Source organism: Micromonospora echinospora (assembly GCF_014203425.1).
Lineage (GTDB): Bacteria > Actinomycetota > Actinomycetes > Mycobacteriales > Micromonosporaceae > Micromonospora > Micromonospora echinospora_A.
Window position 1 is genome coordinate 2,326,015 of sequence record NZ_JACHJC010000001.1, and the last position, 56,483, is coordinate 2,382,497.

The 56,483-nt window shown below is 73.8% G+C and carries 49 protein-coding genes and 1 pseudogene (1 of these 50 running past the window's edge); 23 read left to right on the forward strand and 27 right to left on the reverse strand.

Features of this window, described 5'->3' with window-relative positions:
* Both FHU28_RS11075 and FHU28_RS11080 read left to right on the forward strand, forming a co-directional pair.
* A protein-coding gene (locus FHU28_RS11075) for a malectin domain-containing carbohydrate-binding protein (RefSeq protein WP_184683421.1) crosses the window boundary here: on the forward strand, positions 1–1,272 show its end. 1,275 nt of this gene lie to the left of the window's left edge; only the last 1,272 of its 2,547 coding nucleotides appear in the window; the start codon falls outside the window, past its left edge; it ends in the stop codon at positions 1,270–1,272.
* Positions 1,273–1,519: 247 nt separating this feature from the next.
* On the forward strand, positions 1,520–1,906 hold the full coding sequence (locus tag FHU28_RS11080) for a VOC family protein (protein WP_184683422.1): 387 nt from the start codon (positions 1,520–1,522) through the stop codon (positions 1,904–1,906).
* Positions 1,907–1,962: 56 nt separating this feature from the next.
* Here FHU28_RS11080 and FHU28_RS11085 read toward each other — a convergent pair whose 3' ends face one another.
* The 4 genes from FHU28_RS11085 to FHU28_RS11100 form a co-directional block, all read right to left on the reverse strand.
* Positions 1,963–2,745: a hypothetical protein gene (locus tag FHU28_RS11085; protein WP_184683423.1), complete on the reverse strand. Its 783-nt coding sequence runs from the start codon at positions 2,743–2,745 to the stop codon at positions 1,963–1,965.
* A 184-nt stretch (positions 2,746–2,929) separates the two neighbouring features.
* Positions 2,930–4,996, reverse strand: coding sequence for a 3-hydroxyacyl-CoA dehydrogenase NAD-binding domain-containing protein (locus FHU28_RS11090; protein WP_184683424.1), 2,067 nt, complete (start codon positions 4,994–4,996; stop codon positions 2,930–2,932).
* The gene (locus tag FHU28_RS11095) at positions 4,993–6,186 is read right to left on the reverse strand and encodes a thiolase family protein (RefSeq protein ID WP_184683425.1); all 1,194 of its coding nucleotides are present in this window, start codon (positions 6,184–6,186) and stop codon (positions 4,993–4,995) included. The genes FHU28_RS11090 and FHU28_RS11095 overlap by 4 nt, the downstream gene beginning before the upstream one ends.
* A 101-nt stretch (positions 6,187–6,287) precedes the next feature.
* Positions 6,288–7,610: a ribonuclease D gene (locus FHU28_RS11100; protein WP_184683427.1), complete on the reverse strand. Its 1,323-nt coding sequence runs from the start codon at positions 7,608–7,610 to the stop codon at positions 6,288–6,290.
* Between the two features lie 733 nt (positions 7,611–8,343).
* Between FHU28_RS11100 and FHU28_RS11105 the strand changes: the two genes are divergently transcribed.
* Complete coding sequence (locus FHU28_RS11105) at positions 8,344–9,498, forward strand: S1C family serine protease (RefSeq protein ID WP_311773695.1); 1,155 nt, start codon at positions 8,344–8,346, stop codon at positions 9,496–9,498.
* A 92-nt stretch (positions 9,499–9,590) separates the two neighbouring features.
* Positions 9,591–10,379 carry a hypothetical protein gene (locus tag FHU28_RS11110; RefSeq protein ID WP_184683432.1) on the forward strand — a complete coding sequence of 263 codons (789 nt, stop codon included), beginning with the start codon at positions 9,591–9,593 and terminating at the stop codon, positions 10,377–10,379.
* Between the two features lie 161 nt (positions 10,380–10,540).
* Here FHU28_RS11110 and FHU28_RS11115 read toward each other — a convergent pair whose 3' ends face one another.
* Positions 10,541–11,110: a DUF3000 domain-containing protein gene (locus FHU28_RS11115; protein WP_184683434.1), complete on the reverse strand. Its 570-nt coding sequence runs from the start codon at positions 11,108–11,110 to the stop codon at positions 10,541–10,543.
* A gap of 173 nt (positions 11,111–11,283) precedes the next feature.
* Here FHU28_RS11115 and hemE point away from each other — a divergent pair, with 173 nt between their 5' ends.
* From hemE to hemQ, 3 genes are read left to right on the forward strand one after another with little or no spacing between them, the layout of a single operon-like run.
* Positions 11,284–12,375 (forward strand): uroporphyrinogen decarboxylase, encoded by a 1,092-nt coding sequence (gene hemE, locus FHU28_RS11120; protein ID WP_184683436.1) that lies wholly within the window; start codon positions 11,284–11,286, stop codon positions 12,373–12,375.
* 9 nt (positions 12,376–12,384) lie between these two features.
* Complete coding sequence (hemG, locus tag FHU28_RS11125; RefSeq protein WP_184683439.1) at positions 12,385–13,794, forward strand: protoporphyrinogen oxidase; 1,410 nt, start codon at positions 12,385–12,387, stop codon at positions 13,792–13,794.
* On the forward strand, positions 13,791–14,492 hold the full coding sequence (gene hemQ / locus FHU28_RS11130; protein ID WP_116504998.1) for a hydrogen peroxide-dependent heme synthase: 702 nt from the start codon (positions 13,791–13,793) through the stop codon (positions 14,490–14,492). The genes hemG and hemQ overlap by 4 nt, the downstream gene beginning before the upstream one ends.
* A gap of 96 nt (positions 14,493–14,588) precedes the next feature.
* On the opposite strand, the gene FHU28_RS11135 is transcribed toward hemQ, so the two are convergent.
* From FHU28_RS11135 to FHU28_RS11145, 3 genes are all read right to left on the reverse strand, one after another.
* Positions 14,589–15,701 carry a lytic polysaccharide monooxygenase auxiliary activity family 9 protein gene (locus tag FHU28_RS11135; RefSeq protein WP_184683441.1) on the reverse strand — a complete coding sequence of 371 codons (1,113 nt, stop codon included), beginning with the start codon at positions 15,699–15,701 and terminating at the stop codon, positions 14,589–14,591.
* A 106-nt stretch (positions 15,702–15,807) separates the two neighbouring features.
* Positions 15,808–16,251 carry a GNAT family N-acetyltransferase gene (locus FHU28_RS11140; protein ID WP_184683450.1) on the reverse strand — a complete coding sequence of 148 codons (444 nt, stop codon included), beginning with the start codon at positions 16,249–16,251 and terminating at the stop codon, positions 15,808–15,810.
* A gap of 67 nt (positions 16,252–16,318) precedes the next feature.
* Positions 16,319–16,579 carry a hypothetical protein gene (locus FHU28_RS11145; protein WP_030503017.1) on the reverse strand — a complete coding sequence of 87 codons (261 nt, stop codon included), beginning with the start codon at positions 16,577–16,579 and terminating at the stop codon, positions 16,319–16,321.
* Between the two features lie 155 nt (positions 16,580–16,734).
* On the opposite strand from FHU28_RS11145, the gene FHU28_RS11150 reads away from it, so the two are divergent.
* Positions 16,735–17,010 carry an isoamylase early set domain-containing protein gene (locus FHU28_RS11150; protein ID WP_030503018.1) on the forward strand — a complete coding sequence of 92 codons (276 nt, stop codon included), beginning with the start codon at positions 16,735–16,737 and terminating at the stop codon, positions 17,008–17,010.
* An 8-nt stretch (positions 17,011–17,018) separates the two neighbouring features.
* Here FHU28_RS11150 and msrB read toward each other — a convergent pair whose 3' ends face one another.
* Positions 17,019–17,429: a peptide-methionine (R)-S-oxide reductase MsrB gene (msrB, locus tag FHU28_RS11155; protein WP_184683452.1), complete on the reverse strand. Its 411-nt coding sequence runs from the start codon at positions 17,427–17,429 to the stop codon at positions 17,019–17,021.
* Between the two features lie 47 nt (positions 17,430–17,476).
* Here msrB and ligD point away from each other — a divergent pair, with 47 nt between their 5' ends.
* On the forward strand, positions 17,477–18,502 hold the full coding sequence (ligD, locus tag FHU28_RS11160; protein ID WP_184683454.1) for a non-homologous end-joining DNA ligase: 1,026 nt from the start codon (positions 17,477–17,479) through the stop codon (positions 18,500–18,502).
* An 18-nt stretch (positions 18,503–18,520) separates the two neighbouring features.
* Here ligD and FHU28_RS32525 read toward each other — a convergent pair whose 3' ends face one another.
* Entirely contained in the window at positions 18,521–18,817 is a 297-nt protein-coding gene (locus FHU28_RS32525; RefSeq protein ID WP_260412879.1) for an endonuclease domain-containing protein, read from the reverse strand.
* An 829-nt stretch (positions 18,818–19,646) separates the two neighbouring features.
* Between FHU28_RS32525 and FHU28_RS11170 the strand changes: the two genes are divergently transcribed.
* From FHU28_RS11170 to FHU28_RS11185, 4 genes are read left to right on the forward strand one after another with little or no spacing between them, the layout of a single operon-like run.
* Positions 19,647–22,832 carry an FtsX-like permease family protein gene (locus FHU28_RS11170; protein ID WP_184683455.1) on the forward strand — a complete coding sequence of 1,062 codons (3,186 nt, stop codon included), beginning with the start codon at positions 19,647–19,649 and terminating at the stop codon, positions 22,830–22,832.
* The gene (locus FHU28_RS11175; RefSeq protein WP_184683457.1) at positions 22,829–25,558 is read left to right on the forward strand and encodes an ABC transporter permease; all 2,730 of its coding nucleotides are present in this window, start codon (positions 22,829–22,831) and stop codon (positions 25,556–25,558) included. Before FHU28_RS11170 ends, FHU28_RS11175 begins: the two co-directional genes overlap by 4 nt.
* Before the next feature lies 1 nt (position 25,559).
* On the forward strand, positions 25,560–26,549 hold the full coding sequence (locus tag FHU28_RS11180) for an ABC transporter ATP-binding protein (protein ID WP_184683459.1): 990 nt from the start codon (positions 25,560–25,562) through the stop codon (positions 26,547–26,549).
* Positions 26,549–27,274 (forward strand): ABC transporter ATP-binding protein, encoded by a 726-nt coding sequence (locus tag FHU28_RS11185; protein ID WP_184683461.1) that lies wholly within the window; start codon positions 26,549–26,551, stop codon positions 27,272–27,274. The genes FHU28_RS11180 and FHU28_RS11185 overlap by 1 nt, the downstream gene beginning before the upstream one ends.
* 94 nt (positions 27,275–27,368) lie before the next feature.
* On the opposite strand, the gene FHU28_RS11190 is transcribed toward FHU28_RS11185, so the two are convergent.
* On the reverse strand, positions 27,369–27,821 hold the full coding sequence (locus tag FHU28_RS11190; protein WP_184683463.1) for a GNAT family N-acetyltransferase: 453 nt from the start codon (positions 27,819–27,821) through the stop codon (positions 27,369–27,371).
* Between the two features lie 53 nt (positions 27,822–27,874).
* Positions 27,875–29,023, reverse strand: a complete 1,149-nt coding sequence (locus FHU28_RS11195; protein ID WP_184683465.1) for a helix-turn-helix domain-containing protein — start codon at positions 29,021–29,023, stop codon at positions 27,875–27,877.
* Positions 29,024–29,186: 163 nt separating this feature from the next.
* Between FHU28_RS11195 and FHU28_RS11200 the strand changes: the two genes are divergently transcribed.
* A complete protein-coding gene (locus tag FHU28_RS11200) occupies positions 29,187–30,458 on the forward strand; it encodes a YncE family protein (protein WP_184683468.1) in 1,272 nt (423 codons plus the stop codon).
* Between the two features lie 51 nt (positions 30,459–30,509).
* Here the strand turns inward: FHU28_RS11200 and FHU28_RS11205 are convergent, their stop codons facing one another.
* Both FHU28_RS11205 and FHU28_RS11210 read right to left on the reverse strand, forming a co-directional pair.
* Positions 30,510–32,099, reverse strand: coding sequence for an alpha/beta hydrolase (locus FHU28_RS11205; RefSeq protein WP_311773566.1), 1,590 nt, complete (start codon positions 32,097–32,099; stop codon positions 30,510–30,512).
* A gap of 34 nt (positions 32,100–32,133) precedes the next feature.
* Positions 32,134–33,246: an ATP-dependent DNA ligase gene (locus FHU28_RS11210; protein WP_184683473.1), complete on the reverse strand. Its 1,113-nt coding sequence runs from the start codon at positions 33,244–33,246 to the stop codon at positions 32,134–32,136.
* Positions 33,247–33,382: 136 nt separating this feature from the next.
* On the opposite strand from FHU28_RS11210, the gene FHU28_RS11215 reads away from it, so the two are divergent.
* Positions 33,383–33,595 (forward strand): hypothetical protein, encoded by a 213-nt coding sequence (locus tag FHU28_RS11215; protein ID WP_184683475.1) that lies wholly within the window; start codon positions 33,383–33,385, stop codon positions 33,593–33,595.
* Between the two features lie 345 nt (positions 33,596–33,940).
* Complete coding sequence (locus tag FHU28_RS11220; RefSeq protein ID WP_184683477.1) at positions 33,941–34,363, forward strand: SRPBCC family protein; 423 nt, start codon at positions 33,941–33,943, stop codon at positions 34,361–34,363.
* Here the strand turns inward: FHU28_RS11220 and FHU28_RS11225 are convergent.
* Positions 34,338–34,826: a GNAT family N-acetyltransferase gene (locus FHU28_RS11225; protein WP_184683479.1), complete on the reverse strand. Its 489-nt coding sequence runs from the start codon at positions 34,824–34,826 to the stop codon at positions 34,338–34,340. The genes FHU28_RS11220 and FHU28_RS11225 overlap by 26 nt on opposite strands.
* Positions 34,827–34,877: 51 nt before the next feature.
* On the opposite strand from FHU28_RS11225, the gene FHU28_RS11230 reads away from it, so the two are divergent.
* Positions 34,878–35,399, forward strand: a complete 522-nt coding sequence (locus tag FHU28_RS11230) for a DUF1990 domain-containing protein (protein WP_116511259.1) — start codon at positions 34,878–34,880, stop codon at positions 35,397–35,399.
* A 5-nt stretch (positions 35,400–35,404) separates the two neighbouring features.
* On the opposite strand, the gene FHU28_RS11235 is transcribed toward FHU28_RS11230, so the two are convergent.
* The 10 genes from FHU28_RS11235 to FHU28_RS11280 form a co-directional block, all read right to left on the reverse strand.
* Positions 35,405–36,319 (reverse strand): DNA-3-methyladenine glycosylase family protein, encoded by a 915-nt coding sequence (locus tag FHU28_RS11235; protein WP_184683481.1) that lies wholly within the window; start codon positions 36,317–36,319, stop codon positions 35,405–35,407.
* Between the two features lie 146 nt (positions 36,320–36,465).
* A complete protein-coding gene (locus FHU28_RS11240; protein WP_184683483.1) occupies positions 36,466–37,125 on the reverse strand; it encodes a COG4315 family predicted lipoprotein in 660 nt (219 codons plus the stop codon).
* A gap of 205 nt (positions 37,126–37,330) precedes the next feature.
* Entirely contained in the window at positions 37,331–38,113 is a 783-nt protein-coding gene (locus tag FHU28_RS11245; protein WP_184683485.1) for an anti-sigma factor family protein, read from the reverse strand.
* Complete coding sequence (locus FHU28_RS11250) at positions 38,110–38,808, reverse strand: sigma-70 family RNA polymerase sigma factor (RefSeq protein ID WP_184683490.1); 699 nt, start codon at positions 38,806–38,808, stop codon at positions 38,110–38,112. The genes FHU28_RS11245 and FHU28_RS11250 overlap by 4 nt, the downstream gene beginning before the upstream one ends.
* An 82-nt stretch (positions 38,809–38,890) precedes the next feature.
* On the reverse strand, positions 38,891–39,748 hold the full coding sequence (locus FHU28_RS11255; protein ID WP_184683493.1) for a spermidine synthase: 858 nt from the start codon (positions 39,746–39,748) through the stop codon (positions 38,891–38,893).
* Positions 39,748–40,719 carry a hypothetical protein gene (locus FHU28_RS11260; RefSeq protein ID WP_184683495.1) on the reverse strand — a complete coding sequence of 324 codons (972 nt, stop codon included), beginning with the start codon at positions 40,717–40,719 and terminating at the stop codon, positions 39,748–39,750. Before FHU28_RS11260 ends, FHU28_RS11255 begins: the two co-directional genes overlap by 1 nt.
* A gap of 25 nt (positions 40,720–40,744) precedes the next feature.
* Positions 40,745–43,219, reverse strand: coding sequence for an AAA family ATPase (locus tag FHU28_RS11265; protein ID WP_184683498.1), 2,475 nt, complete (start codon positions 43,217–43,219; stop codon positions 40,745–40,747).
* Positions 43,219–44,367, reverse strand: coding sequence for an exonuclease SbcCD subunit D (locus tag FHU28_RS11270; protein ID WP_184683501.1), 1,149 nt, complete (start codon positions 44,365–44,367; stop codon positions 43,219–43,221). Before FHU28_RS11270 ends, FHU28_RS11265 begins: the two co-directional genes overlap by 1 nt.
* Positions 44,368–44,378: 11 nt before the next feature.
* A complete protein-coding gene (locus FHU28_RS11275; RefSeq protein ID WP_184683504.1) occupies positions 44,379–46,127 on the reverse strand; it encodes an ATP-binding protein in 1,749 nt (582 codons plus the stop codon).
* 394 nt (positions 46,128–46,521) lie between these two features.
* A complete protein-coding gene (locus FHU28_RS11280) occupies positions 46,522–47,307 on the reverse strand; it encodes a pyrimidine reductase family protein (RefSeq protein ID WP_184683507.1) in 786 nt (261 codons plus the stop codon).
* 150 nt (positions 47,308–47,457) lie between these two features.
* Here FHU28_RS11280 and FHU28_RS11285 point away from each other — a divergent pair.
* From FHU28_RS11285 to FHU28_RS11310, 6 genes and pseudogenes are all read left to right on the forward strand, one after another.
* Positions 47,458–48,003 (forward strand): annotated as a pseudogene (locus FHU28_RS11285) (plasmid pRiA4b ORF-3 family protein).
* Between the two features lie 232 nt (positions 48,004–48,235).
* Complete coding sequence (locus tag FHU28_RS11290) at positions 48,236–49,555, forward strand: ABC transporter substrate-binding protein (protein WP_184683511.1); 1,320 nt, start codon at positions 48,236–48,238, stop codon at positions 49,553–49,555.
* Positions 49,556–49,674: 119 nt separating this feature from the next.
* Positions 49,675–50,655 carry a carbohydrate ABC transporter permease gene (locus tag FHU28_RS11295; RefSeq protein ID WP_043325606.1) on the forward strand — a complete coding sequence of 327 codons (981 nt, stop codon included), beginning with the start codon at positions 49,675–49,677 and terminating at the stop codon, positions 50,653–50,655.
* A 105-nt stretch (positions 50,656–50,760) separates the two neighbouring features.
* The gene (locus tag FHU28_RS11300; protein ID WP_198937639.1) at positions 50,761–51,561 is read left to right on the forward strand and encodes a carbohydrate ABC transporter permease; all 801 of its coding nucleotides are present in this window, start codon (positions 50,761–50,763) and stop codon (positions 51,559–51,561) included.
* On the forward strand, positions 51,558–52,991 hold the full coding sequence (locus tag FHU28_RS11305) for a GH1 family beta-glucosidase (RefSeq protein ID WP_184683513.1): 1,434 nt from the start codon (positions 51,558–51,560) through the stop codon (positions 52,989–52,991). Before FHU28_RS11300 ends, FHU28_RS11305 begins: the two co-directional genes overlap by 4 nt.
* Positions 52,992–53,075: 84 nt before the next feature.
* Positions 53,076–54,122: a LacI family DNA-binding transcriptional regulator gene (locus FHU28_RS11310; protein ID WP_184683515.1), complete on the forward strand. Its 1,047-nt coding sequence runs from the start codon at positions 53,076–53,078 to the stop codon at positions 54,120–54,122.
* Between the two features lie 24 nt (positions 54,123–54,146).
* Here FHU28_RS11310 and FHU28_RS11315 read toward each other — a convergent pair whose 3' ends face one another.
* Together FHU28_RS11315 and FHU28_RS11320 are read right to left on the reverse strand one after the other, a co-directional pair.
* A complete protein-coding gene (locus tag FHU28_RS11315; protein ID WP_184683525.1) occupies positions 54,147–55,358 on the reverse strand; it encodes an acyl-CoA dehydrogenase family protein in 1,212 nt (403 codons plus the stop codon).
* Positions 55,359–56,429, reverse strand: coding sequence for a phosphotransferase family protein (locus tag FHU28_RS11320; protein ID WP_184683527.1), 1,071 nt, complete (start codon positions 56,427–56,429; stop codon positions 55,359–55,361).
* Positions 56,430–56,483: the final 54 nt, after the last annotated feature.

Genomic DNA, 56,483 nt, shown 5'->3' on the forward strand with positions numbered 1-56,483 from the left:
TGGATCGGCAACTTCCAGTACCGCCGCGAGCGGATCGCGTTCTTCCCGCTGGCCGGCGGGACGGCGGTGCACCCCACCACCACGGCCACGCTGCCCGGCAACGTCTACCAGGCGGGCCTGCCGCAGCCGACGAACGTGCTGTACCGGGTGAACGCCGGCGGCTCGTCCGTCGCCTCCACCGACGGCGGGCCGGACTGGGCGGCCGACTCCAACTCCAGCCCCAGCCCGTACCGCAACACCGGCAGCAGCGCTTCCAGCTACACCACCGCCGCGAGCCTGGACTCGACGGTGCCGGTCGGCACCCCGGTCCAGCTCTACAACGACGAGCGGTACGACCCGTCCGGCGGCGCGGAGATGACCTGGCAGTTCCCGGTGCCCAACGGCACCGAGGTGCACGTGCGGCTGTACATGGCCAACCGGTACGCGGGCACCGCCAACGCCGGCACGCGGATCTTCGACGTGGCGCTGGAGGGCGCTGTCGTCCTCGACGACCTCGACCTGTCCGCCGCCGCCGGGCACAACGTGGGCACCATGCGGGAGCTCACGGTGGTCAGCGACGGCTCGATCGACCTGGAGTTCCGCCACGTGCGGGAGAACCCGCTGGTCAACGCGGTCGAAATCGTCAAGACCGGGCCCCCGCCCGCTCCGGCCAGCTCGCCGGTGCAGGTGCGCTCGTACGACGGGCAGAACGCGGTCGGCGCACCCGACCCGGTGACCGACCCGAACGGCACCGTCTGGGCGGGCGCGCGCAGCGCGTTCTGGGTCGGCGGGACGGTGTTCTACGGCGCCGACGGCGCGCTGTGGCGGCGCACGTTCAACGGCACCACGTTCGGCGCGCCGGAACTGGTGGACCCGTACCACGACCCGTACTGGGACAACGTGATCACCAACTCCGGTCCGACCGGGCAGACGTACGTCGGCGCGACCACCGGCTTCTACGCCGAGATCCCGAACGTGACCGGCATGTTCTTCTCCGGCGGGCGGCTCTACTACACGCTCAACGGGCAGAACGGTCTGTTCTGGCGCTGGTTCACCCCGGACAGCGGCGTGGTCGGCGCCGATCGGTTCACGGTGGCCGGGGCGAGCGGGTTCGCCGACGCGGGCGCGGTCTTCGTCTCCGGCAGCACGCTCTACAAGGTCAACCGCAACACCGGTGACCTGGCCGCCACCGACTGGGTGAACGGCGTGCCGGCCGCGACGTTCACCGTGCGCAGCGGCCCGGCGGTCGACGGCGTCGACTGGCGCGCGAGGGCCGTGTTCGTCGGCCCGTAAGGAAGGGCCCCTTCTTAACGCCTCAGGTAGAGGAAGGGCCCCTTGTTAACACCTCGCTGTTAACAAGGGGCCCTTCCTTGCATGAGCGGGGTTGTGCGCGCCGGAGGGCGGTGGAATGATCAACCGGTCAGCCCGATGAAGTGGAAAGGGGGTGTGGTCGATGTCTTTCATGAACCGTCCCGCGCCCCGCGTTCCCCGCTGACGTTCTGACTCCGCCGGGGCGCGCTCCCCACAGGAGGAAGCACCGATGAGTGCACAGTTCCATTGTGTGACAGTCGAGTCCGACGACCCGTACACCCTTGCCGGATGGTGGGCCCGCGTGCTCGACCGCCGGCTCGCCGACGACGACCACCCGGACGACCCGGAGGCGGTCCTCGTCGCGCCCGCCGGCGACGGCCCCGACCTGCTGTTCGTCCGGGTGGGCGAGCGGCACGGCAAGGGCGCGTTCCACATCGACCTGCACGCGGCCGAGGGCACCCGGGACGAGGAGGTGGCGCGGCTGCGTGACCTCGGCGCCACGCTGGTGGCCGACCGGCGCCGGCCGGACGGGAGCGGCTGGGTGGTGCTGGCCGACCCCGAGGGCAACGAGTTCTGCGTCTGCCGCAGCTGGGCCGAACGGGCCGCGTCCGCCTGATCCGGAAACGACACCGGGCCCCCGCCGCGACGGCGGGGGCCCGGTGCGTAGCGGTGTCAGCCCTGCTTCTCGATCTCGCCGCGCATGGAGACGAACTCCTTCTGGAGCTCGGCCGCGGACTTGAAGTAGACGACCACCATGCCGAGGCTGCCCCGGTCGGCCCAGATGCAGACGGCCACCTGCTCACCCGAGGCCTTGCCGTCGGAGCACTTGGCGTCGCCGCCCAGCGGACCGGGGTCGACCGTCTTGAAGTCCTTGGTGCCCAGGTCGGGGGTGACCGCGGCGGTGGCGTCGTCCAGTTCCTTCTTCGGGTCGGCCAGGACGCCGGACACAGCGACGATCATGACCAGGTCCTTCTTCGCCGGGTCGCCGTAGAAGGCTCCGGCCGTGCTCGTCGCTTCCGGCACGTCCTTGCTGAGCGAGACCTTCATCTGCGTCGCGGCGCTCTGCAGCTGCGGGTCGGTGACCTTCGACCGGCCGCCGAGCGTCTGCGGCTCGACCACCCGGGTCTTGGTGGCGGTGACCACCTCGCCGACGGTGTCCTTGGTGGCGATCCACGTGACGATGCCGCCACCGACGCAGAGCACCAGGACCACCGCGAGGACGATCAGCAGGATCTTGCCGACACCGGACTTCTTCGGCGGGACCGGGGCGCCGAACTGGTTGCCGTACTGGGGCTGCTGCGGGGCCTGCGGGTAGTCAGCGCCGTACTGCGGCTGCTGCGGAGCCTGCGGGTAGCCACCGCCGTACTGCGGCTGCTGGGGCGGCTGGAAGCCGCCCGGCTGGTGCTGGGGAGGAGGGTAGTTGCCGGGGTAGGGACTGGACGGCGGCTGGGACATGTAGGCAGCTCCTGTGTGAAAACTGGACGCGTGATCGTAGCCAGGAGCACCGACATGCCGCTGTCCGGCGAAGGGCGGGGCGGCGAAACCGCGACCGACCCGTGACCTGCCCCGCGAACGCCGATCGCGGTGGCCGGGCCGTCCGTCTCGGACAGCCCGACCACCGCGATCGATGCGGAATCGGTCAGCGCAGGCTGGCCACGCCGCGCGGCAGGAACCGCTTGCCGGTCACCCGCTCGGAGGTGCCGGTCCGGTCCAGGTACGGCGTCACGCCGCCCAGGTGGAACGGCCAGCCGGCGCCGAGGATCATGCACAGGTCGATGTCCTGCGCCTCGGCGACGACGCCCTCGTCGAGCATGAGCCGGATCTCCTGCGCGAGCGCGTCCAGCGCGTTCTGCCGGACCTGCTCGCCGGTGAGCGGCTCGTCGCCGACCACCAGCAGCTTCGCCACCTCGTCGTTGATCTGGTCGTCGACGACGATCGGCTGGCCCGAGTCGGCGATCCGCTTGAGGTTCTCGCTGACCCCGAACCGGTCCGGGAACGCCTCGTGCAGGGTGCCGCCGACGTGGTACGCCACGGCCGGCCCGACGAGCTGCAGCAGCGCCAGCGGACGCATCGGCAGGCCCAGCGGGTCCAACGCGCTGTTCGCCACGTCCAGCGGGGTGCCCTGGTCGACGGCCGCGAACACGGTGCCGAGGAAGCGGGTCAGCAGCCGGTTCACCACGAACGCCGGGGCGTCCTTCACCAGTACCGACGACTTCTTCAGCTGCTTGCCGACAGCGAACGCGGTGGCGAGCGTGGCGTCGTCGGTCCGCTCGCCGCGGACGATCTCCAGCAGCGGCAGCACGGCGACCGGGTTGAAGAAGTGGAAGCCGACCACCCGCTCCGGGTGCTCCAGCTCGGCGGCCATCTCGGTGATGGACAGCGAGCTGGTGTTGGTGGCGAGCACCGTCTCCGGCTTGACGATCTTCTCCAGCTCGGCCCAGACCTGCTTCTTGACGCCCAGGTCCTCGAACACGGCCTCGATGACGAAGTCGGCGTCGGCGAAGACGGACTTGTCGACCGAGCCGCTGACCAGGCCGTACAGCTTGGCGGCGGTGCCCTTGTCCATCCGGCCCTTGCTGACGGCCTTCTCGATCTGGGTGTGCACGTAGCCGACGCCCTTGTCCACCCGGGACTGGTCCAGGTCGGTCATCACGACCGGCACCTGGAGCCGCCGGGCGAACAGCAGCGCGAGCTGGCTGGCCATCAGGCCGGCGCCGACGATGCCCACCTTGGTGACCGGCCGGGCCAGGCCCTTGTCCGGCGCGCCGGCCGGGCGCTTGGCCCGCCGCTGCACCAGGTCGAACGCGTACAGGCCGCTGCGCAGCTCCTCGGAGAAGACCAGGTCCGCGAGGGCCTCGTCCTCCGCCGCGGTGCCGGTGGCGAAGTCGGCGTCCTTCGCCGTCTCCAGCAGATCCAGCGCCTTGTACGCGGACGGAACCGCGCCGTGCAGCCGCTGGTCCAGGGTCTGCCGGGCGAAGTAGAGCACGCCCGCCCACATGTCCTTGTCGACCTCGGGACGGGTCACTGTGACCTCACCCCGGACCACGCCGGCGGCCCACTCCAGCGACCGCTCCAGGAAGTCGGCCGGCTCCAGCAGCACGTCCGCGATGCCCATCTCGGCAGCCTGCTTCGGCTTGAGCATCTTGTTCTGCATCAGCGGGTTCTGAATGATCACCTGGGTGGCGGCCGGGATGCCGATCAGGTTCGGCAGCAGCTGCGTACCGCCCCAGCCGGGGATCAGGCCGAGCGAGACCTCGGGCAGCGCCAGGGCCGCCGCGCCCGCCGACAGCGTCCGGTAGTGGCAGTGCAGCGCCAGCTCCAGGCCGCCGCCCATCGCCGCGCCGTTGACGAACGCGAACGTGGGGACGGCGCTGTCCTTGAGCCGGGCGAAGACCCGGTGGCCGAGCCGCCCGATCTCCAGCGCCTGCTCCCGGTTCTCCAGCGCGGGCAGGCTGGTGATGTCCGCGCCCACGCAGAAGATGTACGGCTTGCCGGTGACCGCGATGAACGCCGGCTCCGCCGCGAGCGCGGCGGTGATCGCCTCGTCCAGGCTGGTCAGACCGCCCGGGCCGAAGCTGTTCGGCTTGGTGTGGTCGAAGCCGTTGTCCAGCGTGATGAGGGCGGCGGGCCGGTCCAGCCCGGGTACCGCCACCTGGCGCAGCAGCGCCTTGGTGACGACCTCGTTCGGTGCGGCGAGCGCGCTCACTTGTTGCCCTCCCAGTGCGGGTTCTCCCAGATCACGGTGCCGCCCATGCCGATGCCGATGCACATGGCGGTGAGGCCGTAGCGGACCTCGGGGTGCTCGGCGAAGTGGCGGGCGAGCTGGGTCATCAGCCGGACGCCGGAGGACGCGAGCGGGTGACCGATGGCGATCGCGCCGCCCCACGGGTTGACCCGCGGGTCGTCGTCGGCGATGCCGAAGTGGTCCAGGAAGGCGAGCACCTGCACCGCGAACGCCTCGTTCAGCTCGAACAGGCCGATGTCGTCGATGCTCAGGCCGGCGATGCGCAGCGCCTTCTCGGTCGACGGGATCGGGCCGATGCCCATCACCTCGGGCTCGACGCCGACGAAGCCGAACGACACCAGGCGCATGCCGACCGGCAGGCCCAGCTCACGGGCGGTCTCCTCGGCCACCAGCAGCGCGGCGGTGGCGCCGTCGTTCAGACCGGCCGCGTTGCCAGCGGTGACCTTGCCGTGCGGCCGGAACGGGGTCTTCAGGCCGGCCAGCTTCTCCATGGAGGTGTCGCGGGGCGCCTCGTCCACGGTGGCCAGGCCCCAGCCCGTCTCCGGGTCGCGGGTCGCCACCGGCACCAGGTCGCCCTGGAGCTTGCCGTTGGCGTACGCCTTGGCGGTCTTCTGCTGCGACGCCAGCGCGAACGCGTCGGTGCGCTCCTTGGTGATGTGCGGGACGCGGTCGTGCAGGTTCTCCGCGGTGGAGCCCATCACCAGGGCGGACGGGTCGACGAGCTTCTCCGCGACGATGCGCGGGTTGGGGTCGACGCCCTCGCCCATCGGGTGGCGGCCCATGTGCTCGACGCCGCCGGCGATTGCCACGTCGTACGCGCCCATGGCGATGCCGCTGGCCACCGTGGTGACGGCGGTCATCGCGCCGGCGCACATCCGGTCGATGGCGAAGCCGGGCACGGTCTTGGGCAGGCCGGCCAGCAGGGCGGCGGTACGGCCGATGGTCAGGCCCTGGTCACCGATCTGGGTGGTGGCGGCGATCGCCACCTCCTCCACCTTCTCCGGCGGCAGTTGCGGGTTGCGGCGCATCAGCTCGCGGATGCAGCGGATCACCAGATCGTCGGCGCGGGTGTTGGCGTACATCCCACCCGCCTTGCCGAACGGGGTACGGACGCCGTCGACGAAGACGACATCCCGGACTTCACGGGGCACTTGGAGCCTCCCTCGGCACGGGCATTTCCCCGGATGCTACTCGCCAGTAACCAAACGTGGCACCACCCCTCGCGTGGCCCACCTCACACCTGCCACCGACGTTACTGCTGGGGGGTCCGCAGCGCCTCGGTAAGAGCGGGCAGCAGAAGCCCGATCTGCCACTCGCGGGCGCCGAAGGCACGCAGCGCCTCCGCCACGGTGTCGTCGGTGATCTCCGCAGGTGGCTGCCACGCCAGCCGGCGGATCGAGTCCGGCGTGATCAGGTTCTCCGCCGGCAGCCGGTGCGCTCCGGCGGTGCCGACCACCACCTCCCGGGACCGGGTCAGCCGACCCGCCGCCACCGGATCGCGCTCGGCCCAGCGGTGCGGCGGCGGTGGCCCCTCCACCGTCGGGCTCACCGGCAGCGCGTCGTCCGGCAACTGGCGCGCGTCGTCGAGCGCCGCCAGCCAGGTACGCGCCAGCCGGCGCACCGAGCGCCCACCGAAACCGGGGAGCGTGAGCAGCGTCTTCTCGTCCTTCGGGTCCAGCTCGGCGGCGGCCACGATGGCCGAGTCGGGCAGCACCCGGCCCGGCGCGGCGTCCCGGCGGGCGGCGATCTGATCCCGCGCGTACCAGAGGGAACGCACCCGGGCCTGGGCGCGGGCGCCGCGTACCCGGTGGATGCCGGAGGTGCGCCGCCACGGCTCGGCGCGCACCCGCGGCGGGCGGGCGCCGTTGCGCACGAGCGCGTCGAACTCCTCCGCGGCCCAGCCGGACTTGCCCTGCCGCTCCAGCTCCTCGTCCAGCGCGTCGCGCAGGTCCACCAGCAGTTCGACGTCCAGGGCCGCGTACGTCAGCCAGGACTCCGGCAGCGGCCGGTTGGACCAGTCCGCGGCGGAGTGGTGCTTCTCCAGGCTGAACCCGAGCAGCTGTTCGGTCAGCGCGGCCAGGCCGACCCGCTCGAATCCGGCCAGCCGGGCGGCCAGTTCGGTGTCGAACAGCCGGCGCGGGCGCAGGCCCAGCTCGGCCAGGCAGGCAAGGTCCTGGCTGGCCGCGTGCAGCACCCACTCGGTCTCGGCGATCGCCGCGTCGAGGGTGGACAGGTCGGGCAGCGGCAGCGGGTCGATGAGCGCGGTGCCGGCGCCGCCGCGGCGCAGCTGCACCAGGTAGGCGCGCTGGCTGTAGCGGTAGCCGGAGGCGCGTTCGGCGTCCAGGGCCACCGGGCCGGTGCCGCCCGCGAAGCGGGCCACGACCTCGTCCAACTCGGCTGGTGTGGCCACCGGGGCGGGCGTGCCCTCGCGCGGCGCGGTCAGGGGGACGGCCGCGCCCGGCTCGGTCTCGGTCCCCGCGCCCGCCGGCTCCGGCAGGGCCGACGTCGGATCGGCGGAGACCTCTCCGGTACGGCTTTCGGCGGTCCGACGGCGCAGGGGTGGTTCGTCGGTCACCTGACAACCCTAGTAGGCCGGACGATCCGGTGTGCGCAGCCGGGTCCGGCGCGTGTCGGCGCGGTGGCCGCCAGGTGTCCGGAACGAACCGGGTTGCGGGGCCGTGAGAGGGTCGGACAGTGGGGGAGACAAAGCCCGTTTCCGCCGGTACGGTCCATCGAGCCGCGAGCGGCGCACGGGGCCGGGCAACAGCGGTTGGGGGCGTCGGCGAAGCCGACGGGGAGGACGGTCGAGCATGACAGGCGGGTACGGAACCGGCGACGGCGTGCCGGGGCAGGGCGGTGACCCGACGGCCGATCGGCCGGGGCCGCTGCCACCGCGCTTCGACCCGCCCGGCGGTTCGGCTCCACTGTCCGGGTCGACGGCGGGCGGCAGTGGTCCCGCGTGGAGCGGCACCGGCACCCCCGGCCACGCGGCGCCGGGCACGGGCTACCCGACCACGTCGCCGGGCGCGAGCTTCCCGGGACCGTCCGGGGCGAGCTACCCGGCGTCCTCCGGCACGAGCTACCCGGCGTCCTCGGGCGCCAGCTACCCCGCCTCCTCGGGCACGAGTTACCCCGCGTCCTCGGGCGCCAGCTACCCCGCCGCGTCGTCGGGCGCGAGCTATCCGGCGCAGCCGTCCGCCGGTTACCCGGGCCGCGCCGAGGCGGCCGGGGCGTCGCCGTCGGCCGCCTACTCGGCGTCGTCGGGCGTCGCGACCCCGCCCGCGCCGTCCCAGCCGTCGTTCGGCGCGGTGCCGGCCCAGCCGGGCCCGTCGTCGTTCGGCGCCGCGCCGGCCCAGCCGGGTCAGTCGTCCTTCGGCACGCCGTCGGCCCAGCCGGGTCAGTCGTCCTACGGCACGGCATCGGCCCAGTCCGCCCCGGCCTACCCGGGCCAGGCTCCCGCCGGGTCGCAGTCGTTCCCGGGCCAGCCGCCCTCGTCGCCGTACGCGGACCGGCACTCGTCGGCCCCGTCCGGCGCCGGCTCGTCGTACCCGGGCCGGCCGGTCTCCGCACCCGTCCACCCGGGCCAGCCGGTGTCCGCGCCGTCGTACCCCGGCCAGCCGTCGGCGTACCCGGGTCAGCAGGTCTCCGGCTTCGGCGCGCCGCTCGGTCCGCCGGAGCGCGCGGCCCGGCGCAGCCGGCTCGCGGTGGTGGCGCTGACGCTGGCCGCCGTGCTGGCGGTGGTCAGCGGCGTGCAGGCATATCAGATCTACCGGCTCGACGACCGGCTCGCCGCCGCCGACAAGCGGATGGCCGAGGGGCAGGGCGCGGACGCCAGCCGGCTCGACGGCCTGGAGCAGCGCGCGGGCAGCCTGGAGAAACAGGCCGGGGCCGCCTTCAACCCGGAGGCTGTGGCCAGCGCGGTGCTGCCGAGCGTGTTCCGGGTGCGGGCCGGGCAGTTCACCGGTACGGCGTTCGCCGTCGGCAAGGCCCCGTCCGGCGGCGGTACCACGCTGCTGACGAACTTCCACGTGGTCGAGTCGGTGTTCGTCGCCGGTGAACGCAAGGTGTTCCTGGAGCGCAAGGACCAGCGGTTCGAGGCGACGATCATCGCCACCGACAAGGACAAGGACCTGGCGCAGCTGCGGACCAGCGCCAAGTTCGCCGGTCTGGTCGCGGCCCGCGACCCGGTGCGGTCCGGTCAGCAGATCATCGTGGTCGGCGCGCCGCTCGGGTTGCAGGACAGCGTCACCACGGGTGTGGTCAGCGCGTTCCGCGAGGACGAGCGCGGCGGCGGCCCGGTGATCCAGTTCGACGCGCCGATCAACCCCGGCAACTCCGGTGGCCCGGTGATCAACGGGTCCAAGGAGGTCGTCGGCATCGCCACGGCCAAGGCCCGCAACGCCGAGGGCATCGGGCTGGCGGTGCCGATCAAGACCGCCTGCGACCGGTTCCGCCTCTGCTGACCGGTCGCCCACGCCGGTGTGGGCGGCTGCGTCGCATCGACCCCGGCCCATCGGGCCACCCCGCGGGGGACCAGCTCATCTGGAGGAACGACATGTCCTACCCACCGGCCGGAGGCGACAACCCGCCCCCGGCGCCGGGGGGCACGGTCTACGGCAACGTGTACGGCAGCCGGCCCGCGCCCCAGCAGTACGACCCGAACCAGCCCGCGCCGACCCTGCACCAGCCCGCCGCGCCCGACGGTGCTCCCGGGTACGCCGGTTACCCGCCCGCCGCGCCGGGACAGTCGGGCTACGCGCCGGGCGCCGCTCCGGTGCCCCCGCCGATGTCGGCGCCGCCGGTCTCCGTACCGCCGGTCTCCGGCCCCGGCTACCCGCAGCCGCTGTCGGCCCCGCCGGTGTCCGGCCCCGGCTACGGGCCGCCGCCGATGTCCGGGCCGCCCGGCGCATACGGGCCGGTCGGCGGCGCGCCCGCCGGCGGCGGCCGTAAGTGGGCCCCGCTGGTCCTCGGCCTCGTCGCCGCGTTGCTGTTCGTCTTCGGCGGCGTGATGACCTTTCTGTACGTCTCCACGGACGGCGAGCTGGACAAGTCCCAGCAGTTGGTCAGCCAGCGCGAGGGCACCATCTCGGCCAATCAGCAGGAGATCGAGAAGCTCAAGGGTGAGCTGAAGACGGTGCAGGAGCGGCTGTCGGACACCCAGCAGGACCTGACCGGCACCAAGAACGACCGGGACGAGCAGGCCCGGCAGAAGAAGGTCATCGCGAACTGCCTGGACAAGCTGACCACCGCCATCGCCGCCGCGTCGCGCGGCGACCGGGCCGCCTTCGAGGCGGCGAACAAGGGCCTGGACAAGGTCTGCGACGAGGCCGAGAACTACCTCTGACCGGCGTCCGCCGTGAGGCCGCCCCGCCCGCGCGGGGCGGCCTTCGCGCATCAATGCCGGGGGTACGCCGAGCGCGAACCGCCCCGGCCCGGCGCAACGGTCGTCGCGCGTGAGGCGACCCGTTTGCCGGTACGCGGCCCTCGCGAGCCGACGGGCGACGGTCAGGCGGCGCCGGCGGAGCGGCGGGGCAGCGCGGTGACGCCGGGCGGCGGCAGGCCGGCCGTCGAGGCCAGCAGCGTGCACCAGCCGAGCAGATGCGGGCCCAGGTCGGCACGCAGCGGCGTCCAGGAGGCGCGGATCTCGATGTCACCGGCGGCGGGCGGCCCGGCCAGCTCGCCGAAGCGGGTGGAGAGCGTCTGGGTGACGGTGCCGCCGATCGCGCGGTGCCCGGCGCCCTGCGCGTCCAGCGCGTCGGTCAGCCAGGTCCAGCCGACGCCGGGCAGCAGCGGGTCGCTGGCCAGGTCGACCTCCAGCTCGGCGGTGACGTACGTGACCAGCCGCAGCGTGCCCTGCCACGCCTCGTGCCCGGCCGGGTCGTGCAGCAGGATCAGGCGGCCGGTGGCCACCTCGTCGTCGTCGCGCAGGACGGCGGCGGAGAGCGCGAACGCGTACGGGGCCAGCCGCTGGGGCGCCCCGACCTCCTCCAGCACGATCTCCGGGCGGGGTGTCGCCGACCGGAGCCCTGCGACCGCGCGAGCGAACGTTTCCGGGAGCGCGATCGGGGGGGCCATGCGGGCAGCCTATGCCGCGCTCACCGTACGGCGCGCGACGGCGCGCCGGGTGATCGACGGTTAAGAAGGGGCCCTTCCTCTACCGGAGGCGTTAAGCGGGGGCCCTTCCTTCTACGTCACAAATGCGGACGGTGAGCGCGGGCGCGCACCGGGGGCGTGGCACGATTGCCGCGATGACCACCGACACCACGGGCACTGCCGCCCGAGACGGAGAACCCCGCCGCGGCGGGCCGGCCGACTCGCCCTTCGTGCGCGCCTGCCGGCGCGAGCCGGGCCCGCACACCCCGGTCTGGTTCATGCGCCAGGCCGGCCGGTCGCTGCCGGAGTACCGCGAGATCCGGGCGAACGTGCCGATGCTGGAGTCCTGCCGCCGGCCGGACCTGGTCACCGAGATCACGCTGCAGCCGGTGCGCCGGCACGGCGTGGACGCGGCGATCCTGTTCAGCGACATCGTGGTGCCGGTCGCCGCGGCCGGTATCGACCTGGACATCGTGCCCGGCACCGGCCCGGTGGTGGCCGAGCCGATCCGTACCGCGACCGACGTCGAGCGGATCACCCCGATCGGCCGCGACGAGGTGTCGTACGTGGACGAGGCGGTCCGCCAGCTCGTCGTCGAGCTGGGCGACACCCCGCTGATCGGCTTCGCCGGGGCCCCGTTCACGCTCGCCAGCTACCTGGTCGAGGGCGGGCCGTCGCGGACCCACGCCAAGACCAAGGCGCTGATGTACGGCGACCCGGACCTGTGGCACGCGCTGTGCTCCCGGCTGGCCGAGGTGACGCTGGCGTTCCTCCAGGTGCAGATCGAGGCCGGGGTGTCGGCGGTGCAGCTGTTCGACTCGTGGGCGGGCGCGCTCTCCGAGGCCGACTACCGCCGTTTCGTGCTGCCGCACTCGACGTACGTGCTGGGTGGGCTCGCGGAGGCCGGCGTGCCGCGGATCCACTTCGGCGTGGGCACGGGTGAGCTGCTCGGCGCGATGGGCGAGGCCGGCGCCGACGTGGTGGGCGTGGACTGGCGTACGCCGCTGGACGTCGCCACCGGCCGGATCGGGCCGGACAAGGCGGTGCAGGGCAACCTCGATCCGGCAGTGCTGCTCGCCCCCTGGCCGGTGGTGGAGACCGAGGTGCGGCGCATCGTCGAGCAGGGCCGGGCCGCTCCCGGCCACGTGTTCAACCTCGGGCACGGCGTGCTGCCGGAGACCGACCCCGAGGTGCTGACCCGGGTGGTCGCGCTGGTGCACGAGCTGACCGCGCGACCGGAGCGCTAGGAGGCGACAGTGGTGCGACCGTGGCGGGTGGCGATCGTCGGTGGCGGGATCACCGGGCTGGCCGCCGCCGTCCGGTTGCGCGACAGCGCTCCCCAGGGCACCGAGATCACCGTGTACGAGCAGTCCGGCCGCCTCGGCGGCAAGCTGTTCACCGGTGAGCTGGCCGGCGGGCCGGTCGAGTTCGGCGCGGAGTCGTTCCTGATGCGCGACCCGGCCGGTGGCGAGTCGGCGGCGGTCACGCTGGCCCGGCGGCTCGGCCTGGCCGAGGAGATCGTGCACCCGACCGTCGGGCAGGCGGCCCTGCTCGTCGACGGCACGTTGCGCCCGGTGCCGGGCGGCACGCTCGTCGGCGTACCCGGGGATCTGGAGAAGGTGGCGGCGGTGGCGCCGCCGGCCGCGGACGCCGACCGCGACGCGGGCGGGCCGCTGCTCGCAGAGGGTGAGGACACCTCGGTCGGCGAGCTGGTCCGCAAGCGCCTCGGTGACGCGGTGGTGGACCGGCTGGTCGACCCGATGCTCGGCGGCGTGTACGCCGGGCGGGCCGACGACCTGTCGCTGGTCACCACGATGCCGGCGCTGGCCCGCGCGGCACGCGCCGAGCACACGCTCGTCGGCGCCGTCCGCGCCGCGCAGGCCGCCGCGCCGCGCGCGCCCGGCGCACCAGTCTTCGGCACCCTCGCCGGTGGGCTCAGCACGCTGGTCGAGGCGGCGGCAACGGCGAGCGGGGCGACGATCCGCCGGGGCGCCGCGGTACGCGAGCTGCGCCGCACCCCGGCCGGCTGGCGGCTCACCGTCGGGCCGACCCGCGACGCCGAGCACGTCGAGGTCGACGCGGTGCTGCTCGCGGTGCCGGCCCGCCCGGCCGCCCGGCTGCTCGCCGCCGCCGCGCCCGAGGCGGCCGACACGGTCGGCGCGCTCGACTACGCGAGCGTCGCCCTGATCACCCTCGCCCTGCCCGGCCCGGCCCTGCCGGAGCTGTCCGGTTTCCTGGTGCCGGCCGGCGAAGGGCTGACGATCAAGGCGTCCACGTTCTTCACCACCAAGTGGGGGCACCTGCGGCGGCCGGACGGGCTGGCGCTGGTGCGCGCCTCGGTGGGCCGGTACGGCGACGAGACGTCGCTGCAGCTCACCGACGACGACCTGGCCGACACGGTGCACCGGGAGCTGTCGGCGGTGCTCGGCGCGCCGCTGCCGGCCCCGGTGGCCCGGCACGTGCAGCGGTGGGGCGGCGCGCTGCCCCAGTACACGCCCGGGCACACCGCCCGGGTGGCGGCGGTCCGGGCGGCGCTGCGCGCCGTCCACCCGACGCTGGCAGTGGCCGGAGCCGGCTACGACGGCGTCGGCATCCCGGTGTGCGTCCGCTCCGGCGAGACGGCGGCCGAAGAGATCATCAAGGCACTGGAAGGATCGGCAGCATGACCGAGCAGACCAACGCGGCGCGGCTGCGGGAGCTCAACGAGACCATCCGCTACACCATGTGGTCGGTGTACCGGGCCACCAGCCCGCTGCCGTCGCTGCGGGAGAACGTCGTCGACGAGGTCGAGTCGCTCTTCACCGAGCTGGCCGGCAAGGACGTCACGATCCGGGGCACGTACGACGTGGCCGGGCTGCGCGCCGACGCCGACCTGATGATCTGGTGGCACTCGTCGTCCAGCGACGCGCTCCAGGACGCGTACCTGCGGTTCCGCCGCACCACGCTGGGCCGGGCGCTCACCCCGGTCTGGTCGCAGATGGCGCTGCACCGCCCGGCCGAGTTCAACAAGAGCCACATCCCGGCGTTCCTGAACGACGAACAGCCGCGCGCCTACCTGTGCGTCTACCCGTTCGTGCGCTCGTACGAGTGGTACCTGCTGCCCGACGCCGAGCGGCGCGAGCTGCTGGCCGAGCACGGCAAGATGGCCCGGGGCTACCCGGACGTGCGGGCCAACACCGTGGCCTCGTTCGCGCTCGGCGACTACGAGTGGATGCTCGCGTTCGAGGCCGACGAGCTGCACCGGATCGTGGACCTGATGCGCGACCTGCGCGCCTCCGGCGCCCGTCGGCACGTGCGGGAGGAGATCCCGTTCTACACGGGCCGCCGCCGCTCGGTAGCCGACATCGTCAACTGCCTGGTGTGAAAGGAAGGGCACCTTCTTAACGCCTGCGGTAGAGGAAGGGGCCCCGCTTAACACCCCAGCGGGTGTCGAGCAGGGCCCCGACCGGGAAGACCGGCGTCAGGCGGTCGTCGTACAGGACAGGGTGCTGGGAACCGGGTTTGTCGCGCCGGCCGAGCCGGTGAAGCCGAACGAGGTGCTCGCACCGGCCGCGAGCGTGCCGTTGTAGGCGGCGTTGCGTGCCGTGACGAGCGTTCCGCTGCTGGTCACCGTGGCGTTCCACGCCGAGGTGACCTGCTGGCCGTTCTGGTAGTTCCAGCTCACCGACCAGCCGCGGATCGGTGAACCGCCGTTCGTCACCTTCACCTCGGCCTGGAAGCCGCCGCCCCACGAACCGGTGATCGCGTACGTCGCGGTGCAGCCACCGGCCGGGTTCGGCGTGGTCGGGGGCGGGCTGGTCGGCGGCGTGCTCGTCGGCGGGGTGCTGGTGGGCGGCGTGCTGGTGGGCGGCGTGCTGGTCGGCGGGGTGGTCGGGCCGGATCCGCCGAAGTCCACGTCACTGCACAGGTAGTAGGACTGGTCCAGGTGGCTGGCCTGCCAGATGGTGTAGACGATGTGCCGGCCGGTGCGGCCCGGCGCGTTCGCCGGGATCTGGATGGACACGCCGTCCACCTCACGCGTCCACTGGCTCGCCGGGGTGTTGCCGATCTGGCCGACCAGTTCCAGGTCGCTCCAGCGCAGCGGCGAGGTGAGAGCGTTGAAACCCTGCTTGGTCGCGTACACCCGGATGTAGTCGGCGCCGTGGCTGGCCTGGTCGAAGAACTTGACCCGGAAGTTGTTGGTGACCGGCACGGTCTTCCAGGCGCCGACGGTGTCGAGCGCGTTGTAGCGGCCGCTCTGGGTGCGGCCGCCGCTGCACAGCTGCCCGTCCGGGATGGCGCCCTGGTGGTTGCCGGCCACGCCCTCGCGGAACAGGCCGTTCCAGTTCCACATGGCGTTCGGGTCGGCCTGCCACGCCTGCCAGCACATCGGGTCCTGGGTGGCCATGGCCGGGTTCTGGAAGTCACCGCCCCAGCGCTGCCAGCAGCTGTAGGCGCGCGAGGCCGGGTCGACAACCGACCCGTGCGCCGAGGCCGGGCCGGAGAACGCGGTGGTGAGCAGCGCCGCGACGACCGCGCAGACGGCGAGGATCGCCGCCGCGAGCGGTAACGGGCGGCGGTACGGAGTGGACATGGAAAGCCTCCGGGATGGGTGTCGGTGCACGACGCCCGGACTGTCGGGAGTTGCCCTCTCCCGCGTGGCGGCTCCGCCCGCACGTTGCCACAAAGAGTGACAAACGTCAATGAGTTGGGTCGCGGCGCATCGGCGTGTGCGGGATGCCGTCCTCGACGTAACCGGGGCCGCTGACCGCGAAACCGAGGCCCGCGTAGAAGCCGACGAGATGGGTCTGCGCGTCGAGCACGCACGGCCGGTCACCCACCACGGCCAGGGCCTCGGTCATCAGCGCGCCGGCCAGGCCCGCGCCGCGGGCCGCCGGCGCCACCACCACCCGTCCGATCCGTGCCACGCCGTCGGGGTCGGCCAGGATCCGCAGGTACGCCACGACGGCGCCGTCGCTGCTCAGCCACAGGTGGCGGGTGCCGGGCTCGACGTCCCGGCCGTCCAGTTCCGGGTACGGGCAGGACTGCTCGACCACGAACACGTCGATGCGCAGCCGGAGCAGGTCGTGGAAGGTGCGGGCGTCCAGGTCGGCGAAGCCGGCCAGGTGGGACTCGACGGGCATCGGCCCAGGTTAGGCCGCGCCCAGCGGTCCGGCCGGGCCGGGTGCGGGACGGCCGGGGGCGCGTGCGTCAGGCGGGGCGGGCGCCGACCGCGTCGCGTACCTCGGCGCCCTGCTCACCCTCGACGGCGCGGGCGCAGTGGGCGCAGCAGAAGAAGCGGCCGGAGACCTCGACGCCGTGCCCGACGATCTTGATCTGGCAGTGCTCGCAGATGGGCGCCATCTTGTGCACCGCGCACTCGAAGCAGTCGAACGTGTGCCGCGACCCGTCGACGGTGCGCACCTCGAACGCCATCCAGTAGTCGTTACCGCAAACCTCGCAGGTTGCCATGCGAAACCCCCCGAAAACGGACCTGTCATCCGAGAGTCGCGCAGACGACACCATCGGGCAACCGGAACGGGCGAACCTGATCCGGCCCTACGGCGAGTCGCTCCCGGCGTGTCGCGCGTTGACTGCTGTGACCGCCGAAAATCCCCGGAGGATTCGTGATCAAGCGCAACAAGCTCTTCGGCAACCAGACCCGGGTGACGTTCTCGCTGCCCCGGGACACCCCGGCCGGCACCGTGAGCGTGGTCGGCTGCTTCAACGGGTGGGAGCCCGGCCGGCACGAGCTGGTGCCGCGCCGCGACGGCACCCGTACCGTGACGGTCCGGTTGAAGCCGGGGGAGTACCGCTTCCGTTACCTGGCCACCGGCGGCGTGTGGCTGGACGACGAGGCCGCCGACCGGGTGGACGAGGCCGGCGGCCTGCTGCGGCTGTGACGCCGCCGTCAGCCGGCGCTGGGCTCCAGCCGCACCGAGATCGAGTTGACGCAGTGCCGGGTGTCCTTCGGAGTGAAACCCTCACCCTCGAAGACATGCCCGAGGTGGCTGTCGCAGCGCGCGCAGCGGATCTCGATGCGGCGCATCCCGAGCGTGTTGTCCGGGATCTCCTTGACCGCGCCCGGGATGGCGTCGTCGAAGCTCGGCCACCCGCAGTGCGAGTCGAACTTGTCATCGCTGCGGAACAGTTCCAGCCCGCAGGCCCGGCAGTGGTAGACGCCGGGGGTCTTGGTGTCGACGTACTCACCGGTCCAGGGCGCCTCGGTGCCGGCCTCGCGGAGCACCCGGAACTCCTCGGGGCTCAGCCGCACGCGCCATTCGTCCTCGGTACGGGGCAGTTCGCTGTCGGAAAGACTCACCCCTTCACGGTACGTCGGCTGTCGGTGGCATCGCATATGGTCGCGTGATGGCGGGCAAGGGCACGGTCGAGGAGATCGAGGTAGCCGGGCACACGGTGCGGCTGAGCAGCCCCGACCGGGTGATCTTCCCTCAGCAGGGCTTCACCAAGGCGGACGTCTTCCGCTACTACCTGGCCGTCGGCGAGGGGATCATGCGCGCCCTGCGGGATCGGCCGACCACGCTCCAGCGCTTCCCCGACGGCATCGAGGGGGAAATGTTCTTCCAGAAGCGGGTGCCGCAGCGGGGCGTACCCCCGTGGGTGCGCACCGCGCAGATCGCCTTCCCCAGCGGCCGCAAGGCCGACGAGCTGTGCCCGGCCGACCTGGCGCACGTGGCCTGGGCGGCGCAGATGGGCACCGTGGTGTTCCACCCGTGGCCGGTGCGCGCCGCCGACACCGACCGCCCCGACGAGCTGCGCGTCGACCTCGACCCGCAGCCGGGCACCGACTTCGCCGACGCGGTGACCGCCGCCGGTGAGCTGCGCGGTCTGCTCGACGAGCTGGGCGTGCCCGGCTGGCCGAAGACCTCCGGCGGCCGGGGCGTGCACGTCTACCTGCGCATCCAGCCGCGCTGGACGTTCGTGGAGGTACGCCGCGCCACCATCGCGCTGGCCCGCGAGCTGGAACGGCGCCGCCCCGGGCTGGTCACCACCGCCTGGTGGAAGGAGGAACGGGGCGAACGGGTCTTCGTCGACTTCAACCAGACGGCGCGGGACCGCACCATCGCCTGCGCGTACTCGCTGCGCGCCAACGCGCGCGCCACCGTCTCCACCCCGGTCGACTGGGACGAACTACCCCAGGTAGACCCGGACGACTTCCACCTGGGCACGGTGCCGGCCCGGTTCGCCGAGCGCGGCGACCCGCACGCCGGCATCGACGACGCCCCGTGGGACATCACGCCGCTGCTGGAGTGGGCCGAGCGGGACGCCGCCGACGGGCTGGGCGACATGCCGTACCCGCCGGAGTACCCGAAGATGCCCGGCGAGCCGAAGCGGGTCCAGCCGTCCAAGGACCGCGACCGCCCTCGCCCCTGACGCTCGGGTGGCCACTGCTCAGGCGGGGGCGGTGAGCATGCTCCGGACCGAAGCGACGATGTGCCGGGGGCGGCGGTAGAGGTCGGTGGCCGTGTAGACCCGCACGCGCCAGCCGTGCTCGGCCAGCCAGTTGAGCCGGGATCGATCGTGGTGCAGCCGGCCGGGGGCGAGGTGGGACCGGCCGTCGTACTCGACGCCGATGCGCCGGTCGCGATAGCCCAGGTCGAGGCGATAGATCAGGTTTCCGTCCTCGTCGGGAACCCACAGCTGCGGTTCCGGCGGAGGTAGCCCGCCGTCGATCAGCAACAGGCGCAACTGGCTCTCCTGCCGGCACTCCGAGCGCGGGTCGGGGCGAGCGCGACGAGTTGCCCCGCCTGTCGTACTCCCCGCGGCCGGCGTGCCACGCCACCTCGGTGAGCAGGTCCTCGCGGCGGCAGGCGCCGGCGCGGAGGCAGAGGTCCAGCACCGGCAGCGCGTCGGCCCGTCGGATCACCCGGGCCAGGTCCACGGCGCAGCGGGCGGCCGGCGCGCAGGGGATGCCGGCGATCTCCACCGCGTCCGGCACCGGCAGTACCGTCTGATGCGTCGCCACGCCCTGGATCCGCCGTGCGCTCACGCCGGGCGGCACGATCACGTGCACCAGGTCGTCGGTCACCGCCCCGAACCGGTGCAGTCGCGCACCGGTGTGGAACCCCGCGACGGTTCCCGGCGGCAACCGCCGGAACAGGGCGCGCAACCGGTCCGTCTCGTCGTCGGCGTACCCGTAGACACCACGGGACAGCCGCCCCAGCCGCCCCGCCTCCACCTGGTGCCGGACCGCCCCACGACTCACCCCACCCGCCAGCAACTCCCCGTACCGCCACACCCTCTAACCCTCCCGCCCCCAACCCTCAAAATCCGCCCCTGTGGACAGCCGCGCACCCACCCCGTCGATCTTGGAGTTGTGGTCGTTCCCAGAAGCCGCATAGACGTCATTCGAGGCGCCACAACTCCAAGATCGACGGGGTGGGGCGGGGAGGGCGGCGGCGGGGGTGGAGGAAGGGCGGAGGGGGACCGATAACGATCATGTAACGGGCGCGAACCTTTTCCGGGGTGTGACTGCTCTTCTCGGCATCGGCCCGCCGGGGCCAGGAGAGGACGTCGGATGAAGCTGGTGTGGAGGCGGGCGGTAGAGGCCCGTGGGCTGCTGCTCGCCGCCGCTGTCGCGGCACTCGTCGCGGTCGCTTTGGTCACCGGGCTCTCCGACTACAACCGCCGGGCGGTGGACGCGGGCGCCCGGGCGGTGCTCGACGCCGCCCCGGCGGAGGAACGCAGCCTGTTGATCAGCGGCTCCGGTGGCGCGGACGCCGCCGCGTACGCGGAGCGGGACCGCGCGGTACGGGCACAGTTCGCGAACGGGCTGGGCGGGGCGCCGGTCACGGTGGCCGGGATCCGGTCCGGCACCGGGCGGGAGCTGACCGGTGACGTGGGCGCCGCCCGCACCGACGACGACCCGATGTTCGCCAACCTGGCCACGCTCGACGACCTGCCCGCGCACGCCGAGCTGGCCGCCGGGGCGTGGCCGGTGCCCGGCAGCAACCCGTTGCAGGTGACGCTGCCGGAGAAGGTGGCTGCGCAGCTGAGCCTGGAGGTCGGCGAGCGGGTGCCGCTGTACGACCGGGGCGCGGAGCGGGCCGGCACGGTGGTGGTGGCCGGCACGTGGCGGCCCCGGGACGCGACCGAGGCGTACTGGCGGCTCGCCCCGGGGGTGGGGGAGAGCCAGGGCGACGCGGAGACCACCTCTTACGGGCCGTTCGCGCTCGACCCGGCCGACTTCGCGCGCACTTTCCCGGGCTCCACCTCGGCGGCCTGGCTGGTGGACCCCGACCTGGTGGCGGTCGATCCGGCCCGGCTGCCCGCCGTGACGGCGGCGCTGGACGAGATCACTGGGAAGCTGCCCGACGCCACCGGCCTGGGCTCGTCGGCGCAGCAGGTCAGCCACCTGGACCGGCTCCTCGACCGGCTCAGCCGGGCCGATCTGGTGGGCCGGTCCGCGCTGCTCACCCCGCTGCTGCTGATCGTGGTGCTCGGCGGGTACGCGCTGGTGCTGGTGGCCGCGCTGCTGAACGAGGACCGGCGGGCGCAGACCGCGCTGCTGCGGGCCCGGGGCGCGGCCCGGGGACAGATCGCCGGGCTGGCCGTACGCGAGGCGACGCTCGTGGTGGCGCCGGCGCTGCTGCTGGCCCCGGCGCTGACCGGGCAGGCGATCCACCTCCTGGGCGCGGACCTGGGGCTGGCCGACGGCGACGTGGCCCGGGTGTGGCTGGTGGCGGTCGGCGCAGCGATCGGCTGCCTGCTCGCCATGGTGGTGCCGGCGCTGCGCCGGGCCGGCACGTACGTCGCGGACATGGCGGCCCGATCCCGCCCCACCCGGGGAGCGGCGGTGCAGCGGGCGAGCGTGGACGTGGCGCTGGTGGCCCTGGCCGTGCTCGCCTGGACCCAGTTGCGGCAGTACTCGTCGCCGCTCGCCGGCGCGAACGGCAGCCTCGGCATCGACCCGCTGCTGGCCGCCGCGCCCACCATCGGGGTGCTGGCCGGCGCGGTGATCGCGCTGCGGCTGCTGCCGCCGGCCACCCGGATCGCGGAACGCTTCGTCGACCGCCGGCCGTGGAACGCCACCATGTTCGGCATGTGGCAGGCGGGCCGCCGCCCGCACGCCGGCCCGGTGCTGCTGCTCGCGCTCGCCGTCGGGGGCAGCACGCTCGCGTGGTCGCTCGTCGCCTCCTGGGAACGCTCGCAACGCGACCAGGCCCAGCACACGGTCGGCACGGACCTTCGGCTGACCGAACGGGACGGCACCGCCCCGGCCGACCGGGCCGCCCAGCTGGCCGCCGTGCCCGGGCTCGACCGGGTGCTGCCCGCGTGGCGCGACGACGTGCGCCTGGGCCGCGAGGCCCGGCCGGCGACCGTGGTGGCCCTGGACGCCGCCGCCGCGAAGGGGATGATCCGGCTCGACGACGCCGACGGCGGGGCGTCCACCGGGGCCCTGCTGGACCGGCTCGCGGCCGGTCGGGCCGATCCGGTCGGCGGTGTCCTGCCAGCCGGTGCGAAGACGTTCTCCGGCACCGTCCGTACGCCCGTGGAAAGCATGTACGACCGGCCGCGGGTCGCCGTGAGCGCGCTGTTCGCCACCGACGCCGGGGCCACCTGGCGGGTCCGGCTGGCCGAGGCCGGCGGCGAGGGACGGCCGGTGCGCTTCTCCGTGCCGCTGCCCGACACCGGCGGCGCGCCGCTGCGCCTGGTCGGCTTCGAGGCCGACGGCGGCGACGCCAGCGGCAGCTCCTACCGGCTGCTCCTGGACAAGTTGCGGCTCACCGACGCCGCAGGCGCGGCCCTGCCGTTGCCGGTGGAGGGGGCCTGGCGGGTGATCGACCCGGGCAGCGGGCCACGCCGCGACGCCGAGGCCACCCCCACCCGGGTGGACGCGACGCAGGCCTTCGACGTGCCCGAAGGGCTGTTGCAGTACGCCCGGGTGCCCTCGTCCCGGTTCGCCGTGGTGCCCCAGGCCGACGACCCGCCGGTGCCGGTGCTCGTCACGCCGGGGGTCGCCGCCGCGCTGAGCGTGCAGACCGGTGACACCGTCAAGCTGTCGGTCGCCGAGGTGACGCTGGAGGTCACTGTGGTCGGCCAGGTCGCCGCGGTGCCCGGCACCGGTGGCGACGGCGTGCTGCTGGACCTGCCCACCGCCACCACCCAGCTCCTGGAACGCAGCGGCGGCGTCCGGCCGGTGGCGGAGTGGTGGCTGGGCACCACGCCCGGCGGGCACGCCGCGGCCGCTGACGCGCTCGCCGCGACCGGCCGCACGGTGCTGCTGGACCGGCGGGCGGTGGCCGCGGAGGCCGCCGAGGACCCGTACTGGCAGGGTGCGCGTACCGGCCTGCTGGCCGCCGCGCTCGGGTCGGTGCTGCTGGCGCTGGTCGGCCTGGCGGTCGACGTGTGGGCCACCACCCGGCGGCGGCTCAACGAACTGGCCGTGTTCAACACGCTCGGCGCGAACACCCGGCTGCTGGCCCGCGCCTACCTCGCCGAGCAGGGTTTCCTGGCCGCGATCGGAGTCGGCGTCGGGCTGCTTGTCGGCGCCCTCGTCGCGGCCACCATGGTGCCGCTTGTGATCCTCACCCCGGCCGCCGGACGGCCGGTGCCCGAGGCGGTCTTCACAGTGCCCTGGGTGCCGATCGGGGCGACCGCCGCCGGGCTGCTGCTCGCCGCGCTCGCCTTCGCCGCCGTCATCACCACCGGCATCCGCCAGCGGGTCGCCGCCGCGCAGCTCCGGATCGGAGGAGAACGATGAGCCTTCCTGGTGCCGCGCGCCGGGTCCGCGCATACGGAGGGCAGTTCCTGCTGCTCGCCGTCCTGACCCTGGTGACCGCGCTGTTGATCACGGGCGTGCCCCGGGTCGCCGACCGGTTGACCGGGCAGGGGCTCACCGAGTACGTGGCCGGTCAGCCGGTGGCCCGCCGGGATCTCGCGTACAGCGCCGGACCGGACGTCGTGCCGGCCTCGGACCAGCCCGTCGTCGCCAGCCGGGGAGCCCTGCTCGCGGCGGTCGAGGAGAAGATGCCCGCCGAGGTGCGCGACGCGATCGGCGAGCGCTGGTTCGCGGCGCAGACCGTCCCCGGGCGACTGCGCGGTCCGACGCTGAGCGACGACAAAGGGCTGATCGACCTGCACCTGCGCGCCGGCACCGGCATCCGGGAGGCGGCCACCCTGGTCGACGGGCGGTGGCCGGAACGCGGCGTCACCCCGGCCGGCGCGATCGAGGTGACGCTCGCCGAGACGATCGCCACCCGGCTGGGCATCGCGGCCGGCGACCGGTTCCGCCTCTCGCTGCTGGACCGCGACAACAACGTGCTCAACTCCCGCCCGGTCGACCTGGTCGGCGTGTGGCGGCCGAACGACCCGGCCGGCGGTGTCTGGGACACGCTGCCGTCGATGCTGAAGCTCAGCCCGCCGCAAGGCGACGGCGATCCGTTCGTGGCCGTCGCGTACACCGCCGACGCGGGCCTGAACTCGATCACCGCCCGCGAATGGCCGGTGACGTTCGGCTGGCGGTACCGGATCGCCCCGGACCGGCTCGAACCGGGCCGCCTCGACGCGCTGATCGCCGGCGTCGACGGGCTGGACCGGGCCATGCCCACTGAGGTCAAGATGACCCTCAGCCAGGGCGTGGACATCCCGCTGCGGCGCTTCGCCGACTCGCTCGCCGCCGCGCGTACCCTGCTCGCGGTCATCGCCGCCGGGCTGCTCGCCACGCTGGCCGGGCTGACGCTGCTGGCCGCCCGGCTGGCCGCGCGCCGCCGCCGCGCCGAGTTCCACCTGATCCGGGCGCGCGGCGGCTCGACCGGTGACGTGCTGCGTCGCGGTCTGGCCGAGTCGCTGCTGGTGCTGCCGGCCGCGGCCGGGATCGGCTGGCTGCTCGGCGGGCTGCTGCCCGGCGCCGGGTCGCCGTGGCACTGGGTGCTGATCGCCGGGCTGCTGGCCACGCTGCTGCCGCCACTCGCCGCGCTCGCGGTCGGCCGCCGCGCCGGTGGCCGCTCCGACCTCGGCGGCCGGTCGCCCGCCGTCCGGCTCACCGTCGAGGTCGCGGTGCTCGGGCTCGCCGTGCTCGGCGCGTTCCTGCTGCGCCGCCGCGGGCTCACCGCCGGCTCGGTGGATCCGCTGCTGGTCACCGTGCCGGTGCTGCTGGCGATCGCGGCGGCGCTGGTGGCGCTGCGCGCGTACCCCTGGCCGTTGCGGCTGCTCAGCCGCGTCGCCGCGCGGGCGCGCGGCAGCGTCGCGTTCCTCGGCGCCGCCCGCGCGGGCCGGGCCGCGAGCACCGGGCCGCTCGTAGTGGTGGTGCTGGCCGTGGCCACCGCCGCGTTCTGCGGCGTGGTGGCGACCGGCATCGAGACCGGCCGGGACACCGCCGCCGCCCAGGCCGTGCCGGGTGACCTGCTGGTACGCGGGGAGCGCTTCGCGCCGGACACCGCGGAGAAACTGGCTGAGCTGCCCGGGGTACGCGCTGTCGCGCCACTGCTCACAGTGCCGGCCGAGCGCCCTTACGCCGACCGTGCCGGTCGCCTCGCGCCGATCACCGAGCTGCGCGTGGTGCTCGTGGACGGGGAGCGGTTCGCCGAGGTGGCGCGCCGGGCCGGCGTACCGGTGAGCGTGCCCGACCCGCTGCGGGCCCGCGCCGACGGCAGCACGCCGCTGCCGGCGCTCGTCTCCCCGGCGGTCGCCGACGAGCTGGCCGACGCCGGGCTCGCCGACGCCCAGGGCGAGCGACCCGCCTGGCTGGACGTGCAGGGCAACCGGCTGCCGGTGCGCAACGCCGCCACAGTCGACGAGTTCGCGCTTGTCGACAAGGGCGTACGCCGGTTCGTGGTGCTGCCGTGGCCGGCGTTGCCGGCGGACGCGCCGCATCAGCTCGCGCCCACCGGGTTCGTGCTGGCCGGCGCGGGCGTGGACGCCGCCGAGGTGGACCGGGTCGCGCGTGAGGGGCAGAACCGCTACCTGCGCATCGGCGGGGTCGGCACCGGGGACAAGGCCCGCGCGCCGGAGGTGACGGCCCGCTCGGCCGTGCGCGCCGACCTGGGCGGCACCGGCGTGAACGGCCTGCTGGTGTTCGGCTTCGCGCTCGGCGCCGGGGGCGGCGCGGTGCTGGGGCTGCTCGGGCTCGCGCTCGCGGTGCTCGCCGGGGCCCGTTCGCGCGGGCAGGTGCTGTCCCGGCTGCGCACGATGGGTCTGTCCCGCCGGCAGTGGCGCGGCATGCTGATGGTCGAGCTGACCCCGCTGGTGCTGGTGTCGGTGCTCACCGGCGCGGTGGTCGGCGCGTTGCTGCCGCTGCTGCTCACGCCGGTGCTCGGGCTGCCCGCGTTCACCGGCGGCGTGGACGTACGCCCACAGTTCGAACCCGGCCTGGTCGCCGGGGTGTCGGTCCTGGCCATGGTGGCCCTGGGCTTCGCGATCGCCGTGGAGGCCGTGAACAACCGCCGGATGCGCCTCGGTGAGGTGCTGCGGCTCGGAGAGGAGAGCTGAGATGACCGCGACCGCCGAGGCGTCCGTGCCGGATCTGGCGTCCCTGCAACAGCGCGCGGCCGAACGGGCCGCGCAACGGGCCGGAGGACGCGACCGGTTGCGCGGGCACATCGTCTGCGACGGCCTGGTGCGCATCTTCAAGACCGAGGGCGTCGAGGTCTTCGCCCTCCAGGGCCTCGACCTGGTCATCGACCGGGGTGAGCTGGTCGCGATCGTCGGTGCGTCCGGCTCCGGCAAGTCGACGCTGCTGAACATCCTGTCCGGCCTGGACACGCCGACCGCGGGCATCGCCCGGGTCGCCGACTACGACCTGTTGTCGCTGTCGAACAAGCGGCGGCTGGCCTACCGGCGGGAGGTGGTCGGGTTCATCTGGCAGCAGACCGGCCGCAACCTGCTGCCGTACCTGACCGCGCTGGAGAACGTGGAGCTGCCGATGAAGCTGGCCGGGCGGGGCGGCGGGCGGCGCAAGCGGCGGGAGCGGGCCCGTGAACTGCTGGACATGGTGGGCGTCGGCTACTGCGCGGACCGCCGTCCGGGCCAGATGAGCGGCGGCGAACAGCAGCGCTGCGCGGTCGCCGTGGCGGTGGCGAACGACCCGGAGATCCTCTTCGCCGACGAGCCGACGGGCGAGCTGGACGAGGCCACCGGGGCGGAGGTCTTCGCCGCGCTGCGCACCATCAACGCCGAGCTGGGCGTCACCATCGTGGTGGTCACCCACGACCAGGCCGTGGCCGGCCAGGTCCGCCGTACCGTCGCGATCCGCGACGGCCGGACCGCCTCCGAGGTACGCCGGACCGCGCGCGTCACCGCCGACGGCGGCACCGAGATGGTCAGCGATGAGTACGCGGTACTGGACCGCACCGGCCGGATGCAGCTGCCGGCGCAGTTCGTGGAGGCGTTGTCGCTGCGCGACCGGGTCCGGCTCAACCTGGAACCCGACCACGTCGAGGTGCGTCCCGGCGACCGGGCGACCGCCGAGGAGAGTGAGTGATGACCGACCAGACAGTGGTGCTGCCGGCGGCGTCGGTGACGGCAGTGGAGGACGTGGTCCAGGTCGAGGGGGTGAGCCGCACCTTCGGCAAGGGCGAGCACGCCGTGCACGCCGTACAGGACGTCTCCTTCACCGCGCGGCGCGGCGAGCTGGTCGCGGTGCGGGGCCGCTCCGGCGCCGGCAAGACCACGCTGCTGAACCTGATCGGCGGCCTGGACCGGCCGGACTCCGGCCTGATCCGGGTGGCCGGGCACGAGGTCACCGGGGCGGGCGAGCGGGAGCTGCTGGCGTTGCGCCGGGGCACGATCGGGTTCGTGTTCCAGACGTTCGGGCTGGTGCCGATCCTGTCCGCCGCGGAGAACGTCGGGGTGCCGCTGCGGCTGGCCAAGGTGCCGGCGGCCGAACGGGAGCAGCGGGTGGCGGTGCTGCTGGAACTGGTCGGACTGGGCGGGCACGCCGCGCAGCGCCCGTACGAGCTGTCCGGCGGGCAGCAGCAGCGGGTGGCGGTGGCGCGGGCGCTGGCGAACGAACCGGACCTGCTGATCGCCGACGAGCCGACCGGTCAGCTCGACTCCGAGACCGGGCGGTCGATCATGGACCTGCTCCGGGCCGTGGTGCACGCCCGGGGGATGACCGCACTTGTGGCCACGCACGATCCGGCGCTGATCGAGATGGCCGACCGGACGCTGACGCTGCGCGACGGGCGGCTGGCGCCGGAGGACTGACCCGGGCGACCGGGCCGCGCGCCTTCGGGTGGCGGCCCGGAGCCTGGTCGCGGCCCGGTGCCGGGTCACGTCCCGGCGCTTGGTCGCGGCCCGGTCAGAGCGCCAGCTTCATGCCCTCGTGGCTGGCCACGAAGCCCAGGTCGCGGTAGAACCGGTGCGCGTCGGCGCGCTGCTTGTCGGTGGTGAGCTGCACCAGCGCGCAGCCGCGCTCCCGGGCCCGGTCGATCGCCCAGCGCATCATCGTCCCGCCCAGCCCACGGCCGCGCCGGTCGGAGCGGACCCGCACGGACTCGATCAGGCATCGCTCGGCACCGTGCCGCCCCAGCCCGGGGATGTACGTGAGCTGGAAGCAGCCCACCAGTTCCCCGCCGTCGTCGGCGACGATCAGCTCGTTGCGCGGATCGGCGTCGAGGTCGGCGAACGCGCGCTCGTACGCCTCGTCCACCTCGGGCAGGTCGCGGGTACGCCCCAGCACGTCGTCGGCGAGCAGGGCGAGCACGGCGGGCAGGTCGGCGCGGACCGCCTCCCGGAAGATCATCTCGGTCACCCGGCCAGCTTGGCACAGCGCCACGCGCGGGTGTGGCCCGGGCGTCGGGCTGGTCAGCCGCCGTCCAGCCAGCTGCGCAGCGCCCACCACCAGTGCACGGTCTCCGGCACCGTGCACCGCGCGCCCTCCTCGACCGGCGGGCCGCCGGTCAGCTCCCGCAGCCGCCGCAGCCGGTAGCGCACCGTGTTCGGGTGGACGTGCAGCGCGGCGGCGGTCTGGTCCAGCCGCTGCCCGTGGTGCAGCCAGGCGAGCGCCGTGCCGGCCAGCTCCCGGTGGAAGCCGTCGGCCGGGTCGAGCGCGCCGAGCAGGCTCGCCCGCAGCAGTTCGGCGAGGACCGGCTGGGCGGCGAGCGCGGTCTCCCCGGCCAGGTCGGTGACCTGACGCAGCCCGCGCAGCCGCCGGTGCGCGGCGGTGGCCAGCGCCGCCAGGCAGAGCGCGTACATGGCCGGGGCCCGCTCCAGCGGCTGGGCGGGCGCGACAAGCGTGAGCAGGTCGGCCGGCGCGGCGTCGGGCAGGCGCGGGAGCAGACCGGCGAGCCGGTCGTCGACGGTGCCCAGCAGGCCGCCGTGCCGGGTGAGCTGCCGGTGCAGAGCGTGCGCCCGGACCGGGTCGGGCGGCGCGGCGACCAGGCAGTGGTAGCGCCCGTCCGGCCGCAGCCCGAACCGGGTCAGCTCGGCCGGGAGCGTACCGGCGGGTCCGTCGCGCAGCAGCCGCCGCAGCAGGTGCACTCGGGCCGCCGCGCCCGTGCGGAGCAGGTCCCGTTCGGCAGCCCGGTGCCCGTCGACCACCGCTCGCTCCACCGCCGCGGCGTACCGGCCGATGGTGAGCAGCCCTTCCAGCAGCACCTCGTCGGCGATGCCGGCGGCCCGGCCGTGCCGGACCACGAGTTCCACCGCCCGGTCCCGTCCGGCCTGCACCCCGCGCAGCAGGCCGGTGACGGAGACGCCCTGCGCGGCCCGGTCCGCGCCCAGCCGGCGGGCCTCGGTGAAGTCCCGTCCGGCCGGATCCTCGTGGCGTTCCAGCGCGCCGAGACCGCTGCCCAGCAGCAGGACGACCTGGCGGCGTACCTCGTCGGCGGGAAGGCGGGCCACCTCGGGCGAGTTCGCGCGGGCGGCCCACGCTACCTCGTCGACGGCGGCCGGGTCGGCGGTCAGGTCGCGCAGCAACGTGCCGAAGGTGGGGACGTTCCCGGTCCGGGTCACGCCGCCTCCCGTTGTCGTCGCGGCACAACCGGGCCGCGCGGGCATTGACGTCCGGTCCCTAGCCGCGGCGGCAGGCTGGTTGCTCTCCTGGTTGTTACCGCAAGGTAACACCGTTCGCGCCACTGAGAAACGTCGATGTCGTACCGGCTGCCAGGAGGCGACCATGACCCCCGTGCCACTCCGCCCGCCCCGACCCCGCCGCCGCGCCCTCGCCGTGCTGGCCGCGCTCGCCCTCGTCGCCCCGGCCCCGCTGATGACGGCGCCCGCGCCGGCCGCCGCCGCTGTCGCGCTCCAAGAGGTGATGTTTGTCGGCAACAACTGGGACGGCACCGCCGACGTCATCCGGTCCCGTGGCGACTACGCCAAGCTCGGCCGGATCAACGTGATCCCGGACCGCGCCGCGCGCCTGCGCGAGATCTACCTCAACCCGATCAAGCTGGCGTACTTCCTCGGCATCCGGCAGGGCCCGGGGGAGGGCCACGACCAGTTCGTCGACGACATGTACACCACCCCCGACGGCAGCGCGGTAGTGGTGTCCCGGCCCAGCTTCGCCGACGTCGTCTCGATCGACCTCGCCACCGGCGCGCTGCGCTGGCGGTTCCCGGTCTCCGGCTACCGCTCCGACCACATGGCCGTGTCGCCCGACGGCACCCGGGTCGCGGTCTCCGCCTCCACCTCCAACACCGTGCACGTGCTGGACATCCGCACCGGAGCGCAGCTCGGCTCGTTCGGCACTGGCGACAAGCCGCACGAGAACATCTACACCGACGGCGGCACCCGCCTGTGGAACATGTCCATCGGTGAGGTCAACACCGACCTGGACGCGCCCTGGCTCGACTGGACCAAGGGCGACCGGCGGATCACCGTCGCCGACACCACCACGTACCAGGTGGTCAAGGTGATCGACATGCGAGACCGCCTCGACGCCGCCGGCCGCCGGGACCTCTCCGACGCGGTCCGCCCGGCCGTGTTCACCCCGGACGGCAGCCGGCTCTACTTCCAGGTGTCCTTCTTCAACGGCGTGGTCGAGTACGACGTGGCCACCGACCGGGTCACCCGCGTCGCCACGCTGCCGAAGAACCCGGCCACCAGCGAGGACCGCACCACCTGGGTCAACGACTCCCGGCACCACGGCCTGTCGATGAGCCCTGACGGCACCCGGGTCTGTGTCGCCGGCACCATGGACGACTACGCCACCGTGCTCGACCGGGCCACGTTGCGCGAGGGGCCGCTCGTGCCCGCGAGCAAGCCGTACTGGGCCACCGTCAGCGGGGACGGCCGGGACTGCGTGATCTCCGAATCCGGCGCGGATCAGGTCACCGCGATCAACTTCGCGACCGGGCAGAAGGTCGCGAGCGTCCCGGTCGGCGACCACCCCCAGCGCGTCCGCGTCGGGCACGTGCCGGAGGGCTGGACGCCCCCGTCCGCCGGCTGACCGCCGACGCTCGACCGGCCGGCGTCCGGCTCCCGGCTGCAGGCCGGACCGTCACCGGGCGGGGCAGCGCAGCCCTTCCCGGGGGACGGTGAGCGAGATCAGGTACGCGTCGACCGCAGACGTCACGCACGACGTCTGCGGGTAGGCGGTGTGCCCCTCGCCCTCCCAGGTGAGCACCCGCCCCACGCCCAGCATCGAAGCCAGGGCGGGCGTCTGCTCGTACGGTGTCGCCGGGTCACCTGTGGTGCCGACCACCAGGATCGGCGGCGCGCCGTTCGCCCGGCCGGTCGGATAGGGGTCCCGCTCGCCGGGCCACTCCACGCAACCCAGCATCCCCACCGCCAGGGCGGGACCGAACAGCGGGTACTTCTGCCGCCACTGCGACTGCAACGAGCGGACCTGCTCGCGGGTCGGCTTCTCGGTCTCGTCCGCGCAGTTGACCGCCAGGTTGGCGTCGAACAGGTTGGAGTAGTGCCCGTCGGGCTCACGGCCCGCGTACGAGTCGGCCAGCTTGAACACGGCGTCCGGGTCGCCGCCCTGCAGCTCGTCGATCGCCCGGGCCAGCTCCTGCCAGCCCTGCTCGGTGTAGAGCGAGGAGATCACCGCGTAGAAGACCCAGCCGGCGGTGGCTTCCCGGCCGCCCTTCCCGCGTACCGGGGAGGTCTTCGCCTTGGCGATCGCGTCGGTGACCGCACCCCGGGCGTCCGGGGCGATCGGGCAGCGGCCGGCGTTCGCCGCGCACCACCTGGTGAAGTTGTCGAACGCCCGCTCGAAGCCCTTCGCCTGGCTCTCCGACCCGGCGATCAGCTTCTGCTGCGGGTCGACCGCGCCGTCGAGCACCAGCGCGCGCACGCGCTGCGGATAGAGCTGGGCGTAGGTGGCGCCGAGCAGCGTGCCGTAGGAGTAGCCGAGGTACGTCAGCTTGTCGTCGCCGACCGCAGCGCGGACCGCGTCCATGTCCCGGGCGGCCTGCTCGGTGCCGTAGAGCGGGAGCTGGTCGCCGTACTTCGCGCCGCACCGCTCGCCGATGCGCCGGTTGAGGCCGACGAAGCCGTCGAACGACGACTGGCTCTCCGGGTCGGGGTCGTAACCGAAGCTGGCGTCCAGGTCGGCGTCGGAGATGCACTTGACCGGGCTGGACCGGGCCACACCGCGCGGGTCGAAGCCGACGATGTCGAACCGGTCGGTGATCGCCGTCGGCAGGCCGCCGAACGCCGGGCCGAAGGACAGGTAGACGGCGGTGTCGACGCCGGAGGCCCCGGGACCGCCGGGGTTGACCACCAGCGAGCCGATCCGGTCGCGCTGCTTGGTCGAGCGGGCCCGGATCAGCGCGATCTCGAACGTCTCGCCGGTGCCCGGCCCGGCGGTCGCGCCGGTGGTGGCGCCGGTGCCCCAGTTGCGCGGCACGGCGATGCGGGCGCAGTCGTAGCGCATGTCCGCAGCGCCCCGGCCGACCAGCTCGTTCGGCACCTCCGGGCAGGCCCGCCACTCCGGTGCGGTGCCCGGCGGGGCAGCCTCGCCCTCGCTCTCGGCGCGCGGGGCGAACGCCGGCAGCGTGCAGCCGGCGGTGAGCACCACCGCCGCGACGAACGCGGCCAGGGCGGGCCGGAACCGGCGGGTCCGGTCGGGGAAGCGGGTCACGTGGGCGCCTTCCATGATCGTGTCGACCGTCAGGCTACGCCCGGCCGCGGGTGTCACCGACCGTCGCCGCCGGATCGCCGCGCAGCACCTCGTCGACGTCGTAGCGGATCGGGCGGTCGAGCTGGCCGTAGCCGCACGAGCGGGGATCACGGTCGGGCCGCCAGCGCAGGAACCGGGCGGTGTGCCGCAGCCGGTCGCCCTCCATCGCGTCGTACGCCACCTCGACCACCAGCTCCGGGCGCAGCGGCTCCCACTCCAGGTTCTTGCCGCCGGTCCACCGGCTCACCCCGCCCGGGATGCGCTGGCCCCGCTCGTGGTCGCCGTGCACCCACGGGTGCTCGCCGCCGACCTCGCGGTAGGGCTCCAGCTCGTCGAGCAGCTCCTTGCGGCGGGCCATGGTGAACGAGGAGCTGACGCCGATGTGGTGCAGCACGCCGTCGTCGTCGTAGAGCCCGAGCAGCAGCGAGCCCACCACCGGACCGGACTTGTGCCAGCGGAAGCCGGCCACCACCGCGTCCATCGTGCGCGCGTGCTTGACCTTGAACATGAGCCGCTTGCCCGGCTCGTACGGCAGGTCGGCCGGCTTGACGATCAGCCCGTCCAGGCCGGCGCCCTCGAACACCTCGAACCAGCGGCGGGCCGTCTCCGGGTCGGTGGTCACCTGCGTCACGTGCACCGGCGGGCGTACCCCGGACAGCGCCTGCTCCAGCCGCTCGCGGCGCCGGGGATAGGGCTGCTCCGTGAGCAGCTCGTCGTCGATCGCCAGCAGATCGAACGCGACGAAGTCGGCCGGGGTGGTCTCGGCCAGCAGCTTCACCCGGGAGGCGGCCGGATGGATCCGCTGGGCCAGCAGCTCGAAGTCGAGCCGCGGCTGCCGGCCCGGCCCGTCCCGGCGGATCACGATCAGCTCGCCGTCGACAGCGCACCGGGGCGGGAGCTGCCGGCGTGCCTGCTCCACCACCTCGGGGAAGTAGCGCGTCATCGACTTGCCGCCCCGGCTGGCCAGCTCGACCTCGTCACCGTCGCGGAACACGATGCAGCGGAAGCCGTCCCACTTCGGCTCGTAGGTCAGACCGGGATCGGTGGGCAGCTCGGCCACGCTCTTGGCCAGCATCGGCTCGACCGGAGGGTTGATCGGCAGGTCCACGGCGACCAGTCAACCAGACGCCACCGACAGTGGTGAGGCAGATCACCGGCGGGAGCCGGGCGGCGTGTCCCGGCCCGGACGTGTTCGTCACCGTCGCCCGGATGGTGAAACCGCAGGTCAGAGCTACCGTCGCGGCGTGCCGGAGTGGAGCTGCGGATGCTGCGGGCGCTGGCGGGTCAGCGTCGAGCTGATTCGTGGCCGCTACCGGTACCGGCTGGCGCACAGCTACCCGCCCGAGCACGGCGGCGGCTCGAACGTCGTCGGCGAGGTCGGCTCGGTGGCCGAGCTGGAGCGGCTGCTGAAGCGGTACGCCCCGGTCACCCTGGCCGACCTCCACGAGGCCGCCTGACCCTCGCGCCGCCTGACTCTCGCGCCGCCTGACCCCCGCGCCAGTGGACCGGGTCGGCTGCGGCCGGGCGGCGGAACACCCGGCTCAGGCATCTCCGCAGCCCCGCGAACCGCCGATCTTGGAGTTGTGGCACCTCGCGAAGTTCGCCAAAGGGGCATCCTGGGCGCCGCAACTCCAAGATCGACGAAGCGGAGGGCGTGGGCGGAGGCGGGGCCTGGCGGAGCGGGGCGAGGGCGAGAGCGCGGGCGGGCGAGGGTGTGAGGGGCGAAGGGCGGGCGCGCGGGGCGGCGGCGAGACGGGGTGCGGGCGTAGCCTGAGCGGACCGTCCACGGGGGAGGAACGCTGATGCGGTTCGTGGAGTCCGTCGAGATCGCCGCCGACGTCGACCGGGTCTGGGCGGTGCAGACCGACGTGGAGCGCTGGCCGGAGTGGACACCCTCGGTCACCGCCGCCCGACGGCTGGAACCCGGTCCGCTGGCGCTCGGTTCGACCGCGCGGCTGGAGCAGCCGCGCCTGCGTCCGGCGGTGTGGCGGGTCACCGAGATCGAGCCGCCGTACTCGTTCGTCTGGGAGTCGGCGAGCCCGGGCGTGCGCAGCCGGGGTGAGCACCGCCTCGTCGCGCTCGGCGACGGGCGGACCCGGGCCGAGCTGGCCCTGGTGCAGACCGGTCCGCTGGCCGGCCTGCTCGGGTTGCTCGCCGGCTCGACAATGCGGCGCTACCTGCGGCAGGAGGCGGACGGGCTCAGGCGCCGCTGCGAGCGGGACTGAGCGTCTTCTCCAGCACCGCGAGGCGGTTGCCGTTCTCGTCCGGCCGGTGCGCCACCACCCGGTAGCCGCGTCGCGCGTACAGGGCCAGGTTCGCCGCGCTGTCCGCGCCGGTGAACAGCGCGAACCGGGTCACCCGGTGCGCGCAGGCGTGCTCGACGGCGGCCAGCAGCCGCCCGCCGACGCCCCGGCCCTGCTGGTCCGGGGCGACCGAGAGGCGACCCACGTGGGCGGTGTCGCCGTCGACGCGGGCGCGTACCGAGCCGACCAGGCGGGGGCCGCTGCGCGCGGCGAGCACCACGTCCGGTCCGGCCAGCGCCGCCCGGACCTCGTCCAGCGTCTCGGTCAGCGGGGGCAGGAACACGTCCCGGTAGCGCTGCGCCTCCACCAGGTACGCGGCGCGCTGCACGGTGAGGATCTCACCGGCGTCGGCGACGTCGGCGGGCACGATGGTCACGTCGGTCACGGGCTCAGCTCACCACAGGCCGGGGCGGCCGTACCCTGGCGGGTGTTCCCCGTGAGCGAGGAGGTGGCCGCCGTGCCCGAGCTGACGTACCCCGAGGTGGGCGCGACCCGCGACGGCGGCCTGCCGGCCGGCTACCACCACCTGCGCCACCGGGTCCGGCTGCCGGACGGCGGCTTCCCGGTCGCGGCGGACGCGCTGCTGGGCTGGCGGTTGCACCGCGCCGCCGGTGTGGTGATGCGCGCGGACGCGCCGCGCGCGGCGCCCGGGGTACGGGTCACGCCGGGCCTCGGTGTCGGCCCGGTGCGGCTGTGGGGTCCGACCGAGGTGGTCTGGACGGTGGACGAGCCGGATCGGGCCGGCTTCGGCTACGGCACGCTGCCCGGGCATCCGGAGGTCGGTGAGGAGGCTTTCCTGGTGACCCGGGGCGCCGACGGCGTCTGGTTCGAGGTGACCGCGTTCAGCCGCCCCGCCCACTGGTATGTGCGGGCGGGCGGGCCGGTCGTGCTCGGCTTCCAGCGGGCGTACGCCTGGTGGCTGGGGCGGACGCTGCGGCGGCTGTGCCGGCGGCGCTGAGGCGGTCAGTACCGGGCGAAGGAGCGGATCGGGGCGCGCGGGCCGTACTTCGGCGCCTGCACACCTGCCGCCTCCAGCAGCACGCACACCCGGCCCCGGTGCCCCCGGAACGGCTCCAGCAGCGCCAGCATCCGGGCGTCGTCGCCGCGCGGCTCACCGGCCAGCGCCCAGGCCACGGTGTTCGGCACGTGGTAGTCGCCGACGCTGACCGCGTCCGGGTCGCCGTACGCGATCCGCACCACCTCGGCGGCGGTCCACGGCCCGATCCCGGGGATCGCGGTGAGCCGCCGGGTGGCCTCCGCCGAGTCGGCGCAGCGTTCCAGCCGGTCCGCGACGGCCGCCGCCCGCCGCAGCGTGTCGGCGCGTCGCTGCTCCACCCCGAACGGGTGGAACACCCAGTACGGCGTGGCCGCCACCGCGGCCGGCTCCGGCGGCAGCAGCAGCGGTTGCAGCGGGCCGGGGGCGGGCTCCCGGAAGTGCCGCACCGTCGCGGCGTACGCCCGGTACGCCTCCTTGCCGGTGACCTTCTGCTCGAAGACGGCCCGCAGCAGCCGGGGGAAGACCTGCCCGGTGGCGGGCATCCGCAGCCCGTGGTGGGTGTGCGCCAGCCGGGCCACCAGCGGGTGCGCGGCGGCCAGCGCGGCGAACCCGGTCAGGTCGTCGCGCAGCCCGGCGATCCGGTCGGCCCGCTCGACCACCCAGTCGGCGCCCGGGCCGTACCCCTCGGCCGTCAGCTCGCCGGTTTCCGGGCGTAGCGCCAGCGTGGCCGGGCCGTCCGGGGTGCGGGTGGCCCACCAGAACGTGCCGGCGGCGATCCGCGCGCACGGGTCGTACGGGCTGAACGTGAGCGCCCGCACCGACGCGGCCAGCCGGTAGCCGGCCGGGGGGCGCAGCGTGCGGCGTGCGGCGGGCGAGGTCATCCGGTCACTCTGCCACGCGGCCCGGCCGTGACGGCGGACACGCCGTGCCGGGAGGCGGGGCGATGCCGGTGCGCTCCGCCTCCCGGGTTTACGACGGTGACCGGCCGCGCCCTCCCGGCGGCGACCGGTCACCGTGACCTGGTACGTCAGTACGAGTAGTCCGACCCGCCGCCGGAGCTGTTCGAGCTGCCCGCCGCGGGCGGCGCGACCGCCTTGGGCGTGCCGGTCGGCAGGCAGGTCAGGTTCTTCTTGCCGTTGGGGTCGACCACGAACCAGGTGCCGCCGACGCCCTGGCCCTTCCACTGGCCCGGCTTCTTGTCGCCGATGTAGCGGTAGACCGGCCAGCCGCCGATGGTGAGCTGCCGCGTGCCGTCCTGGCGGGTGATGGTGCCGACCTTGTCGTCGGAGACGCCACGCAGCTTCGGGTTGCCGTCGGTGAGCGACGGCGGCCAGACCTCGGCGCACTTGTCCACGCAGTTGGACTGCGGCGGGTCGTCGGAGTCCTTGTCGAACCGGTACAGCACCCAGCCGTCCTGGTCGGTGACGACGCGGCCCATCCGGGGCAGCTTCTTGCCGACCAGCTCGTCGGTGATCTTCACGTTGGCCGGGGGCGCCTTGTCCGCGACCGGCTTCTCCTCGGGAGCCGCCGACGCCTCCGGCTCGGCCGCCGCGGTGGGTTCGGCCGCGGCGACGGCGACCGGCTCGGCCGCGCTCGAGTTCGCCCCGTTGTAGCCTGCGGGGGCGCAGGCCGTAAGTGCGACCATCGCGCTCGCGACGATGACGATCGTCCGCTTGTGGTGTGCCACGTGCCCTCCTCGTTCTTGGCAGTTCGCCGAGTAGTACGGGCGCAGCACTGTCAAGGTTGAAGTCGAAACGGTGGCACATTTCACAGTGGACTGATTGAACCGTTAGCCGTCCTGGCGCGTGCGTCAGCACGAGGGGGTCTGCCGGCCCGGACACGACACGACGGCGCCGGGCGGTCCAGCCGCCCGGCGCCGTCGTCGTACCGGATCAGATGTCGTCCACCGTCACCAGCGGACTCGCCACCCCGTTCGCGTCGACCGACTGCACCTGAAGCTTGTCGATGTCGCGCACCGGGGCAGAGGTGGACGCGGTCAGCTCCAGCGGAAGCTGGTTCTGGTTCGTGCCGTACCCGCCGGCCGGCACCGACCAGGTGGAGATGACCTCGCTGGTGGCGTTCTTGCGCACCACCACCAGCCGGCAGACACGCGGCCCGGGCAGGCGGCTCAGCTGCACGGAGACCTGCGTGCCGTACTCCTTGCGCGCCAGCCACATGGTGGTCTGCACGCCGGTGCCCGCGTCGGTGGCGTTGTGCTGGTCGCCCTCGATCGGCTTCTCCCCGCCGACGCCCGGATCGTTCGGGTTGCCCGGCTCGCCGCTCGGCGCCGCGGTCGGCGCGGTCTGCGTCGGCCCGGCCTGCGGCGTCGGCGCCGGCTCGCCGCCGAGCATCCCGGCGGCGACCCCGCTCAGGCCGCCGAACACCACCACTGCCGCCGCTGTCGCCAGCAGCTGCCGCACCCGGGTACGACGGCGGTCCCGCCGCACCGCCACCAGCGTCCGGTCCAGCAGCGCCGGATCGGTGTGCGTCTGCTCCAGCGCGGCCATCGCCTCGCCGTCGATGCCGGAGAGCAGCCCCACCACCGGGACCATCGTCTCCAGTTCCGCCGCGCAGGCCCAGCAGGTGGCCAGGTGCTCCTCGAACCGCTCCGCGTCCTGCGCGTCCAGCACGCCGAGCGCGTACGCGGCGACGTCCATGTGGTCGGCCCGGCTCATTCGGTCACCCCCCTCTCCTGCAGAGCAGTACGCAGCGCGCGCAGCGCGTAGTAGACCCGCGACTTGGCGGTGCCGAGCGGAAGCCCCAGCTCCTCGGCCGCCTCCGGTACGGTGCGCCCCCGGAAGTACGTCGCCACCAGGATCTCCCGGTGCGACTGGCTCAGCGTACGCAGCGCGTCCGCGACGGTCATCGTGCGCAGCACCCGGTCGGTGCTGTCCGACTCGGCGAACATGGTCAGATCCCGGTCGTACGTCTCGGGCGGGCGGGCCTGCTCGCTGCGGTGCTCGTCGATGGCGATCCGCCGGGCCACGGTGACCAGCCACGGGCGCAGCGAGCCCTGGCCCTGCACGCCGAGCCGGTGCGCGTTGCGCCAGGCCCGCAGCAGCGTCTCCTGGACGATGTCCTCGGCGCGCTGCCGGTCCCCGCCGGTCAGCCGCATCACGAACATCAGCAGCGGGCCGGCGTGCTCGGCGTACAGCAGGCGGATCAGCTGGTCGGAGTGGCTCGCCTCGGCGGAGGTCGCCTGGTGGCGTCCGGGAGCGGGTCGCGGCGGCACCGGGTCATTCTGGCGATCGGCGGGCCGGGCGTCGACCCCCCGGCGTGAACGCGAGGCGCGCGAGTGTGGTTGTGCCCGGGCGAACATCCACTCGGGCCGCGCCACTTCGCCGTGCCAGCCGGCCGCCACCGCATGCATGCAGACCTCCGCTGTCCGATGACATCAGCCGGCCCCCCACGGGCATGGCCGCCCGGGGATACGCAGCCACCAGCCGATCGGATCAACGTTTAACGGAAAAAATTCCCGGCGGCGGGGGAGTGGAGTCGACGGCGTCCGCGTCGTGGACCGCCGCCGCGCCGCCGGTGAACCGGTCCAGCTCCGCGCCGGCGAGCACACGGCCGGGGAACCAGTCGCCGGCCGCCCGCCGGGTCAGCTCCGGCACCGGCGGCTCCACCCGGGACGCCACCAGCACCAGGTTGCCGTACCGGCGGCCGCGCAGCACCGCCGCGTCGCCGACCAGGCACGCCCGGGGCAGCACGGTACGCACGGTCGCGACCTGCGCCTTCGCGTGCCGCAGCGGCGGGCCGTCGGCCACGTTCGCCAGGTAGCTGCCGCCGGGCGCCAGCACCCGGGCCACCTCGGCGGCGTACTCCACCGAGGTCAGATGCGCCGGGGTACGGGCGCCGGCGAACACGTCCGCCACGATCACGTCGTACGCGCCGTCGCGGCTCGACGTCAGCGTGGCCCGCGCGTCGGCCACCCGTACCCGCAGGCGCGGATCGGACGGCCAGGGCAGCTCGCGGCGGACCAGCTCCACCAGCGCGCCGTCCACCTCGGACACCCGCTGCGTCGAACCCGGGCGGGTGGCCTGCACGTACCGGGGCAGGGTGAGCGCGCCGCCGCCCAGGTGCAGCACCCGCAGCGGCGCCCCGGCCGGCGCCACCAGGTCCAGCGCGGCGGCGAGCCGCCGGACGTACTCGAACTCCAGGTGAGCCGGGTCGGTCAGATCCACATGCGACTGCGGCGCGCCGTCCAGCAGCAGCGTCCACGAGCCCGGGCGGTCGACGTCCGGCACCAGCTCGGCCCGCCCGGTGTCGACGTCGGCCACCACCCGGTCGGAGTCGCGTCGCCGGCCCATCAGCGCCGCATCCCGCGCGCCGCCGCGGTGAGCACCCGGTGCAGCAGCCGCGCGTCGCCGAGCATGCCGCGCAGCCGGCGTTCCAGCCCGGCGATCGGCACCAGGTTCTGCGGGGCACGCGGATCCTTGTACGGGGTGGAGGCGAACCGGGGCAGCGTCACCAGCGACAGGTCGGCCAGCGCGACCGCCTCCGGCACGGTCAGGTCGGCCGAGCACTCCACCCGTACGATCCCGGCCCACGGCGCGCCGGCGCGCACCGGCAGCCGCAGGTACCACGACCAGCCGCCCCACGCCGTGCCCAGCCGGAACACCGGGCAGCGCTCACCCGGCGCCAGCCCGGTCACCACAGCTGTCAGCCGCGCGTCGAGGTACTGGCTGTGCTGCGTCTTGATGTACCCGAGCGTGCGCGGCAGGTTCCGCCGGCTGCGCAGCGGGCCGTCCACCACCAGCAGGTCGCCGTCGGTGCGTACCGCGTCCGAGACGGCCACCTCCAGCGCGGTCAGCGGCGCCTGCACCGCGGCGGGCAGCTTGCTCAGCTCGCCGGTGCCGCTGACCCGGTGCACCGGGTAGCGGACCGTGCCGGCGACCACGTCCTGCGCCGACGGGCTCGCGGTGAACAACCCCCGGCCGACCCGGGCGCCGGCCAGCTCGGCGGCGCCCCGGTCCAGGTCGCAGCGGACCACCCCGGCCGCGTACGAGGCGGCGATGCCGGGGAACGACCCGCCGTCCTCCTCGGCCGTCCAGATGCTGGCGTCGATCCGGCGTACCCCGTCGACCAGCAGCACCACGTCCGGCGACCGCACCCCGGCGCGGAGACCGATCGCCCGCCAGTCGGTGGCCGGCAGCTCGACGTCGGCGTCCACCTGGGCGCTGCTCGGCGCGGCCGGACCGGCCCCACCGGCCGCCTCGAACGACGCGCCGTACGCCGGATCCCACGCGTCGACGAAGAACGCCGGCGACGGCCCGGTCACGCGGCGCTCCACCGGACCGTGCCGGTCACAGGCCGGTCCGTTCCACGCGGGCCGTCCGCGCGTCCTTGCGCACCTCGAACCGGACCGGGATCCGCTCGGCCAGCGCCGGCACGTGGGTGACCACGCCGACCATCCGGTCGCCGCGGGCGGCCAGGTTCTCCAGCGTGGCCGCGACCGTGTCCAGCGTCGCCGCGTCCAGCGTGCCGAAACCCTCGTCCAGGACGATCGACTCCAGGCTGGCGGCGGTGGTGGACATGCCGGCGAGCTGCTCGGACAGCGCCAGCGCCAGCGCCAGCGACGCCTGGAACGTCTCCCCGCCGGACAGCGTGCGCACCCCGCGCCGCAGCCCGGCGTCGTGGTGGTCGACCACGAAGAACTCGCCCTTGTCGTGCACCAGGTCGTACTGCCCGCCGGACAGCTCCCGCAGGATCCGCGACGCGCCGTCGACCAGCAGGTCCAGCGCCTCGGTGAGCAGCCAGCGCTCGAAGTTGTTGGCCCGCAGGTGCGAGGCGAGCGCGCGGGCCACCCGCGCCTCGTGCTCGTGCCCGGCCCGCTGCTCCCGCAGCTCGGCGGCCTGCTCGCGGCGTTCGTCCAGGCGGCGCAGCTCCGCCTCGGCCCGCTCCACCGCCACCGCCGCGTCGCGCGGCGCGTCCTGCGGCGCGTCCAGCCCGGCCGCGGTGAACAACGCGGCGATCCGGCCGGCGACCTCGGCCGCGGCCCGCTGCGCCGCGTCCACCGAGCCGGCCAGCCCGTCCCGGTCGGCGCGCCGCGCCCGTGCCTGCTCGTCCGCCCAGCCGGCCAGCGCCGCCCACGCCGCTGCCACGTCGTCCCGGTCGGCGGCCGGCGGCCCGAACCGGGCCAGCCCGTCGCGTACCGCGTCGAAGTCACGCCAGGCCCGGCGCAGCCGATCCTGCGCGGTGTCGAGCGCGCCCCGTGCCCGCCGGGCCGCCTCCCGGCCGGCCCGCACCGCGCCCGCCGCCTCCTCCAAGGCCGCGCGCAGCCGGGCGTGCTCGGCCAGCGACTCGCGCAGCCGCTCCGGCGCGGGCGCGTCCGCGAGCTGCCCGTCCAGCTCCGCCAGGCGCGCGCCGAGCTGATCGTGCTGGGTGCGGGCGCGCAGCAGCACCCGGTCCAGCTCGCGCGCGGCGGCGTCGCGTTCCTGCACCACCCGCCTGGCCGCCTCGCTCGCCGCCCGCGCCGACTTGCCCGCCTCGATCGCCCGGCTCACCGCCGAGCCCTTCGGCACCGGCGGCACGGCGGTGACCGTCTGCTCGCACACCGGGCAGGGCGCGCCGTCGACCAGGTGCGCCCGCAGCGCCACCGCCTGGTCGGCGGCCTTCGCCTCCTCGTGCGCGCGGAACGCCGCCTCCAGCTGCGCCTCGGCCCGCTGCGCGTCCGCGCCCGCCGCCGTCAGCGCCGCCACCGCGGCGTCGTGCTCGGTGCGCGCCGCGTCCACCGCCGCGCGGACCGTCGCCGCCTCCGCGGTCAGCCGGTCCCGGTCCGCGTACGCCTTCAGGTGCAGCCGCAGCGCGCTCTCGTCACCGGCGGCGGCCATCTCCCCGCGCAGCTTCTCCTCGCGCTCCTCGGCCAGCCCGACCGCGCCCGCTGCCTCGTCGGCGGCCACCCGGGCCTGCGCCACCGCCCGCGCCAGCTCGGCGGTGCCGTCCGGCGGTCGGACCCCGGCCAGCACACCCAGCTCGGCGTCGAGGGCGGCCAGCGCCGCGGCCCGCTCACCCGCCGTCGCCCGGGCCTGCTCCCACTCGGGTACGGCGGCAGCGACCGCCGCGGCCAGTTCCCGCATCGCGCCCACGCGCTCCCGGGCGGCGGCCAGGCTCTCGTCGTCCACGTCGGCGAGCCCGCCGAGCATCTTGTCGACGGTCTCCAGCTTCGCCTCGGCCTGCCCGGCCCGCTCGACCGCCTTCTTCTGCACCGACTCGTAGACGCCCAGCCCGAGCAGGTTCACCAGGATCTGCTGCCGGGTGGCCGGCTTCGCGTGCAGGAAGTCGGCGAACTGCCCCTGCGGCAGAACCACGCAGGAGGTGAACTGCTCGTACGGCAACCCGACCGCGTCGAGCACCGCCTGCTCCATCTCGGCCGGGGTGCCGGCCACCACCTCGCCCAGATCGTCCGGGCTGAGCCCGGTGTCGAGCTTGGTGACGTCGAACCCCGGCGGCATGAGCTGGAGACCGGCGTTCGCCGTCTTCACGGTGCCCCGCCCGTCCCGGCGCACCACCCGGGTCGCCACGTAGCGGTCCCCGGCGGACTCGAAGACCAGCCGGACCCGCGCCTCGGTCGTCGACGGCGCCAGCGCGTTCGCCAGCCCGCGCGTGCCGCCCCAGCGCGGCACCGTGCCGTAGAGGGCGAAGCAGATCGCGTCGAGCACCGTCGACTTGCCCGAGCCGGTCGGCCCGACCAGCGCGAAGAAGTCGGCGTCGGTGAAGTCGACAGTCGTCTCGTCGCGGAACACCGTGAACCCGGCCATGTCCAGCCGCATCGGCCGCATCAGTGCTCCACCTCCTCCAGCAGTTCGTCGAAGAGCTCCCGGACACCCTCGTCGGCGTGCCCGCGGCTGTCCAGGTAGTCGCCGAACAACTCGCCCGGCGACCGCCCGGCCCGCTGGGCGGTACGTGTTCCGCTGCCCGGCGCGGGCACCATCTCCGGGTCGATCCGGATCTCCAGAGCCCGGGGCAGCATCTCCTGCACCTCCTCGCGCAGCCCGGCCCGGGGCTGCTCCCGGACGTAGACGCGCAGCCACCCTTCCGGCGGCTCGACCTCGGCGAGCTGCGCGAGCGTGCCGCGTACCGTGCGCAGCGGCACCGCGCCCGGCACCGGCACCTCCCGGACGCGGGCGGCGGTGGTCGCGGTGACCTCCACGATCGTCACCGAGCAGACGTTCTCCTGCTCGCCGAAGTCGACAGCCAGCGGGCTGCCGCTGTAGCGGATCGGGCAGGGGCCGATGACCCGCTGCGAGCGGTGCAGGTGACCCAGCGCCACGTAGTGCGCGTTGCCGGGGAAGACAGTGGCCGGGACCGCGTACCCGAGCACCGTGTGCGCGTCCCGCTCACCGCCGCCGGTGCTCGCGCCGACCACCGTGAGGTGCGCGGTGACCAGGTGCACCCGGTCCGGCTCGGTGAACCCCTCGGCGAGCCGGTCCAGTACCCGGCCCAGGTGGTCGGCGTACGTCTGGTTGGCCTCGGCCGGGGTGAGCGTGTACATCTCCACCGCGCGCACCGCGTACCGCTGGGACAGGAACGGCAGCGCGGCGAGCCGCCAGCGCTCCCCGCCGGCGGTGACCCCGTCGATGACGTGCTCGTCGGGGTTCTCCCGGACGCTGCCGCGCAGCGTGATCCCGGCGGCCTCGGCCCACGGGCGCAGCGCGTCCAGCGCCGCGCCGTTGTCGTGGTTGCCGCCGATCGCCACCACGTCGGCCCCGGTCCGCCGCAGCGCGGTGAGCGCCCGGGTGACCAGCCGCGTGGCCTCCGGGGTGGGCGCGGCGGTGTCGTACAGGTCACCGGCGACGACGACCAGGTCGGGGCGTTCGCGCTGGGCGATCTCGATCACCTGGGCGAGGACCTGCTTGTGCTCCTCGGCCCGGGACTGCCCCTTGAGGACCTTGCCGACGTGCCAGTCGGAGGTGTGCAGGATCTTCATCTGGGTGCCGCCTAGAACGGGATGTCGTCGTCGGAGGAGCCGGAGCCGACCACCGCGAACGGATCGGCGGCCTGGGTGATCGACCGTAGCGTCTCCGAAGGCGCGCGGCCCGCCTCCGAGACCCGGGTGGCCCACGCCGGGAACGGGAACTCCAGGCAGAGCGGCACCGGGATGTCCGGCTGGTTGACGAACATCGTGCCCGGCTTGGCCAGCAGCGCCCGCTGCCGCTGGGCGGGCGGCAGGAAGCCGTACTCCGGGCGGGACGCCTCGGCCGGGTCGAGCCGGCCCACCACCCGGATCGCCGAGTTGGTGACGATCCGCCGCTCCACCTCGCTGGCGGTCTGCTGCGCGCCGACCAGGATCACGCCCAGCGAACGGCCCCGCTCGGCGATGTCGAGCAGCACCTCCTTGATCGGCGACGAGCCCTCCCGCGGCGCGTACTTGTTCAGCTCGTCCAGCACGACGAACAGCAGCGGCTTGGCGGTGCCCGCCTTCTCCTTGCGCTCGAACTCGCTCTTGAGCGTCACACCGACCACGAACCGCTGCGCGCGATCCGGCAGGTTGTGCAGGTCGACCACAGTCACCTGGGCGCTCTCCGCCGTGTTGATCGAGTGCGGGCGGCGGGTGGCCAGGTCGCCCCGGATCAGCCGGCCCAGGTCCTTCTTGCTGCCGATCAGCCGGCGGGCGAACGCGTTCACAGTGCCCAGCCCGACCGCGCTGCCGGCCCACTCGCCGCGCGTCTCGTCGTCGTTGAGCTGGTCGACCACGTGGTCGACCAGATCGGCGTACGAGCCGAGCCGCACCCCGTCGATGCTCACCCCGCCGTCGGCGGGCTGGGCGTAGCGGGCCAGGTGCGCGGCGACCGAGTGGACCACCATCGTGTACTGCTGGCGCTCGTCGTCGGCGTCGGCGAACACGTACGGCAGGAGCCGGTCGGCGCAGAACTCGGACAGCGTCCAGTAGAAGCTGTCCACGCCGGTGAGCCGGCTGCTCACATCGGGTGTGCCGGAGGAGTCGCCGACCCGCGGCGGGGCGTACACCCGCACGTCCGGGAACGCGCCGGCATCCAGGCCCAGCTTCGCGTACGCCGCCCGCGTCGGGTCGTCGAGCCGGCTGTTCGGGTGGTCGAGGAAGAGCAGGTCCTCGCCCTTGACGTTGAAGATCAGCGCCTTGGCGTTCACCGCGTCGCCGCCCAGCACGCCGGAGCGGAACACCGAGTAGAGCAGGAACGTGGCGAAGCTCGTCTTGGTGGCGACACCGGAGATGCCGGAGATCGACACGTGCGCGCCCCGGGTGCCGTCGAGGAAGTCGGCGTTGAGGTAGACCGGCACCCCGTCGCGGCCCATCCCCATCGGGATCCGCCGCTCCATCCGGTCGAAGTGCAGCGCCCGCGCCCGCGCGTCCCCCTCGGCCCGGTGCACCACAGCGCCCGGCGTCGGCGGCACGTAGAACTCCGGGTCGACCCGGGTGGTGGTGACCTCGGCGGCCTCCTGCACCTGCGCCGGCAGCGTGCCGTCGGCGATGGCGAAGACGTCGGAGTCGAACTGCGCCCCCTCGTGCCGGGCGCGCACCTGGGTCACCACCCCGGCGATCGTCACCGGCTCCCGGTCGGGCAGCTCCCGGCGGGTCACCACCACGTCGTCCAGCTGCAGGTAGCTGCCCGGCGCGACAGCCGTCCAGAAGGTGAGCGGGGTGGCGTCGGCGGTGCCGAGCACCCGGCCGACACCCTCGCCGGGCCCGTCGAGCTGGTCGTCGGTCATCGGCGGTCTCCGGTCGGCTGGTCGTACCGTTGGCGGTGCACGTCGTGCATCCTGCCCGAGGGATGCGACAGGTTGCCACGCGACGCGGCGGACGCCACGCCGGCCGTGCGCCGAACGGTAGCCGCCCGGATCCGCCCGGCCACGGTGCGTACGTTTCCGCCCGCTCCGGCGCTGTCTCGGGCCCCCCGGCCCGGCCGGCTCGGTGGAACGCCATGGGTGTCTCCGCGCGCTTTTGACACCCATGACGTTCCACTCGCCCGCGCACCCCGGTTGCTTGGCAAGTTTCCGTCAACTGTGAGCGACAAGTCGCCAAGATCGCCGCTCGGCGCGAGAGCCGCTCCAAATGTCGAGACCCGCGTCCCGCTCTCCGGGAGCGCGGCCGGCTGGGTGCTGGTCAGGCGGCGGGGGCGGCGCCGGCGGGTGGCGGGTCGGCGGGGTCGCGGGCGTACCGCAGCATGAGCACCCCGTCGGCGGCCGCCAGCACGTGACGCAGCGGCAGGTGACGCGGGGCGCTGGCGTCCCCGGCGGTGATCCGGCCCGGGCCGGCGCCGGCGAGCAGGGGCGCCACGGTCAGGCACAGCTCGTCGACGAGGTCGGCGGCGGTGAGCGCGCCGAACAGGTGCGGGCCGCCCTCGCAGAGCACCTGGTCCAGCCCGCGGCGGCGCAGCTCGGCCAGGCCGGCAGCGAGGTCGACCCGGCCGGTGCCGCGGCGGACCAGGTCGGCGACGTCGGTGAGGCCGGGCGGCGGTACGGCGTCGGCGTGGGTGAGCACCACCGGCCGGACCGGGGCGTCGGCGAACGCGGCCTGGGCCGGGTCGAGGTCGAGCGAGCCGGAGACGACCACGAGCGTCGGGAACTCGGCCAGCCCTCGTTCGCGGCGCCAGGCCCGGCGGTCCGGGCTCAGCCGGAGCGCCCGGTAGCCCTCGTGGCGCAGCGTGCCGGCGGCCACCACGAGAGCGTCGCAGAGCATCCGCAGCAGCCCGAAGACCCGCTTGTCGGGCTCGCCGGACAGCCCGGCGGAGTAGCCGTCCAGAGTGACCGCGCCGTCGGCGCTGGAGACGAAGTTGACCCGCAGGTGCGGGTGGGCCGCCCGGCCGTAGAGCGCGGTGAGTTCCGGGTCGGTCAGCGCGCCGGTGACGGGTGCGGGCCAGATCCGTTCGATCGGGGTTCCGACGCTCATTCGCCGGCCGGACCGGTGACCGGAGGGGTGGGTTCGGGGGTACGGTGCTGGCAGTCGCACCACTTCCGGCCAGGACAGTCGTCGTGCCGCCGTTCCCGGCAGGCTCGGCAGATCATGCAGGCAGCCTATGCCGAGGAAGGATGGGACGTCGTGTCGCGTCAGATCTTCCAGCTCATGGTGTCGCTGGCCGGGGTCCGGCCGCGGGTGTGGCGGCGGGTGCTGGTGCCCGGCGGCTACACGCTGGACCGGCTGCACCGGGTGATCCAGCACGCGATGGGATGGCGCGACTGCCACCTGCACTCGTTCGACGTGGACGGCCGGCAGTACGGCGAACCCGATCCGGGCGGCGAGCTGGTGCTGCGCGACTAGCTGGACGTGCGGCTGGACGCGCTGGCGGGCAAGGGCGACCGGTTCCGCTACACCTACGACTTCGGTGACTGGTGGGAGCACGACCTGGTGGTGGAGGACTGCTGCGCCGCCGACCCGGACGAGCGTTACCCGGTCTGCCTGGACGGGGAGCGGGCCTGCCCGCCGGAGGACGTGGGCGGTCCGGCCGGGTACGCGGCCCTGCTGGCCGCGCTCGCCGACCCGGCGCACCCGGAGCACCTGACGATGCGCGAGTGGGCCGGGCCGGCATTCGATCCGGCCGCGTTCGACAGCGACCGCGCCACCGTCCTGCTGCGCCGCTGCTGCTGACCGCGCCGCCCGCGCGCCGCTGATCGCGGGCTCCGAGGAGGGTCAGCCGACGGCGCGGTAACGAAATGGGAACGCTCCCAACGGTCTATTGACACCCCTGTCACCTCCCGGCAACCTCATGGGAGCGCTCCCGAGAGTGGCGCGGATCTCCCTCCTGCCCGCTCCGGCCCGCGCGACACGCACCCCCCACCACACAGCAGATATCGCCTCACCACCGAAAGAGGGGTCTCGGATGAGCGTCCCAATCCGTCGTCGGCGCTTCGCGGCCATCGCGCTCGCGTCCGTCGTCGTGCTCGGCACCACCGCCGCCTGCGGCGACGACTCGGACAGCGGCGACAGCGGCAGCGGCGGCGGCCCGATCACGCTGGTCGTCGACGTCTTCGGCGACCAGGGCTTCGGCTACGAAGAGCTGTACAAGCAGTACGAAGCGGAGCACACGAACGTCAAGATCCAGGAGCGGGGCAAGGGCCTCGGCCTCGGTGACTACAACACCCGCCTGACGCAGCAGATCACCGCCGGCTCGGGCGCCGGTGACGTGGTGGCCCTGGAAGAGGGCACGATCGTCCAGTTCTACGCCCAGGCCGACAAGTTCGTGAACCTCGCCGACCACGGCGCGAACGACCTCAAGGGCAACTTCCTGCCGTGGAAGTGGGAGCAGGGCACCACCCCCGACGGCAAGGTGCTGGGCCTCGGCACCGACGTCGGCTCGATGGCGCTGTGCTACCGCAGCGACCTGTTCAAGGCCGCCGGGCTGCCCACCGACCGCGAGCAGGTCGGCGCGCTCTGGCCGACCTGGGACGAGTTCATCGCCACCGGCCAGAAGTTCGCCGCCGCCGACAAGAAGCACAAGTTCGTCGACTCGGCGACCAACTTCTACAACGTGGTGCTGATGCAGGTCGCGGGCCAGGGCAGCGGCTACACGTACTACGACAAGAGCAACAAGATGGTCATCGACCAGAACGCTGACGTGAAGACGGCGTACGACCTCAGCACCAAGATGATCGCCGCCGGGCTGTCCAACAACCTCCAGTCGTTCTCCAACGAGTGGAACGCCGGCTTCAAGAACGGCACCTTCGCCACCATCGCCTGCCCCGCCTGGATGACCGGTGTCATCAAGGGCCAGGCCGGTGACGCGGCGGCCGGCAAGTGGGACATCGCCAAGGCGCCGGGCGCCGGTGGCAACTGGGGCGGTTCCTTCCTGGGCGTGCCGAAGTCGAGCAAGCACCAGAAGGAGGCCGCGGAGCTGGCCAAGTTCCTGACCAGCGCCAAGGGTCAGATCGGCGCGTACAAGGCGGTCGGCAACCTGCCGTCGAACCCGCAGGCGCTCACCGACCCGGCCGTTGCCGACTCGACCAACGACTACTTCAGCAAGGCCCCGGTCGGCAAGATCTTCGCCGCCGGCGCCACCGAGCTGAAGCCGGTCTACCTCGGCCCGAAGAACAACGCGGTCCGCACCGCCGTGGAGAACACGCTGCGCGCCGTGGAGCAGGGCAAGTCGGCCGGCGACCAGTGGCAGGCGGCCTTGAAGAACGGTGCGGCCGCCGGTAAGTGACCGGTTGAGCCGCCCGCGGGTGGCGTCGGCAGCCCACGCTGCCGGCGCCACCCGCGGTGCCCGCAGAGTCCGGCGTCGCCCGTGTGGCGGGTGACACCGGCCGAGGAGAAGGACTCCCAATGAGCCTCGACCTGCACGCCGCGGCGCCGCCCGAGCCCGGCGCGCCGCGCTCCGCACGGCACACACGCCGCCGCGCCGCCTCGATGACCCGGCTGGACCTGAAGTACTCGCCGTACCTGTACGTCCTGCCGTTCTTCGTGATCTTCGCCGTGTTCGGCGTGTACCCGATCGCGTACACGGTCTGGATCGCGTTGACCGACCGGTCGCCGCTGAACCCGACGATCTCCTTCGTCGGGATGGACAACTTCGTCGAACTGATCACCGAGGACCCGCAGTTCTGGAACGCGGTGGTCAACACGTTCGGCATGTTCGCGCTCTCCACAGTGCCCCAGTTGCTGCTGGCGCTGATGCTCGCCAACGCGCTGAACCGGAAGCTGCGCGCGCAGACGTTCTTCCGGATGGCCATCGCGATGCCGATCATCACCTCGACCGCTGTGGTCGCGCTGATCTTTTCGATGCTCTACGCCAAGGACTTCGGCCTCGTCAACTGGCTGCTCGACAGCATCGGCCTGGACCCGATCGACTGGCGGGCGAACCGCTTCGCCTCATGGTTCGCCATCTCCACAATGGTCGACTGGCGGTGGGTCGGCTACAACGCGCTGATCTACCTCGCCGCCATGCAGTCGATCAGCAAGGACATGTACGAGGCCGCGGCGCTGGACGGCGCCTCCCGGCGGCGCCAGTTCTGGTCCATCACGGTCCCGCAGCTGCGCCCCACGATCATCTTCACGCTGATCATCTCCACCATCGGCGGCCTTCAGCTGTTCACCGAGCCGCTGCTGTTCACCAGCGGCTCGGGCGGTCTCTCCGGTGGTTCGGAGGGGCAGTTCCAGACCATCACGATGTACCTGCTCGACGTGATGAACCAGCGCTTCCGGTGGGGGTACGCCGGAGCGGTCGCGCTCGTGCTCTTCGTGCTCATCGCGTTGATGTCGGCGATCAACTACCTGCTCGCCCGCCGCATCAGCTCCGACAAGTGAGGTGACGAGATGACGACCACCGCGGTCCGCCCGCCCACCCGGCACAGCGCGCCGGTGAAGACCACCCACCGGGCCGAGCGGCTCTGGAAGGCCAGCCCGCTCACCATGATCGGCCTGATCTTCGGCGTGCTGCTCTCCCTGTTCCCGTTCTACTGGATGATCGTGATCGCCAGCCGGACGAACGACGCGGCCAACTCCTGGCCGCCGCCGTTCCTGCCCGGCGGCAAGCTCGGCGAGAACATCGAGCGGGTGCTCGCCAACAGCGACGCCAACATCCTCAAGGGCCTGATGAACTCGTTCCTGGTCTCCGGGACGATCACCGTCGCGACGGTGTTCTTCGGCTCGCTGGCCGGCTTCGCGTTCGCGAAGCTGCGCTTCCGGGGCAAGAACGCACTGCTGCTGATCATCCTCACCTCGATGATGGTGCCGATCCAGCTCGGCGTGCTGCCGCTGTACATCCTGATGGCCAAGCTCGACTGGCTGAACACCATGCCGTCGGTGACCGTTCCGTTCCTGATCGGCGGCTTCGGGATCTTCATGATGCGCCAGTACGCCGAACAGGCGGTACCGAACGAGTTGATCGAGGCTGCTCGGGTGGACGGCTGTTCCACCTGGCGGGTGTACTGGCACGTGGTGGCGCCCGCGCTGCGTCCGGCCGCCGCGGTGCTGGGTCTGCTGACCTTCATGGAGCAGTGGAACCAGTTCTTCTGGCCGTTCGTGGTGCTGGCCGACCCGTCCAACCCGACCGTCCAGATCTCGCTGCGCAGCCTCAACACCGCCTACTTCGCCGACAACTCGCAGATCTTCGCCGGTACGTTGATCGCGACCCTGCCCCTGTTCGTCGTGTTCGTTCTGTTCGGCCGCCAGATCATCGGCGGCATCATGGAAGGCGCCGTCAAGTCGTGAGCAACCCAGCAAGCCCGCCCGCCGTCGGTCTCCTCGACGCCGGTCCGGCCCTCACCTTCCCGCCCGACTTCCTCTGGGGCGCGGCCACCGCCGCGTACCAGATCGAGGGCGCGGCGGCGGAGGGTGGCCGTGCGCCGTCGATCTGGGACACCTTCAGCCACACCGAGGGGCGGACGGTGGCCGGGCACACCGGCGACGTGGCGTGCGACCACTACCACCGGATGCCGGACGACGTGCGGCTGATGGCCGACCTGGGCCTGCGGTCGTACCGCTTCTCGGTGAGCTGGCCGCGGGTGCAGCCGGGCGGCACGGGCGGCGTCAACCAGGAGGGCATGGACTTCTACCGCCGCCTGATCGACGAACTGCTCGGCCACGGCATCGAGCCCTGGCTGACGCTCTACCACTGGGACCTGCCGCAGCCGCTGGAGGACGCGGGCGGCTGGCCGGCCCGGGACACCGCCGGCCGGTTCGCCGAGTACGCGCACCTGGTCGCCGAGGCCCTCGGCGACCGGGTGAAGTACTTCACCACGCTGAACGAGCCGTGGTGCTCGGCGTTCCTCGGCTACGGCTCCGGCGTGCACGCGCCGGGCCGCTCCGACGGCGCGGACGCGCTGCGGGCCGGGCACCACCTGATGCTCGGTCACGGCCTGGCCGTGCAGGCGGTCCGCGCGGTCCGTCCGGACACGCAGCTCGGCATCACCGTCAACCTGTACCCGGTCACCCCGGCGACCGGCTCGGAGGCGGACGCCGACGCGGCCCGCCGGATCGACGCGCTGGCCAACCGGTTCTTCCTCGACCCGGTGCTGCGTGGCGCGTACCCCGCGGACCTCGTCGCCGACGTGCGCGGGCTCACCGACATGGGGCACGTGCGCGACGGTGACCTGGCGACCATCGCCACGCCGCTGGACATGGTCGGGATCAACTACTACAGCCGGCACGTGGTCGCCGCGCCGGTCGAGGGCGCGGAGCCGGAGCCCTACTGGCGGGCGCCGTCCTGCTGGCCGGCCAGCGAGGATGTCCGGTTCGTCACCCGGGGTGTCCCGGTGACGGACATGAACTGGGAGATCGACGCCCCGGGCCTGGTGGAGACGCTGGAGCGGGTCCACCGGGAGTACACGGACCTGCCGCTCTACGTCACAGAGAACGGCTCGGCGTTCGTCGACGAGCTGGTCGACGGCCGGGTGGACGACCCGGACCGGCTGGCCTACTTCGCCGCGCACCTGCGCGCGGCGCACGCCGCGATCGAGGCCGGCGTGCCGCTCAAGGGCTACTTCGCCTGGTCGCTGATGGACAACTTCGAGTGGGCCTGGGGCTACACGAAGCGGTTCGGCATGGTCTATGTCGACTACGACAGCCAGGCCCGGATCGTGAAGTCCAGCGCCAGGTGGTACGCCGACGTGATCCGACGCAACGGACTGCCCGCACAATAAGCTGGGCCAGCCAGTAACGGGCGGCCCGGCGCCGACGCCTCAATCGGTGCCGGGTCCGCCCGACCGTCGGAGGAGCAACAGACGATGACAACGCAGCGCACCCGCTCGCTCGGGCGTCCGACCCTCGACGCGGTCGCGGCTCGCGCCGGCGTCGGGCGCGGCACGGTCTCCCGCGTGGTCAACGGCTCGCCGCAGGTCAGCCCGGAGGCCCGGGCCGCCGTCCAGCAGGCCATCGCCGAGCTGGGGTACGTGCCGAACCGCGCCGCCCGTGCGCTGGTCACCCAGCGGACCGACTCGGTGGCCCTTGTCGTCTCCGAGTCGGGCGAGCGGGTCTTCACCGAGCCGTTCTTCGCGGCGATCGTCCGGGGCGTCAGCTCCGGGCTGGTGGAGACGCCGATGCAGCTCTGGCTGGCCATGGTGCAGTCGCCGATCGAGCGGGAACGGGTCGAGCACCACCTGACCAACCAGCACGTGGACGGCGTGCTCCTGCTCTCGCTGCACGACGCCGACCCGCTGCCCACGCTGCTGGAGGAGCGCGGCCTGCCGACGGTGCTCGGCGGCCGGCCGGCGCGGATGCTGCACCCGAACGCGCAGCCGGCGTGGTTCGTCGACATGGACAACGTCGGCGGCGCGCGGCAGGCGGTGGAGCACCTGTTCCGCAATGGGCGACGGCGGGTCGCCACCATCGCCGGCCCGCAGGACATGGGCGCCGGCCTGGCCCGGCTCTCCGGCTACCAGGAGGCCGTCCGCGCCGCGGGCGGCCGGGTCGACCCGGGCCTGATCGCGTTCGGGGACTTCAGCGAGGGCAGCGGCACCGCGGCGATGCGCCGGCTGCTGGACGTCTGCCCGGAACTGGACGCGGTGTTCGTCGCCTCCGACCTGATGGCGTTCGGCGCGTTGCGCGCGCTGCGCGAGGCCGGCCGCCGGGTGCCCGAGGACGTCGCGGTGATCGGCTTCGACGACGCCCCGATCGCGCGTCAGGCCGAGCCGCCGCTGACCACCGTGTTCCAGCCGGTCGAGGAGATGGGCCGGCAGATGGCCCGGCTGCTGGTCTCCCGCATCCGCGGCGAGGAGGTCCCCTCGCCGCACGTGCTGCTGGACACCGAGCTCATCCACCGCGCCTCCGCCTGACCCGCCCGTCCAGCAGGGAGCCGGTCAGGACCAGCGGCGCAGTTCCCGGCGGGCCAGCGAGGCGCGGTGCACCTCGTCCGGGCCGTCGGCCAGGCGCAGCGTGCGGGCCGCCGCCCACAGTTCGGCCAGCGGGGTGTCCTGGCTGACACCGGCCCCGCCGTGCGCCTGGATCGCCTTGTCGATCACCCACTCGGCCATCAGCGGCGTGGCGATCTTGATGGCCTGGATCTCGGTGTGCGCGCCCTTGTTGCCGACGGTGTCCATCAGCCACGCGGTCTTGAGCACCAGCAGGCGGGCCTGCTCGATGCGGACCCGCGACTCGGCGATCCACTCCCGCACCACGCCCTGCTCGGCGAGCGGACGGCCGAACGCCACCCGGTCGAGCACGCGCCGGCAGAGCAGCTCCAGGGCCCGCTCGGCCATGCCGACCAGGCGCATGCAGTGGTGGATGCGGCCGGGGCCGAGCCGGGCCTGCGCGATGGCGAACCCGGTGCCCTCCTCGCCGACCAGGTTCTCCACCGGCACCCGCACGTCGGTGAAGTCGATCTCGGCGTGCCCGCCGTGCGGGGCGTCGCTGTAGCCGAAGACACGCATCCCGCGTCGTACCGTCACGCCGGGGGTGTCCCGGGGCACCAGGATCATGCTCTGCTGGCGGTGCCGGTCGGCGTCCGGGTCGGTCTTGCCCATCACGATGAAGATCTCGCAGCGCGGGTCCATCGCCCCGGACGACCACCACTTACGGCCGTTGATCACGTAGTGGTCGCCGTCGCGGGTGATCCGGGTGCCGATGTTCGTCGCGTCGGAGGAGGCCACCTCCGGCTCGGTCATGCAGAACGCGGACCGGATCTCCCCGGCCAGCAGCGGCATGAGCCACTGCTTGCGCTGCGCCTCGGAGCCGAACTCGGCCAGCAGCTCCATGTTGCCGGTGTCCGGCGCGGCGCAGTTGAGCGCCTCCGGGGCCAGGTGCGGGCTGCGGCCGGTCAGCTCGGCCAGCGGCGCGTACTGCAGGTTGGTCAGGCCGGCGCCGTAGCGGGCGTCGGGCAGGAAGAGGTTCCACAGCCCGCGCTCACGCGCCTGCGCCTTCAGCTCCGCCATCACCGGCGGGCGGGCCCACGGGTCGCCGGCCGCGAGCACCTGCTCGTGGTGCACCGGCTCGGCCGGGTACACGCACTCGGTGAGGAACGCCTCCAGCCGTTGCCGCAGCTCGACCGTCCGGTCGTCGTACGCGAACTCCATCTAGTTCTCCCTCACCGCGCGCAGCCCGTGCGCCACGAGTGGCGCCACCATGTCACCGATCCGGTCGAAACCCTCGCCCAGCGTCTGCCCGAGCGTGTGCCGGTAGTGGATGCCCTCGCAGATCACCGCCAGCTTGAAACAGCCGAGCGCCACGTGCCAGTGCAGCGGCCCGACGTCGACGCCGGCGCGCCCGGCGTACCGCTCGATCAGCTCGGCGCCGATGGGGAAACCGGCGCGCGGGCCGATGCCGTCGGCCACCGGGTTGCCCTCGCCGTGGTCGCTGTCGCCCAGGACGTCCCAGTACGTCAGCAGCAGCCCGAGGTCGGCCAGCGGGTCGCCGAGCGTGGCCATCTCCCAGTCGAGCACCGCCCGCACCGCCACCGGGTCGACGGTGGCGAGCAGGTTGTCCAGCCGGTAGTCGCCGTGCACGATCCGGCCCGCGTTCGCGCCCTCGGGCACGCTCGCGGCCAGCGCGTCGCGCAGCTCGTCGATGCCGGGCAGCGGCCGGCTGCGGGAGCGGTCGAGCTGGCCGGCCCAGCGGCGTACCTGCCGGCCCAGGTAGCCGTCGGGGCGGCCGAAGTCGGCCAGGCCCACCTCGGCCGGCTCGACCCGGTGCAGCGTGGCGAGCGTGTCCATCATCGCCATCGCGAGGTCGCGCCGCTGCGCCGGCGTCAGCGCGTCGGTCTGCTCCCGCCGCCGGTAGACCTCGCCGTCGACCTTCGCCATCAGGTAGAACGGCGCGCCGATGACGCTCTCGTCGGCGCAGAGCAGCAGCGCCTCCGGCACCGGTACGCCGGTCGGCGCGAGCGCCGAGATCACCCGGTGCTCCCGGGCCATGTCGTGCGCGGTGGCCAGCACGTGCCCGAGCGGCGGCCGGCGCAGCACCACCTCGCGGTCGCCGGCGCGCAGCAGGTAGGTCAGGTTGGACTTGCCGCCGGCGATCAGCCGCGCCGACAGCGGGCCGGTCAGGCCCGGCCGGTGCGCGGCCAGGTAGGCGGTGAGCCGGTCGAGGTCGAGCCCGCGGGGTGCCGAGCCGGCCGAGAACCGGGCGACGGCGGCCGGATCGGTCATCCGAATAGTTGATGGCAGCTCAGCTTTGTTGTCAAGGTCAGGCTTTCCCGGCGG

What these genes read in the sequence shown, in the direction of transcription:
- FHU28_RS11135 (WP_184683441.1), bottom strand. Translation starts at nt 15,701, where the DNA reads ATGTCCACTCCGTACCGCCGCCCGTTACCGCTCGCGGCGGCGATCCTC.
- FHU28_RS11140 (WP_184683450.1), bottom strand. Translation starts at nt 16,251, where the DNA reads ATGCCCGTCGAGTCCCACCTGGCCGGCTTCGCCGACCTGGACGCCCGC.
- FHU28_RS11200 (WP_184683468.1), top strand. Translation starts at nt 29,187, where the DNA reads ATGACCCCCGTGCCACTCCGCCCGCCCCGACCCCGCCGCCGCGCCCTC.
- FHU28_RS11110 (WP_184683432.1), top strand. Translation starts at nt 9,591, where the DNA reads ATGTCCTACCCACCGGCCGGAGGCGACAACCCGCCCCCGGCGCCGGGG.
- FHU28_RS11295 (WP_043325606.1), top strand. Translation starts at nt 49,675, where the DNA reads ATGAGCCTCGACCTGCACGCCGCGGCGCCGCCCGAGCCCGGCGCGCCG.
- FHU28_RS11170 (WP_184683455.1), top strand. Translation starts at nt 19,647, where the DNA reads ATGAAGCTGGTGTGGAGGCGGGCGGTAGAGGCCCGTGGGCTGCTGCTC.
- FHU28_RS11180 (WP_184683459.1), top strand. Translation starts at nt 25,560, where the DNA reads ATGACCGCGACCGCCGAGGCGTCCGTGCCGGATCTGGCGTCCCTGCAA.
- FHU28_RS11280 (WP_184683507.1), bottom strand. Translation starts at nt 47,307, where the DNA reads ATGAGCGTCGGAACCCCGATCGAACGGATCTGGCCCGCACCCGTCACC.
- FHU28_RS11255 (WP_184683493.1), bottom strand. Translation starts at nt 39,748, where the DNA reads ATGGGCCGGCGACGCGACTCCGACCGGGTGGTGGCCGACGTCGACACC.
- FHU28_RS11175 (WP_184683457.1), top strand. Translation starts at nt 22,829, where the DNA reads ATGAGCCTTCCTGGTGCCGCGCGCCGGGTCCGCGCATACGGAGGGCAG.
- FHU28_RS11300 (WP_198937639.1), top strand. Translation starts at nt 50,761, where the DNA reads ATGATCGGCCTGATCTTCGGCGTGCTGCTCTCCCTGTTCCCGTTCTAC.
- hemQ (WP_116504998.1), top strand. Translation starts at nt 13,791, where the DNA reads ATGACCGAGCAGACCAACGCGGCGCGGCTGCGGGAGCTCAACGAGACC.
- FHU28_RS11270 (WP_184683501.1), bottom strand. Translation starts at nt 44,367, where the DNA reads ATGAAGATCCTGCACACCTCCGACTGGCACGTCGGCAAGGTCCTCAAG.
- FHU28_RS11085 (WP_184683423.1), bottom strand. Translation starts at nt 2,745, where the DNA reads ATGTCCCAGCCGCCGTCCAGTCCCTACCCCGGCAACTACCCTCCTCCC.
- FHU28_RS11290 (WP_184683511.1), top strand. Translation starts at nt 48,236, where the DNA reads ATGAGCGTCCCAATCCGTCGTCGGCGCTTCGCGGCCATCGCGCTCGCG.
- hemE (WP_184683436.1), top strand. Translation starts at nt 11,284, where the DNA reads ATGACCACCGACACCACGGGCACTGCCGCCCGAGACGGAGAACCCCGC.
- FHU28_RS11265 (WP_184683498.1), bottom strand. Translation starts at nt 43,219, where the DNA reads ATGCGGCCGATGCGGCTGGACATGGCCGGGTTCACGGTGTTCCGCGAC.
- FHU28_RS11080 (WP_184683422.1), top strand. Translation starts at nt 1,520, where the DNA reads ATGAGTGCACAGTTCCATTGTGTGACAGTCGAGTCCGACGACCCGTAC.
- FHU28_RS11145 (WP_030503017.1), bottom strand. Translation starts at nt 16,579, where the DNA reads ATGGCAACCTGCGAGGTTTGCGGTAACGACTACTGGATGGCGTTCGAG.
- ligD (WP_184683454.1), top strand. Translation starts at nt 17,477, where the DNA reads ATGGCGGGCAAGGGCACGGTCGAGGAGATCGAGGTAGCCGGGCACACG.
- FHU28_RS11220 (WP_184683477.1), top strand. Translation starts at nt 33,941, where the DNA reads ATGCGGTTCGTGGAGTCCGTCGAGATCGCCGCCGACGTCGACCGGGTC.
- FHU28_RS11320 (WP_184683527.1), bottom strand. Translation starts at nt 56,429, where the DNA reads ATGACCGATCCGGCCGCCGTCGCCCGGTTCTCGGCCGGCTCGGCACCC.
- FHU28_RS11275 (WP_184683504.1), bottom strand. Translation starts at nt 46,127, where the DNA reads ATGACCGACGACCAGCTCGACGGGCCCGGCGAGGGTGTCGGCCGGGTG.
- FHU28_RS11245 (WP_184683485.1), bottom strand. Translation starts at nt 38,113, where the DNA reads ATGAGCCGGGCCGACCACATGGACGTCGCCGCGTACGCGCTCGGCGTG.
- FHU28_RS11235 (WP_184683481.1), bottom strand. Translation starts at nt 36,319, where the DNA reads ATGACCTCGCCCGCCGCACGCCGCACGCTGCGCCCCCCGGCCGGCTAC.
- FHU28_RS11115 (WP_184683434.1), bottom strand. Translation starts at nt 11,110, where the DNA reads ATGGCCCCCCCGATCGCGCTCCCGGAAACGTTCGCTCGCGCGGTCGCA.
- FHU28_RS11310 (WP_184683515.1), top strand. Translation starts at nt 53,076, where the DNA reads ATGACAACGCAGCGCACCCGCTCGCTCGGGCGTCCGACCCTCGACGCG.
- FHU28_RS11250 (WP_184683490.1), bottom strand. Translation starts at nt 38,808, where the DNA reads ATGCATGCGGTGGCGGCCGGCTGGCACGGCGAAGTGGCGCGGCCCGAG.
- FHU28_RS11315 (WP_184683525.1), bottom strand. Translation starts at nt 55,358, where the DNA reads ATGGAGTTCGCGTACGACGACCGGACGGTCGAGCTGCGGCAACGGCTG.
- FHU28_RS11185 (WP_184683461.1), top strand. Translation starts at nt 26,549, where the DNA reads ATGACCGACCAGACAGTGGTGCTGCCGGCGGCGTCGGTGACGGCAGTG.